At 60.8% G+C, this 56,270-nt stretch carries 55 protein-coding genes and 1 other RNA gene (1 of these 56 running past the window's edge); 21 read left to right on the top strand and 35 right to left on the bottom strand.

What is annotated here, in order from left to right:
- Positions 1–250, bottom strand: partial view of a hypothetical protein gene (locus K290_RS0126560; protein WP_028754671.1) — the 5' portion only. Its footprint begins 227 nt before the window's first position; only the first 250 of its 477 coding nucleotides appear in the window; its start codon is at positions 248–250; the stop codon falls past the left edge of the window.
- A gap of 145 nt (positions 251–395) precedes the next feature.
- Here K290_RS0126560 and K290_RS0126555 point away from each other — a divergent pair, with 145 nt between their 5' ends.
- Positions 396–1,031, top strand: coding sequence for a trimeric intracellular cation channel family protein (locus K290_RS0126555; RefSeq protein WP_028754670.1), 636 nt, complete (start codon positions 396–398; stop codon positions 1,029–1,031).
- A gap of 92 nt (positions 1,032–1,123) precedes the next feature.
- Here the strand turns inward: K290_RS0126555 and irrA are convergent, their stop codons facing one another.
- Entirely contained in the window at positions 1,124–1,543 is a 420-nt protein-coding gene (gene irrA, locus K290_RS0126550; protein WP_028754669.1) for an iron response transcriptional regulator IrrA, read from the bottom strand.
- A 298-nt stretch (positions 1,544–1,841) separates the two neighbouring features.
- Between irrA and fabA the strand changes: the two genes are divergently transcribed.
- From fabA to K290_RS0126530, 4 genes are all read left to right on the top strand, one after another.
- The gene (gene fabA / locus K290_RS0126545) at positions 1,842–2,357 is read left to right on the top strand and encodes a 3-hydroxyacyl-[acyl-carrier-protein] dehydratase FabA (protein ID WP_028754668.1); all 516 of its coding nucleotides are present in this window, start codon (positions 1,842–1,844) and stop codon (positions 2,355–2,357) included.
- Positions 2,358–2,409: 52 nt separating this feature from the next.
- Positions 2,410–3,633, top strand: coding sequence for a beta-ketoacyl-ACP synthase I (fabB, locus tag K290_RS0126540; protein ID WP_028754667.1), 1,224 nt, complete (start codon positions 2,410–2,412; stop codon positions 3,631–3,633).
- A gap of 4 nt (positions 3,634–3,637) precedes the next feature.
- Complete coding sequence (gene fabI, locus K290_RS0126535) at positions 3,638–4,444, top strand: enoyl-ACP reductase FabI (protein ID WP_028754666.1); 807 nt, start codon at positions 3,638–3,640, stop codon at positions 4,442–4,444.
- A gap of 74 nt (positions 4,445–4,518) precedes the next feature.
- Complete coding sequence (locus tag K290_RS0126530) at positions 4,519–5,097, top strand: GNAT family N-acetyltransferase (RefSeq protein ID WP_028754665.1); 579 nt, start codon at positions 4,519–4,521, stop codon at positions 5,095–5,097.
- A gap of 42 nt (positions 5,098–5,139) precedes the next feature.
- Here K290_RS0126530 and K290_RS0126525 read toward each other — a convergent pair whose 3' ends face one another.
- The 9 genes from K290_RS0126525 to rimP all read right to left on the bottom strand — a co-directional run bounded on the left by K290_RS0126525 (position 5,140) and on the right by rimP (position 16,747).
- Complete coding sequence (locus K290_RS0126525) at positions 5,140–6,156, bottom strand: class I SAM-dependent methyltransferase (RefSeq protein ID WP_028754664.1); 1,017 nt, start codon at positions 6,154–6,156, stop codon at positions 5,140–5,142.
- A 331-nt stretch (positions 6,157–6,487) separates the two neighbouring features.
- Entirely contained in the window at positions 6,488–8,626 is a 2,139-nt protein-coding gene (pnp, locus tag K290_RS0126520; RefSeq protein WP_028754663.1) for a polyribonucleotide nucleotidyltransferase, read from the bottom strand.
- Positions 8,627–8,949: 323 nt separating this feature from the next.
- A complete protein-coding gene (gene rpsO, locus K290_RS0126515) occupies positions 8,950–9,219 on the bottom strand; it encodes a 30S ribosomal protein S15 (protein WP_028754662.1) in 270 nt (89 codons plus the stop codon).
- Positions 9,220–9,499: 280 nt separating this feature from the next.
- Positions 9,500–10,432: a tRNA pseudouridine(55) synthase TruB gene (gene truB, locus K290_RS0126510; protein ID WP_028754661.1), complete on the bottom strand. Its 933-nt coding sequence runs from the start codon at positions 10,430–10,432 to the stop codon at positions 9,500–9,502.
- 16 nt (positions 10,433–10,448) lie between these two features.
- The gene (gene rbfA, locus K290_RS0126505; RefSeq protein ID WP_028754660.1) at positions 10,449–10,865 is read right to left on the bottom strand and encodes a 30S ribosome-binding factor RbfA; all 417 of its coding nucleotides are present in this window, start codon (positions 10,863–10,865) and stop codon (positions 10,449–10,451) included.
- 76 nt (positions 10,866–10,941) lie between these two features.
- Complete coding sequence (infB, locus tag K290_RS0126500) at positions 10,942–13,683, bottom strand: translation initiation factor IF-2 (RefSeq protein WP_028754659.1); 2,742 nt, start codon at positions 13,681–13,683, stop codon at positions 10,942–10,944.
- Between the two features lie 101 nt (positions 13,684–13,784).
- A complete protein-coding gene (locus K290_RS0126495; RefSeq protein WP_028754658.1) occupies positions 13,785–14,477 on the bottom strand; it encodes an RNA-binding protein in 693 nt (230 codons plus the stop codon).
- The gene (gene nusA, locus K290_RS0126490; RefSeq protein ID WP_028754657.1) at positions 14,474–16,078 is read right to left on the bottom strand and encodes a transcription termination factor NusA; all 1,605 of its coding nucleotides are present in this window, start codon (positions 16,076–16,078) and stop codon (positions 14,474–14,476) included. Before nusA ends, K290_RS0126495 begins: the two co-directional genes overlap by 4 nt.
- 63 nt (positions 16,079–16,141) lie before the next feature.
- Positions 16,142–16,747: a ribosome maturation factor RimP gene (gene rimP / locus K290_RS0126485; protein WP_028754656.1), complete on the bottom strand. Its 606-nt coding sequence runs from the start codon at positions 16,745–16,747 to the stop codon at positions 16,142–16,144.
- 394 nt (positions 16,748–17,141) lie between these two features.
- Here rimP and K290_RS0126480 point away from each other — a divergent pair, with 394 nt between their 5' ends.
- Positions 17,142–18,101, top strand: a complete 960-nt coding sequence (locus K290_RS0126480; RefSeq protein ID WP_154668672.1) for an alpha/beta hydrolase family protein — start codon at positions 17,142–17,144, stop codon at positions 18,099–18,101.
- Between the two features lie 70 nt (positions 18,102–18,171).
- On the opposite strand, the gene K290_RS0126475 is transcribed toward K290_RS0126480, so the two are convergent.
- Positions 18,172–19,446 (bottom strand): lytic murein transglycosylase, encoded by a 1,275-nt coding sequence (locus K290_RS0126475; RefSeq protein WP_051264225.1) that lies wholly within the window; start codon positions 19,444–19,446, stop codon positions 18,172–18,174.
- A 191-nt stretch (positions 19,447–19,637) separates the two neighbouring features.
- Entirely contained in the window at positions 19,638–20,243 is a 606-nt protein-coding gene (gene recR, locus K290_RS0126470; protein ID WP_028754653.1) for a recombination mediator RecR, read from the bottom strand.
- 57 nt (positions 20,244–20,300) lie between these two features.
- Here recR and K290_RS0126465 point away from each other — a divergent pair, with 57 nt between their 5' ends.
- A complete protein-coding gene (locus K290_RS0126465) occupies positions 20,301–20,918 on the top strand; it encodes an MOSC domain-containing protein (protein WP_028754652.1) in 618 nt (205 codons plus the stop codon).
- Here the strand turns inward: K290_RS0126465 and K290_RS0126460 are convergent.
- Positions 20,915–21,451: an RBBP9/YdeN family alpha/beta hydrolase gene (locus tag K290_RS0126460; protein WP_028754651.1), complete on the bottom strand. Its 537-nt coding sequence runs from the start codon at positions 21,449–21,451 to the stop codon at positions 20,915–20,917. The genes K290_RS0126465 and K290_RS0126460 overlap by 4 nt on opposite strands.
- A gap of 111 nt (positions 21,452–21,562) precedes the next feature.
- Here K290_RS0126460 and K290_RS0126455 point away from each other — a divergent pair, with 111 nt between their 5' ends.
- On the top strand, positions 21,563–22,039 hold the full coding sequence (locus K290_RS0126455; RefSeq protein WP_028754650.1) for an Lrp/AsnC family transcriptional regulator: 477 nt from the start codon (positions 21,563–21,565) through the stop codon (positions 22,037–22,039).
- Between the two features lie 12 nt (positions 22,040–22,051).
- On the opposite strand, the gene K290_RS0126450 is transcribed toward K290_RS0126455, so the two are convergent.
- The 3 genes from K290_RS0126450 to ffs form a co-directional block, all read right to left on the bottom strand.
- Positions 22,052–22,375 (bottom strand): YbaB/EbfC family nucleoid-associated protein, encoded by a 324-nt coding sequence (locus tag K290_RS0126450; protein ID WP_028754649.1) that lies wholly within the window; start codon positions 22,373–22,375, stop codon positions 22,052–22,054.
- A 108-nt stretch (positions 22,376–22,483) separates the two neighbouring features.
- Complete coding sequence (locus tag K290_RS0126445; RefSeq protein WP_028754648.1) at positions 22,484–24,364, bottom strand: DNA polymerase III subunit gamma/tau; 1,881 nt, start codon at positions 24,362–24,364, stop codon at positions 22,484–22,486.
- A gap of 47 nt (positions 24,365–24,411) precedes the next feature.
- An RNA gene (ffs, locus tag K290_RS36520) (signal recognition particle sRNA small type) lies at positions 24,412–24,508 on the bottom strand.
- Between the two features lie 91 nt (positions 24,509–24,599).
- On the opposite strand from ffs, the gene K290_RS0126440 reads away from it, so the two are divergent.
- The 5 genes from K290_RS0126440 (at position 24,600) to K290_RS0126420 (ending at position 27,465) form a co-directional block, all read left to right on the top strand.
- Positions 24,600–25,010, top strand: a complete 411-nt coding sequence (locus K290_RS0126440; protein WP_028754647.1) for an HIT family protein — start codon at positions 24,600–24,602, stop codon at positions 25,008–25,010.
- Positions 25,007–25,966, top strand: coding sequence for an NAD(+) diphosphatase (nudC, locus tag K290_RS0126435; RefSeq protein WP_028754646.1), 960 nt, complete (start codon positions 25,007–25,009; stop codon positions 25,964–25,966). Before K290_RS0126440 ends, nudC begins: the two co-directional genes overlap by 4 nt.
- A gap of 9 nt (positions 25,967–25,975) precedes the next feature.
- Positions 25,976–26,662 carry a helix-turn-helix transcriptional regulator gene (locus K290_RS0126430; RefSeq protein ID WP_028754645.1) on the top strand — a complete coding sequence of 229 codons (687 nt, stop codon included), beginning with the start codon at positions 25,976–25,978 and terminating at the stop codon, positions 26,660–26,662.
- Between the two features lie 84 nt (positions 26,663–26,746).
- Positions 26,747–26,983, top strand: coding sequence for a hypothetical protein (locus tag K290_RS38070; protein WP_037136328.1), 237 nt, complete (start codon positions 26,747–26,749; stop codon positions 26,981–26,983).
- 113 nt (positions 26,984–27,096) lie between these two features.
- Positions 27,097–27,465 carry a VOC family protein gene (locus tag K290_RS0126420; protein WP_028754643.1) on the top strand — a complete coding sequence of 123 codons (369 nt, stop codon included), beginning with the start codon at positions 27,097–27,099 and terminating at the stop codon, positions 27,463–27,465.
- Between the two features lie 177 nt (positions 27,466–27,642).
- On the opposite strand, the gene K290_RS0126415 is transcribed toward K290_RS0126420, so the two are convergent.
- Together K290_RS0126415 and K290_RS0126410 are read right to left on the bottom strand one after the other, a co-directional pair.
- A complete protein-coding gene (locus K290_RS0126415) occupies positions 27,643–28,497 on the bottom strand; it encodes a prephenate dehydratase (RefSeq protein WP_028754642.1) in 855 nt (284 codons plus the stop codon).
- A gap of 23 nt (positions 28,498–28,520) precedes the next feature.
- On the bottom strand, positions 28,521–29,276 hold the full coding sequence (locus tag K290_RS0126410) for a 3-deoxy-manno-octulosonate cytidylyltransferase (protein ID WP_028754641.1): 756 nt from the start codon (positions 29,274–29,276) through the stop codon (positions 28,521–28,523).
- A gap of 151 nt (positions 29,277–29,427) precedes the next feature.
- On the opposite strand from K290_RS0126410, the gene K290_RS0126405 reads away from it, so the two are divergent.
- Positions 29,428–30,015, top strand: coding sequence for a c-type cytochrome (locus tag K290_RS0126405; RefSeq protein WP_028754640.1), 588 nt, complete (start codon positions 29,428–29,430; stop codon positions 30,013–30,015).
- A gap of 222 nt (positions 30,016–30,237) precedes the next feature.
- On the opposite strand, the gene K290_RS0126400 is transcribed toward K290_RS0126405, so the two are convergent.
- Positions 30,238–31,182 (bottom strand): AEC family transporter, encoded by a 945-nt coding sequence (locus K290_RS0126400; protein ID WP_028754639.1) that lies wholly within the window; start codon positions 31,180–31,182, stop codon positions 30,238–30,240.
- Between the two features lie 410 nt (positions 31,183–31,592).
- On the opposite strand from K290_RS0126400, the gene K290_RS0126395 reads away from it, so the two are divergent.
- Entirely contained in the window at positions 31,593–32,585 is a 993-nt protein-coding gene (locus K290_RS0126395; RefSeq protein WP_028754638.1) for an adenosine kinase, read from the top strand.
- A 96-nt stretch (positions 32,586–32,681) separates the two neighbouring features.
- On the opposite strand, the gene K290_RS0126390 is transcribed toward K290_RS0126395, so the two are convergent.
- Both K290_RS0126390 and K290_RS0126385 read right to left on the bottom strand, forming a co-directional pair.
- Entirely contained in the window at positions 32,682–33,284 is a 603-nt protein-coding gene (locus tag K290_RS0126390; protein ID WP_245276680.1) for a cadmium resistance transporter, read from the bottom strand.
- A 90-nt stretch (positions 33,285–33,374) separates the two neighbouring features.
- Complete coding sequence (locus K290_RS0126385; protein ID WP_028754636.1) at positions 33,375–33,914, bottom strand: SH3 domain-containing protein; 540 nt, start codon at positions 33,912–33,914, stop codon at positions 33,375–33,377.
- Between the two features lie 190 nt (positions 33,915–34,104).
- On the opposite strand from K290_RS0126385, the gene K290_RS0126375 reads away from it, so the two are divergent.
- Positions 34,105–35,106, top strand: coding sequence for a 2-hydroxyacid dehydrogenase (locus K290_RS0126375; RefSeq protein ID WP_028754635.1), 1,002 nt, complete (start codon positions 34,105–34,107; stop codon positions 35,104–35,106).
- Between the two features lies 1 nt (position 35,107).
- Here K290_RS0126375 and K290_RS0126370 read toward each other — a convergent pair whose 3' ends face one another.
- The 6 genes from K290_RS0126370 to K290_RS0126345 form a co-directional block, all read right to left on the bottom strand.
- Positions 35,108–35,587, bottom strand: coding sequence for a GNAT family N-acetyltransferase (locus K290_RS0126370; protein ID WP_037136326.1), 480 nt, complete (start codon positions 35,585–35,587; stop codon positions 35,108–35,110).
- Positions 35,584–36,354 carry a molybdopterin-synthase adenylyltransferase MoeB gene (locus K290_RS0126365; RefSeq protein ID WP_028754633.1) on the bottom strand — a complete coding sequence of 257 codons (771 nt, stop codon included), beginning with the start codon at positions 36,352–36,354 and terminating at the stop codon, positions 35,584–35,586. Before K290_RS0126365 ends, K290_RS0126370 begins: the two co-directional genes overlap by 4 nt.
- A 36-nt stretch (positions 36,355–36,390) precedes the next feature.
- Positions 36,391–37,518 carry a DNA replication/repair protein RecF gene (gene recF, locus K290_RS0126360; RefSeq protein ID WP_028754632.1) on the bottom strand — a complete coding sequence of 376 codons (1,128 nt, stop codon included), beginning with the start codon at positions 37,516–37,518 and terminating at the stop codon, positions 36,391–36,393.
- 387 nt (positions 37,519–37,905) lie between these two features.
- Positions 37,906–39,054: a molecular chaperone DnaJ gene (dnaJ, locus tag K290_RS0126355; RefSeq protein ID WP_028754631.1), complete on the bottom strand. Its 1,149-nt coding sequence runs from the start codon at positions 39,052–39,054 to the stop codon at positions 37,906–37,908.
- A gap of 83 nt (positions 39,055–39,137) precedes the next feature.
- The gene (gene dnaK, locus K290_RS0126350) at positions 39,138–41,054 is read right to left on the bottom strand and encodes a molecular chaperone DnaK (protein ID WP_028754630.1); all 1,917 of its coding nucleotides are present in this window, start codon (positions 41,052–41,054) and stop codon (positions 39,138–39,140) included.
- A 292-nt stretch (positions 41,055–41,346) separates the two neighbouring features.
- Positions 41,347–43,707, bottom strand: coding sequence for a transglycosylase domain-containing protein (locus tag K290_RS0126345; RefSeq protein WP_028754629.1), 2,361 nt, complete (start codon positions 43,705–43,707; stop codon positions 41,347–41,349).
- Between the two features lie 257 nt (positions 43,708–43,964).
- Here K290_RS0126345 and K290_RS0126340 point away from each other — a divergent pair, with 257 nt between their 5' ends.
- The 3 genes from K290_RS0126340 to K290_RS0126330 all read left to right on the top strand — a co-directional run bounded on the left by K290_RS0126340 (position 43,965) and on the right by K290_RS0126330 (position 44,950).
- Positions 43,965–44,153, top strand: a complete 189-nt coding sequence (locus K290_RS0126340) for a hypothetical protein (RefSeq protein ID WP_028754628.1) — start codon at positions 43,965–43,967, stop codon at positions 44,151–44,153.
- A gap of 75 nt (positions 44,154–44,228) precedes the next feature.
- Positions 44,229–44,351 (top strand): hypothetical protein, encoded by a 123-nt coding sequence (locus K290_RS38775; protein ID WP_280750491.1) that lies wholly within the window; start codon positions 44,229–44,231, stop codon positions 44,349–44,351.
- A gap of 356 nt (positions 44,352–44,707) precedes the next feature.
- Positions 44,708–44,950, top strand: a complete 243-nt coding sequence (locus tag K290_RS0126330; RefSeq protein WP_028754627.1) for a DUF982 domain-containing protein — start codon at positions 44,708–44,710, stop codon at positions 44,948–44,950.
- 223 nt (positions 44,951–45,173) lie between these two features.
- Here K290_RS0126330 and K290_RS0126320 read toward each other — a convergent pair whose 3' ends face one another.
- The 6 genes from K290_RS0126320 to K290_RS0126295 form a co-directional block, all read right to left on the bottom strand.
- Complete coding sequence (locus tag K290_RS0126320) at positions 45,174–46,022, bottom strand: SH3 domain-containing protein (protein ID WP_028754626.1); 849 nt, start codon at positions 46,020–46,022, stop codon at positions 45,174–45,176.
- 741 nt (positions 46,023–46,763) lie between these two features.
- The gene (locus K290_RS0126315; RefSeq protein ID WP_028754625.1) at positions 46,764–48,218 is read right to left on the bottom strand and encodes an efflux transporter outer membrane subunit; all 1,455 of its coding nucleotides are present in this window, start codon (positions 48,216–48,218) and stop codon (positions 46,764–46,766) included.
- Positions 48,219–48,571: 353 nt separating this feature from the next.
- Entirely contained in the window at positions 48,572–49,516 is a 945-nt protein-coding gene (locus K290_RS0126310; RefSeq protein ID WP_028754624.1) for a phosphoribosylaminoimidazolesuccinocarboxamide synthase, read from the bottom strand.
- A gap of 129 nt (positions 49,517–49,645) precedes the next feature.
- A complete protein-coding gene (locus tag K290_RS0126305; RefSeq protein ID WP_028754623.1) occupies positions 49,646–51,391 on the bottom strand; it encodes an SLC13 family permease in 1,746 nt (581 codons plus the stop codon).
- 78 nt (positions 51,392–51,469) lie between these two features.
- Positions 51,470–52,153, bottom strand: coding sequence for a phosphoribosyltransferase (locus tag K290_RS0126300; RefSeq protein WP_028754622.1), 684 nt, complete (start codon positions 52,151–52,153; stop codon positions 51,470–51,472).
- On the bottom strand, positions 52,140–52,976 hold the full coding sequence (locus tag K290_RS0126295; protein WP_028754621.1) for a pseudouridine synthase: 837 nt from the start codon (positions 52,974–52,976) through the stop codon (positions 52,140–52,142). The genes K290_RS0126300 and K290_RS0126295 overlap by 14 nt, the downstream gene beginning before the upstream one ends.
- 361 nt (positions 52,977–53,337) lie before the next feature.
- Between K290_RS0126295 and K290_RS0126285 the strand changes: the two genes are divergently transcribed.
- Together K290_RS0126285 and K290_RS0126280 are read left to right on the top strand one after the other, a co-directional pair.
- On the top strand, positions 53,338–54,057 hold the full coding sequence (locus K290_RS0126285; protein ID WP_028754620.1) for a response regulator: 720 nt from the start codon (positions 53,338–53,340) through the stop codon (positions 54,055–54,057).
- A gap of 3 nt (positions 54,058–54,060) precedes the next feature.
- Positions 54,061–55,410 (top strand): ATP-binding protein, encoded by a 1,350-nt coding sequence (locus K290_RS0126280; RefSeq protein WP_028754619.1) that lies wholly within the window; start codon positions 54,061–54,063, stop codon positions 55,408–55,410.
- Between the two features lie 63 nt (positions 55,411–55,473).
- On the opposite strand, the gene K290_RS0126275 is transcribed toward K290_RS0126280, so the two are convergent.
- Positions 55,474–55,680, bottom strand: a complete 207-nt coding sequence (locus K290_RS0126275; RefSeq protein ID WP_028754618.1) for a hypothetical protein — start codon at positions 55,678–55,680, stop codon at positions 55,474–55,476.
- Positions 55,681–56,270: the final 590 nt, after the last annotated feature.

Raw genomic sequence — 56,270 nt, 5'->3', positions numbered from 1 at the left:
AGTCGGGCCCCTTTTCCCCTTTGCAGGTAATCTCGCCTTCGTTGACGACGATGTCGGTCAGCGAGTCGTTGTTGATGTCCCGCTCCGTGGCAAAACCATCGCCGAAGCTCGCCTGGCCCTCGCAGCGCTTGCTAAAGTGTTCCTTTTCGAAGGCCACGGGATCTTGCACGAGCGATTGCTGAGCTTGTGCCATGACGGGCATGACCACGAGCGCGATGAGATTCAGGATCACGATCAGCAGGGATTTCACCGGCCATTTCCTCTTGAAAGCGCGGGGTCGGCTGCAGGGGTTGCGGCGACCGCTGCGCCCATCTTTACATCTGCCTGCTTGCGCGGCCCTTGCCGCCGTGATTCACTTCGCCGAAAATCGCGCCGGTACTCTCCTGGAGCCTTGAATGTCGCTTCTTTCGTTTCTCGACTATGCCGGCGTCGCGCTTTTTGCCGCGACCGGTGCGCTGTCGGCCTCGCGCAAGCAGCTCGATCTGATCGGTTTCCTGTTTCTCGCCGCGGTCACCGGGATCGGCGGCGGTACGCTGAGGGACATCGTCCTCGGCCGTGTGCCGGTCTTCTGGGTATCGAACCCGACCTATATCATCATCTGCGCCATAGCCGGCGTGCTCGTCTTCTTCACCGCGCATCTGTTCGAATCGCGCTACCGCTTGCTGATCTGGCTGGATGCGGTCGGCCTGTCGGCCTATTGCGTCATGGGCGCGGCCAAGGGCATGGCGGCGACGGGTTCGCCGACGGTTGCCATCGTCACCGGCGCGCTGACGGCGACTTTCGGCGGCATCCTGCGCGATCTTCTGGCAAACGAACCTTCGGTGCTGCTGCGGCCGGAAATCTACGTGACCGCAGCGCTCGTCGGCGCCGGCGCTTTCACCGCCGCCAATGCCACCACGATGCCGCTCTATGCCTCGGCGGCCCTTGGCGTCGCCGCAGCTTTCGCCGTGCGAGGCGGCGCACTCTGGTTCGGCTGGACCTTCCCGACTTACCATCATAAGCCCGGCCGCCATCCCGACGATGTGATGTGAATGGAAGGCAGCAGGAATTAGGCACAGTAGCCAATAGTAAACGGCTGGACGACAATCCTATTGCCTATTGCCTATTGCCTATTGCCTATTGCCTATTGCTGCTTGCGGCGCAGGCGGATGACGACGTCGACATGGGCAATTTCCATGCCTCTCGGCGGTTCCGGCAGATTGCCGATGGTCAGATTGCTGATCGGAATATCCAGCACTTCGTTCTGGCCTTCGATGAAGAAGTGGTGATGGTCTGATACGTTGGTGTCGAAATAGGTCTTCGTGCTTTCGACAGCAAGCACGCGGATCAGGCCGGCCTCGGTAAACTGATGCAATGTATTGTAGACGGTGGCGAGCGAAACCGGCACGCCGGCGGCGACCGCCTCTTCATGCAGTTCCTCGACGGTCAGGTGGCGGTCGCCCTTGGCGAAAAGAAGGTCGCCGAGTGCGACGCGTTGCCGGGTCGGTCTCAGGCCCGCGCTGCGCAGCCTGCTTTCGATCGCGATTTCGGCCTCTTCCGCCATTCAGGGAACTCCGGATTCCTGATCTCTATAAATCTTTACTAAGCCATATAACTTTTGCCTGGATTGCTTTCAATAGTTTCGATGGGGTGGGAAGGCGGCCAAAAGCCGTAAAAAGAAGGTTCTTGGCGCATTTGCCTCTGGCAGCAACCCTAGCCTTCCTGTATGCGACCACCACATAACAGTGAAGTGGGTTCGATCGAGCGGTGGGATGCGGGCGTCATGCTTGCGCTTCATTTTCTGTCGATCTTACACTAAAGCTTCACATCAATCGGCATTTGCGCGGGGGAAACGGAACTTTATGACGACGAGACAATCCAGCTTCAACTATGAGGAAATCCTGGCCTGCGGCCGCGGCGAACTGTTCGGCCCGGGCAATGCGCAGCTTCCCCTGCCGCCGATGCTGATGGTCCATCGCATTACAGATATTTCCGAAACCGGTGGCGCCTTCGACAAGGGCTACATTCGCGCCGAATACGACGTGCGTCCCGACGACTGGTACTTCCCCTGCCATTTTGCCGGCAATCCGATCATGCCGGGCTGCCTCGGCCTGGACGGCATGTGGCAGTTGACCGGCTTCTTCCTCGGCTGGCTCGGCGAACCGGGCCGCGGCATGGCGCTTTCGACCGGCGAGGTGAAGTTCAAGGGCATGGTTCGTCCAGACACGAAGCTTCTCGAATACGGCATCGACTTCAAGCGCGTCATGCGCGGCCGCCTCGTGCTCGGCACCGCCGACGGCTGGCTGAAGGCCGATGGCGAGGTCATTTATCAGGCGACAGACCTGCGCGTAGGCCTGTCAAAAGACAAGACTGCCTGAGCTGCGGCATGGCCGCCCCACAAAGACAGAGCTTTTAGAAAAGGTCATCGACATGAGACGGGTAGTAGTTACGGGTCTTGGTATTGTCTCTTCGATTGGAAACGATGCGCAGGAAGTCACCGCCTCGCTGCGCGAAGCCAAGTCGGGCATTTCTTTCTCCACCGATTTCGCCGAACACGGTTTCAAGTGCCAGGTCTGGGGTTCGCCGAAGATCGATACGACCGATCTGGTCGACCGCCGCGCCATGCGCTTCCTGTCGCAGGGCGGCGCCTGGAACCACGTCGCCATGAAGCAGGCGATCGCCGACAGCGGTCTCGAAGAGAGCGACATCACCAATGATCGCACCGGTATCATCATGGGTTCCGGTGGCCCGTCGACCCGCACGTTGATCGAAGCCGCCGATATCACCCGCAAGAACAACAGCCCGAAGCGCATCGGTCCCTTTGCCGTGCCGAAATCGATGTCGTCGACGGCATCGGCGACGCTCGCCACCTGGTTCAAGATCCACGGCGTCAACTACTCCATCTCGTCGGCCTGCTCGACCTCCGCGCATTGCATCGGCAACGCCGCCGAGATGATCCAATGGGGCAAGCAGGATGTCATGTTCGCTGGCGGCCATGAAGACCTCGACTGGACGATGTCGAACCTCTTCGATGCTATGGGCGCCATGTCCTCGAACTTCAACGACAATCATCCGGAAGCCGCCTCGCGCGCCTATGATGCCAATCGCGACGGCTTCGTCATCGCCGGCGGTGCCGGCGTATTGGTGCTCGAGGAACTGGAACACGCCAAGGCGCGCGGTGCCAAGATCTATGCCGAGATCGTCGGCTATGGCGCCACTTCGGACGGTTATGACATGGTCGCGCCGTCGGGCGAGGGGGCTGTGCGCTGCATGCGTCAGGCGCTCGCGACCGTGAAGGGCGATATCGACTACATCAACACCCACGGCACCTCGACGCCGGTCGGCGACAGCAAGGAAATCGGCGCCATTCGCGAGGTGTTCGGAGCCAAGATCCCGCCGATCCAGTCGACCAAGTCGCTGACGGGCCATTCGCTCGGCGCAGCCGGCGTGCAGGAATCGATCTATTCGATCCTGATGATGCAAGAGCGCTTCATCGGCGAAAGCGCTCATATCACCGAACTCGACCCGGAATTCGAAGGTGTGCCGATCGTGCGCAAGCGCATCGATAATGCCAAGATCGACACGGCTCTCTCCAATTCCTTCGGCTTCGGCGGCACCAACGCCACGCTCGTCTTCCAGCGCTATAACGGATAAAGCAATGACGGGAATCATGCAGGGTAAGCGCGGCCTCATCATGGGCGTCGCAAACAATCACTCGATTGCCTGGGGTATTTCAAAGGCGCTTGCAGCCGAAGGCGCGGAACTCGCCTTCACGTTTCAGGGCGAGGCGCTCGGCAAGCGCGTCAAGCCACTCGCTGCCGAAGTCGGCTCCGATTTTCTGCTGCCCTGTGATGTCGAGGATTTGGCTTCGGTCGATTCCGTTTTCGACGAGATTAGGGCACGCTGGGGCAAGCTGGACTTCATCGTCCACGCCATCGGCTTTTCCGACAAGAACGAGCTGAAGGGCCTCTACGCCAACACCACGCGCGATAATTTCACCCGCACCATGGTGATCTCCTGCTTCTCCTTCACCGAGATCGCCAAGCGCGCCGCCGACCTGATGGTCGAAGGCGGCAGCATGCTGACGCTGACCTATAACGGCTCGACGCGCGTCATTCCGAACTACAACGTCATGGGCGTAGCCAAGGCGGCTCTGGAAGCCTCCGTACGCTATCTTGCCGCCGATTACGGCCCCCGGGGCATCCGCGTCAATGCCATCTCCGCCGGCCCGATCCGCACGCTCGCCGGCGCCGGCATTTCCGACGCCCGCGCCATCCTCTCCTGGAACCAGCGCAACGCCCCGCTGCGCAAGTCGGTCACCATCGACAATGTCGGCTCGTCGTCGCTCTATCTCCTGTCCGACCTGTCGGCAGGCGTCACCGGCGAAATTCATTTTGTCGATGCCGGTTACAACATCACCTCGATGCCGACGCTGGAAACGCTGTCGAGCGCGGACGCGGAATAGGCGGCTGATCTGATCGTCCTCTCGGTCTTCGGCCGGGAGGACCACATGCCGGATATCCTTCCAGAGGATTCCCGATGACGGCCAATGACGCCGAAGTCTTTACAGCCACCGAACGCCTCATCCTGCGGGAATTCGCTTGTGAGGATTTCGAGGCCTATCGCGCCTATCGCTCGCTGCCGGCCGTCTATCGCTACCTCTACTGCGACCCTCCATCTCCAGAGGAAATACGTGAGCGTTTTGATGCCAGCTTGAATACGCGGCTGTCTGAAGACGGCGATATCCTTCGCTGTGCCGTCGTTAGGCGCGAGGATGATGCCCTGTTGGGCCAGGTGAGCCTGAAGCTTACCAGTAGAGCCGGATTGCAGGCCGAGGTTGGCTATATCTTCAATCCAGCCTATGTCGGCAAGGGATACGCCACCGAGGCGGCTGAAGCCATGATCACCCTCGGTTTCGACAGGTTCGGCTTTCACCGGATTTTCGCACGGCTAGATACGAAGAACATCGGGTCCATCGGTGTCGTCGAACGGCTTGGTCTGCGGCGCGAGGCGCATCTGATCGAAAACGATCGCTTCGATGGCGTTTGGGGCGACGAATATGTCTATGCCGTGCTGAGTCGCGAATGGGCCTCAAGGGCGCCGAATCGGGCGCGTTAATCTTCATTCGATAAGATTTTACGAGAGGCGGCACTCCATCGCCTATTTCTTCGCCCACAGTACCTTGAAGCGTGCGTTACGGCAGGTCTCGCCATGCTCGCGGAAATTCTCGGCCAGTACCGGCTCGTAGGGCAGGCCGCGATTGGCGACCAGCATCAGGCGGCCGCCGCTGCGCAGTGCGGAGGATGCCGCCTTGATCATTGCCTGACCGAGCGAAGGCTCGGCGGCATGACCTTCGTGAAAGGGCGGGTTCATGATCACTAGATCATATTTGTCCTTGACCGGCTCGCTTGCCAGATCGTGCCAGAAGAAGCGCTGGGCGACCTTCGGGCAGTTTTCCAAGAGATTGGCGCGGGCGGCCTCCAATGCGGCGTAATGGGCCTCGTAGAGGTCCAGGCGGGCGATCCGCGGCGATCTGGTCGCCAGTTCCACGGATAGATAGCCCCAGCCGGCGCCGAAATCGGCGGCGTCGCCGGAAAAATCGGTCGGCAGGCGCGATGCCAGCAGTTCGGAGCCGGCGTCGATGCGATCATGCGAGAACATGCCGGCAGCGGTGGTGAACCGGCCCTCGACGCGCGTGGCGGGCTTTGCCAATTGCGCTGTAAGAGCGCTTGCGTCGGCCGGACGCGTAAACCAGAAAGCCACGCCGTGATATTTCGGCATATGCTCCACATTGAGGCCAAAACCTTCGATGCGCTTGCGCAGCGGCTGAATGCCGTCTTCCTTGCCGCCGGCGACGACGATCAGCCCACCCGCCTTCACTCGCGCCACCGCCTCGGCGATATGGGCTTCGTTTTCGCCCTTGTGCTTGGTGCAGAGCACCAGCGCGCCGTCATAGTCGCTGCCCTCGATCTCCGGCGTCACATTGACGCGCTGCGCCTGCAGTTGGCGATAGAAGGGGCGGAAACCCTGGACGGCGGAAAGCTCGGCGGCAAAATCGCCCGGCAGTGCAAAGCCTGCTTCCGCGCCGAGAAAAAGGATCCGCTGACCCTCTCCAGGCGCGTCGACTGTGCCGGAAGCAAAGGGATGGAACAGGGTCTTCAAGGCATCGCGGCTCATGGGCGTGGTCTCGTTAGTGAAAATAGAGATTACCTGTCAAGCGAGTCCGGTTTTGAGATGAAGACCCCTCCCCAACCCTCCCCACAAGGGGGAGGGGGCTAACTTGCGGACGCCCCTCTATGAAACAAGATCACTCTGCAATGTCGAAGCATAGTGCTTCTATTTTAGAGGTCGAGCCAATGCCGCAAAAGGTGCGGGCTAGAGCCCCTCCCCCTTGTGGGGAGGGGTTGGGGAGGGGTTTTCGCAGGGGTACGCCAAACACGCCTGACAGAAACGATATAAAAAGGGCGCGGAAAGATCCCGCGCCCCGGAAAGTCAGCGAAGGCGCAGCTTATTCGGCCGCGTCGTCCTTCTTCTTTTCGGCAGCGATTTCCTGGCCGGTTGCCTGGTCGACGACCTTCATGGACAGGCGAACCTTGCCGCGCTCGTCGAAGCCGAGGAGCTTGACCCAAACCTTATCGCCTTCCTTGACGATGTCGGTCGTCTTGGCAACGCGCTCGGAAGCGAGCTGCGAGATGTGGACGAGGCCATCGCGGGCGCCGAAGAAGTTGACGAAAGCGCCGAAATCGGCGGTCTTGACGACCGTGCCTTCGTAGATCTGACCAACTTCCGGTTCGGCGACGATCGAGTGGATCCACTTGCGGGCCGCTTCGATCTCCTTGCCGGAGGACGAGGCGATCTTGACGGTGCCGTCGTCTTCGATGTTGATCTTGGCGCCGGTCTTTTCGACGATTTCGCGGATGACCTTGCCGCCGGAGCCGATGACTTCGCGGATCTTGTCGACCGGGATGTTCATCACTTCGATGCGCGGTGCGAATTCGCCGAGCTGACCGCGGCTTTCGGAGATGGCCTTGGCCATTTCGCCGAGGATGTGGGCACGACCGCCCTGTGCCTGGCCGAGCGCAACCTTCATGATCTCTTCGGTGATGCCGGCGATCTTGATGTCCATCTGCAGCGAGGTGATGCCATCGGCAGTGCCGGCGACCTTGAAGTCCATGTCGCCGAGGTGGTCTTCGTCACCGAGAATGTCGGAAAGAACGGCGAAGCGATCGCCTTCCAGGATCAGACCCATGGCGATGCCGGCAACCGGCTTGGCCAGCGGAACGCCGGCGTCCATCAGCGCCAGAGAGGTGCCGCAAACCGTTGCCATCGAGGAGGAGCCATTCGACTCGGTGATCTCGGAAACGACGCGCAACGTGTAGGGGAACTGTTCCGCCGTCGGCAGCATCGGGCGGATAGCGCGCCATGCGAGCTTGCCATGGCCGATTTCGCGGCGACCCGGGGAACCCATGCGGCCGGTTTCGCCAACCGAGTAGGGGGGGAAGTTGTAATGGAGCAGGAAGCGCTCCTTGTACATGCCCGTCAGGCTGTCGACATACTGTTCGTCTTCACCGGTGCCGAGCGTGGCGACGACGATTGCCTGCGTTTCACCGCGGGTAAACAGCGCCGAACCATGCGTGCGCGGCAGAAGCCCGACTTCCGAAACGATCGGGCGAACGGTCGACAGGTCGCGACCGTCGATACGGCTGGACGTGTCGAGAATGTTCCAGCGAACGATCTTCGCCTGCAAATGCTTGAAGATGGCGCCGACTTCTTCGGCCGTGTACTTGGCTTCGCCTTCGGCCGGCAGGAAGTGTGCCTTCACCTTGGTCTTGACGGCGTCGACGGCGGCGTAGCGATCAGCCTTCTGGGTGATCTTGTAGGCGTCGCGCAGTTCTGCTTCGGCAAGGCCGAGCATTTCGGTTTCGAGCGCGGAGAAGTCATCCGGCGTGAAATCGCGCGGTTCCTTGGCGGCAACTTCGGCGAGCTTGATGATCGCATCGATCACCGGCTGGAAGCCGCGATGGCCGAACATTACGGCGCCGAGCATGACGTCTTCCGGCAGTTCCTTGGCTTCGGACTCGACCATCAGAACGGCTTCCTGCGTGCCCGCAACGACGAGGTCGAGGGTCGACTCGTCCATCTCGTCGAGATGCGGGTTGAGCACGTATTCGCCGTTGATGTAGCCGACGCGGGCGCCACCGATCGGGCCCATGAACGGAATGCCGGAGAGCGTCAGCGCAGCCGACGTGGCGACCATGGACAGCACGTCCGGATCGTTTTCCAGGTCATGCTGGATGACGGTGACGACGACCTGCGTGTCGTTCTTGTAGCCTTCCGGGAAAAGCGGGCGGATCGGACGGTCGATCAGGCGGGAAACGAGGGTTTCGTTTTCGCTCGGGCGTCCTTCGCGCTTGAAATAGCCGCCGGGAATCTTGCCGGCTGCGTAGGTCTTTTCCTGGTAGTTGACCGTGAGCGGGAAGAAATCCTGGCCCGGCTTCGGCGACTTGGCAGAAACGACGGTGGCGAGAACAACGGTTTCGCCGTAGGTCGCGATGACGGCGCCATCGGCCTGGCGGGCGATCTTGCCGGTCTCGAGCTTCAGCGGGCGGCCGGCCCACTCGATTTCGACGGTATGGATATCGAACATATCTTGTCCTTGCGTAGTGCGGGAAAAGGCGCCGTCACCCATGGATCGGCAGGCGCATCTTCAACCGCACGAAGTGTGACGCATCACGGGCAAGACAACGAGAGGCTTTCAAGGGTCGGCCGAAGCACGAAGCTTCGGCTGAAAGCATCCGGCAATCCTGCCCCATGACAGGTCAACGGTTGGTGTTGGCAGAACCGGCCCATCCGGCCTGCCGGTCGTCTCACATCGCGCAAGCGGAAGGCGCGACGGAACACGTTTGGCGGGCTTCAAACCCTTCATAAGCATCCGGCGGACGTTCACGCGAACGCCCGCCGGAAAATTGATTAGCGACGGATACCGAGGCTGGAGATCAGCTTGGTATAACGGCCTTCGTCCTTCTTCTTGAGGTAGTCAAGAAGCGAGCGCCGGCTGGAAACCATCGTCAGGAGGCCACGGCGGGAGTGATTGTCCTTCTTGTGGTCCTTGAAGTGGTCCGTGAGGTTGTTGATGCGCTCGGTCAGGATCGCAACCTGGACTTCCGGCGAACCGGTGTCGCCTTCGGCGGTAGCGTATTCCTTGATCAGCGCAGCCTTGCGCTCAGCAGTAATCGACATCGGATGGTCCTTTCTATGAGAGGAGATTAAAGTCGCCAAACGCCGGGATGTCGTCCAGCATTGGCCGCGAATGCAATCGGGCGGGCCCGATGCTGGCGCTGCCTATAGACTATTTGGGCTGCAAAGGGAAGAGACTCAGTTTTACCTTCGCCCCAGCGGGGAGAAGGTCGGGCGAAGCCCGGGTTGAGGGGGCAATGCACCGTAAGGGTCGGTCGGTTTCCGGCAGCTCCCCCTCATCCGCCCTTCGGGCACCTTCGCCCCAGCGGGGAGAAGGGAAAACTCACCCAAAAACCCGCTTCGGCCGGAATTCGCCCTGGCCGATCTCGCCGATGGCGATCAGCTTGCCGCGCGCCGTGGCATAGGCCTCGCTCTCGGCAACCGGCGCATCGCGCCCGCGCACGAGAATGGGGTTGCCCATCTTCAGCCGATGCGCCTGGTCGTCATTGATGACGAGATGCGGCAGTGCCGACAGCGCTTCCGCCGTATCGATCAGCAGAGCGTCGAGGGCGGCGAGTCGGTCGTCCATATCCTCGATTGCCTCAAGTGCGACGAGATCGGCAAGCGGCACCATCGTCTCCTCGGCGAAGGGAGCGACGAAGCTGCGGCGCAGACCGGAAATATGACCGCAGCAGCCGAGATCGCGGCCGAAATCGCGAGCGAGCGCCCGGACATAGGTGCCCTTGCCGCATTCCACTTCGAAATGCGCCGTATTGGCGTCGGGGCAGGCGAGCAGCGTCAGGCGGAAAATTTCCACCTCGCGCGACGGAATTTCAACCGTTTCGCCATCGCGGGCAAGATCATAGGCGCGCTCGCCGGCGATCTTGATCGCGGAAAACTGCGGCGGGATCTGCTGGATGACGCCGGTATATTTCGGCAGCAGCGCGCGAATATCTTCTTCGCGCGGACGCTTGTCGGAAGTCTCGGTCACCTCGCCTTCGAGGTCGTCCGTAGCGCGTTCCTCGCCCCAGGTGACGGTGAATTCATAGATCTTCCGGCCGTCCATGACGTAAGGAACGGTTTTAGTGGCGTCGCCAAGCGCGATCGGCAGCATGCCGGAGGCAAGCGGATCGAGCGTGCCGGCGTGGCCCGCCTTCTGCGCCTTGAACAGCCACTTGATCTTGGAAACGGCCTCTGTCGAGCCGAAATCGATCGGCTTGTCGAGGATGAGCCAGCCCGAGATCGGACGGCCCTTGGGCTTGCGTGGTTTGGACATTCTCTGTCTCTGTTTATCAATCTTTGTCAGTATCGGTATCGCCGTCATCGAGATCGCGCTGGACCTCCGGCGAGCGCAGCAGAGCGTCGATCTTCTTGTAATTGTCGAAGCTCGTATCGTCACGGAAGCGAACTTCCGGCATGTACTTCATCTGCCGAAGCTGCGGGCCGAGGCGGCCGCGGATGTATTTCGCGTGGCGATTGAGCGTTTCGATGACGGTCTGATGATCGGCGACGCCGAGCGGCGTCACATAGGCGGTGGCGATCTTCAGATCCGGCGACATGCGCACCTCGGAAATGGAGATCACGGTGCGCTCGATCAGGTCGTCGCGCACTTCGCCGCGCTGCAGAACTTGCGTGATCGCAGCGCGCACCTGCTCGCCGACGCGAAGCATGCGCTGCGAAGGCGCGGAAGAAGTTGGTCTTGTTGCCATTTGTCTTGGTCCCAAAAGGTTCGGGCGCCGGACTGGATGTTCCGGCGCCCGTCCCAATGTTTCAATCTATCCTGCCTTACAGCGTGCGGGTGATGTGCTCGACACGGAAGCACTCGATCGTGTCGCCGGCGCGAATGTCTTCGTAGTTCTCGAAGGCCATACCGCATTCCTGGCCGACATTGACTTCGGAGACTTCGTCCTTGAAGCGCTTGAGCGTCTTGAGCTTGCCTTCGTGGATGACGACGTTGTCGCGCACCAGACGAACACCGACGCCGCGCTCGACCTTGCCTTCGGTGACGCGGCAACCCGCGACCTTGCCGACCTTCGTGATGTTGAACACCTCGAGGATTTCGGCGTTGCCGAGGAAGGTCTCGCGACGCTCCGGAGACAGCAGGCCCGACATCGCCGCCTTCACGTCATCCACCAGGTCGTAGATGATGTTGTAGTAGCGGATTTCGATGCCTTCGCGCTCGGCGAACTGACGTGCCTGAGCGTTGGCGCGGACGTTGAAGCCGATGATGGCTGCATTCGAGGCTTCCGCCAGCGAAACATCCGACTCGGTAATGCCGCCTGCGCCCGAATGGACGATGCGAGCACGGACTTCGTCGGTACCGAGCTTGTCGAGCGCGCCGGCAATGGCTTCAATCGAGCCCTGCACGTCGCCCTTGATCACCAGCGGGAATTCCTTCACGCCGACGCTCTGTAGCTGGGTCATCATCTGTTCAAGCGAACCGCGCTGGCCGGATTGGCGGGCAGCGGCCTTGTCGCGGGCCAGACGCTGACGATATTCGGAAATCTCGCGGGCGCGGCTTTCGCTTTCGACGACAGCGAACTTGTCGCCCGCCGCCGGCGTGCCCGACAGACCGAGAACCTCGACCGGCGTCGCCGGCGTCGCTTCCTTCACATGCTCGCCCTTGTCGTTGATCAGCGCGCGCACACGGCCCCACTGGTCGCCGGCAACGACAATCTGACCCGGACGCAACGTGCCCTTCTGAACGAGGACGGTGGCGACGGAGCCACGACCACGATCGAGCTGGGCTTCGATAACAGTGCCTTCTGCCGTGCGGTTCGGATTAGCCTTGAGGTCAAGGATTTCCGACTGCAACAGGATGGCTTCGAGCAGCTTGTCGAGGTTGGTGCGGTTCTTCGCGGAAACTTCCACGTCGAGCACTTCACCGCCCATGGATTCGACGAACACCTCGTACTGCAGCAGTTCCGTGCGGACCTTCTGCGGATTGGCTTCATGCTTATCGATCTTGTTGATCGCCACGATGATCGGAACACCGGCCGCCTTGGCGTGGTTGATCGATTCGATCGTCTGCGGCATCACGCTGTCGTCAGCCGCAACCACCAGGATGGCGATGTCGGTCGCTTGAGCGCCGCGAGCACGCATCGCCGTGAAGGCAGCGTGGCCGGGGGTGTCGATGAAGGTGATCTTCTGGCCGTTCTGCTCGACCTGATAGGCGCCGATATGCTGCGTGATGCCACCGGCTTCGCCGGCCACTACATTGGCGTGGCGGATAGCATCGAGCAACGAGGTCTTGCCGTGGTCGACGTGACCCATGATGGTGACGACGGGCGGACGCGAAACCAGTTCGCCTTCCTCGTCGACAACGTTGAAGATGCCCTGTTCAATATCGGATTCCGAAACGCGCTTGACGGTATGGCCGAATTCGCCGGCAATGAGTTCGGCCAGATCGGCGTCGATGACGTCGCCCGGCTTCATCATCTGGCCTTCCTTCATCAGGAACTTAATGACGTCGACGGCGCGTTCGGACATGCGCTGCGACAGTTCCTGGATGGTGATGGTTTCGGGCAGCACGACTTCGCGCGAAATCTTCTCGCGCGTTTCCTGCATCTGGCTGCGGCGGAATTTCTCCTGGCGGCGGCGCATGGCCGAAAGCGAACGGCCGCGGGCGCTGCCGTCTTCCTCGACGTCGGCCGTCGTCACCGTCAGCTTGCCGCGGCGGCGTTCTTCGTCCGTCTTCGGGCGTGTGGTGACAGGCTTTGCCGGCTCGGGGCGTACGAGTTTACCGCGTGCCGGGCCGCCACGCGGCGGGCCGCGATCGTCGTCTTCCTGGTTGACACGGCGGCGGTTGGCTGGCGCTTCCGTGGCGGGAGCGCCGGGGCGTGCAGCCTGGGGAGCCGCGTCCGGGCGACGGGCAACGACCGGCGCTGCGGCCGGCTGAACCGTCGGCTTCGGTGCTTCCACCTTGGCTTCGACCGGGGTGGGCGCCTCAACCTTGGCTTCGGCGGCGCGGGCAGCCTCTTCCTCAGCGCGACGTGCAGCTTCGGCCTGCTCGACGATGCGGCGGGCTTCTTCTTCCTGCTGGCGGCGGACCTCTTCCTCGGCGCGGCGGACCGCATCGGCGGCGTCGCGTGCCTGGGCTTCGGCGAGCGCACGGCGGCGCGCATCCATTTCGCCAGCCGACAGATGGTTGAGAACCACCGGCCGCGACGAACGGTCCTGCTGCGGGCGCTGCTGGTTATTCTGGTTGGATTGCTGCGGCCGCTGCTGCTGACCACCCGGCTGATGAATGCGCGGAGCCGGCTGCGGCGGGCGCGGCGGCTGCGGTGTTGGTTCCGCGACGCGCGTCACGGATGCCGTCGCGGCTGCCGTCGTCGCCGTCGGAGTGATCATCGGCTTTTCGTCTTCAGGGCGTAGCGGGCGACGCTTGCGAGTTTCGACCACGACCGCCTTGGTGCGACCGCGGCCCATGTCTTGGCGCACGGTCCCCTGGTTCACGCCTGAGGGCTTCAGGGTGAGGGTCTTCTTACCCGAAACACTCAGCGTCTTGTCGTCTTTACTATCGGTCATTCCGTTCCCGTTCCTTCGGACAGGGTACGGAATCGTCCGTCAGACCCTGTCGTTCAATGCATGTACCTTAATGAGGCGTCCGGTATCGACCGGTGACCGCGTCATTGTTTTCGCCGGCCAGCGCCGCCCGTTGCCCGGGACTGACCGCCGTTGCGGTACCGTTCGAGCAGGTTTGCGCGCTTCACTACACCCTCTCCTGCCTGCCCTGCAAGCGCTGCGGCATGGATAAAAGCGTTCTGGCCCATCAGTTCTTCCATTTCCGCCTCCGTGAAGACACGGAATGACGGTATTTCCTCTTTCGTCTCCATGCCAAGATGCCAGGCCTTGCGTGCCTGGTCGATCTTGCGAACGCCGTCGGCGGCGGCATCCATCGCATGGAACACGGCAAGTGCCGAGCCGTTGCGAACGGCGCCATCGACCTTCGACGAGCCGCTGACGAACTGGCCCGCCTTGCGTGCCATGTGCATCATCCCGGCAAGTTGCGCCGCAAGAAGCCGGTCGACGGTGGCGCCGAGATCGCTCGGTGCCGTCACCTCCGCCTTCAGGGCGCGGGAGAACATTTTCTTCGCCACTGCCTTGTCCACCAGCGCACGGTCGAGCTTGACCCAGCAGCCGCGTCCCGGCAGTTGCCGCTTCAGATCGGGAACCACGGTCCCGTCCGGAGCGGCGACGAAGCGGATCAGCTCGTCCGGCGATCCGCTTTCGTGTGTTACAATGCACATACGGCCGTTCAGGTCGCCACCGCTGAGATCGTCGTCTTCAGGCGATGCGTCCGGTCCCCCGGTGCTCATCATGCTTCCTGCTCGGCCTCATCCTCCGTTGCCTCTTCCGCCTCGGCGGCGAGGTCGGCTTCGGTGATCCAGCCGGCCAGCAGGCGGGCCTGCACGACCATCTGCTCGGCCTCGACGCGCGACACTTCGAGCTTGGAGAACAGGCCTTCGAACTTCTTCGTTTCGCCGTTCTTGCGCTCGGTCCAGCCGACGAGATCGTCAGCGGCGCAGCCGGCGAAGTCCTCGATCGTCTTGATGCCGTCCTCGCCGAGGGCGACCATCATCTGCGCGGTCATGCCGTTGATCTGGCGCAGCTCGTCGGCAACGCCGAGCGCCTTGCGCTTCTCGTCCATTTCGGCTTCCAGGCGCTCCAGATACTCGCGGGCGCGATCCTGGATTTCCTGGGCGGTCTCTTCGTCGAAACCGTCGATGGACGAAATTTCGTCGAGATCGACATAGGCCAGTTCCTCGACGGCGGCAAAGCCTTCCGAGGCCAGAACCTGACCGACCATTTCGTCGACGTCGAGCGCATCCATGAACAGATTGGTGCGCTCGTTGAATTCCTTCTGACGGCGCTCCGATTCCTCGGCTTCCGTCATGATGTCGATATCCCAACCGGTGAGCTGCGAGGCAAGGCGGACGTTCTGGCCGCGGCGACCGATTGCCAGCGAAAGCTGTTCATCCGGAACCACAACTTCGATACGCTCGGCATCCTCATCAAGAACGACCTTGGCGACCTCAGCCGGCTGCAGCGCGTTGACGACGAAATTCGCCGGTTCGTTGGACCAGGGAATGATGTCGATCTTCTCGCCCTGCAGTTCGCCGACGACGGCCTGGACGCGCGAACCGCGCATACCGACGCAGGCGCCGACTGGATCGATCGACGAGTCGTTCGAAATGACGGCGATCTTGGCGCGCGAGCCTGGATCGCGGGCAACCGACTTCACCTGGATGATGCCGTCGTAGATCTCAGGCACTTCCATGGTGAAGAGCTTGACCATGAACTGCGGATGGGTGCGCGACAGGAAGATCTGCGGGCCGCGCTGTTCGCGGCGCACGTCGTAGACGTAAGCGCGAACACGGTCGCCATAGCGGAAGTTTTCGCGCGGGATCATCTCGTCGCGGCGGATGATGCCTTCGCCACGTCCGAGGTCGACGATGACGTTGCCGTACTCGACGCGCTTAACCGTGCCGTTGACGATTTCGCCGACGCGATCCTTGAACTCGTCGAACTGGCGGTCACGCTCGGCTTCGCGCACCTTCTGCACGATGACCTGCTTGGCGGACTGGGCGGCGATGCGGCCGAAATCCATCGGCGGCAGCGGATCGGCGATGAAATCGCCAAGCGCGGCGTCGGGGTTGCGGTCGCGGGCCAGCTCCAGCGGGATCTGCGTGGAATAGTCCTCGGCCTTTTCGACAACTTCGAGCAGGCGCTGCAGACGGATTTCGCCGGTCTTCGGGTTGATGTCGGCGCGGATGTTCGACTCCGTGCCGTAGCGCGAGCGCGCGGCCTTCTGGATCGCGTCTGCCATTGCGGCAAGCACGATCTCGCGGTCGATGACCTTTTCGCGCGCCACTGCATCTGCGATCTGCAGAAGTTCTAGCCGGTTCGCACTGACTGCCATTGTCTTTAGTCTCCGTCTTCCTGCCGTGGGGGTTCCCGTCCCGTACGGCGGTTCGTTGATCGGTTATTCTTCGTCGTCCGCTTCGTTCTGGTTCGCAGCCTCGGCTTTCGCCAGCTTGTCGGCGCGCAGTGCATCGCGGATGAGATCGTCCGTCAGGATCAGCTTGGCGTCGGCCAGCGTGCTGAACGGAATGGTCACCTTCGGCTCCTCGCCGTAGGCAACCTGGTCGCGCTCGATCGTAAAACCATCGGCGCTGACATCGGCGATCTTGCCGCGGAACCGCTTGCGATTATCCACCAGGATCGAGGTCTCGCACTTGATGAGATGACCGATCCAGCGGCTGAAATCCGACTTGCGCACCATCGGGCGATCGATGCCGGGCGAAGACACTTCCAGATGATACGCTTTATCGATCGGATCTTCCACATCCAGCACCGGCGAAATCGCCGTCGAGACCTCTTCGCAATCCTCGACGGTCATGGTGCCGTCGTTGCGCTCGGTCATGATCTGCAATGTCAGGCCGTTCTGATTGAGAAGGCGCGCGCGCACCAGACGGAAGCCCATGCCCACAAGCACAGGCTCGATGATGGCGGCAATCCGCTGGTCAAGACCGGTTTCGACGATCAGCCGCGGTTCATTGGCATTGTCTGCGTTTGTCTCTTCCGACAAGCGTTCACTCCTGCATTGTCCATGCATTTGGAGATCGAGCTAATAAAAAAGAGCGGGTCCTTGCGGCCCACTCTTCATCACACGATCAAGAATTTGATGCTGATATAAGCCCGTTCCCGTCAAATTGCAAGGTCTTCGCGCGCAAAGCCGGCTCTGCGGATTATTTGCGGAATTCTATAGCAAGTGTCACCAAGTTTTCAGAAGCATCATTGACGGCAATTTTGGGTCAATGGCGGTCGTCTCTCTTGGCCGGTCTGCTTCGCGAATTTCGATAAACAAGAGTTGTTTGGGACCGCTCTTCCTCGGCGTGAAATCAATCGGCATTGTGCGAGCTGGATGCTTGGAGGACGACATACCTGTATTCTTAAGAATTGTAGCAGCCGTGGTTGCAGTCATGTTCGCATCTCAAGCGTTCGCCGTCGGCTTTCAATATCTGTCAATTCCTGATGATGCGGGCCGACCAATCGAGATCGGCATTTGGTATCCGAGCAGATCGACAACGGCGTCCACGACCATTGGCATGGTTGCCCAGAGTGTCGCCCTCAACGGAGACATAGATGGAAGCGGCTTGCCTACGGTGATTTTCTCGCACGGCGGCGCCGGATGGTTCGGGGACCGATTCGACATGGCGCTCGCCTTTGCTCAGCAAGGGTTTGTTGCTGTCTCGCTGACTCATCCCGGCGACAACTACAGGGACAGCAATGATCGAATCCTTCGACAAATGACGAGCCGCCCCGTGATTACCAGCCAGGTTCTTGACTACGTGCTGGAGACTTGGAGCGACCGCGAGCACCTTGATAAGTCTGAAGTAGGCTTCTACGGCTTTTCAGCGGGTGGTTTTACTGGCCTGATTGAACTCGGCGGCGTGCCAAATTGGACGCTATTTTCTCAACATTGCGCCGCCGATCCGACTGAGCCTATTTGTAAGGAAGGTGCTGCGACGTTCTTCTCCAGTCCGAAGGCCGCAGCCATGCCGACTTCAATTTGGCACCATGATCCACGCATCAAAGCGGCAGTGCTGGCATCTCCAGGGTTCAGCTTCACATTCGATCCGACGTCGCTGGAGGCAATTAAAACACCTGTTGAGCTATGGGGCGGCAGCAACGACGAATTCGTTCCCTACGCGAGCAATGTGAGCTATCTCAAGGACCACATGCCGAATGTCCTGCAGACGCATGAAGTAGAGAACGCCAAGCACTATGCGTTCCTGCGTCCTTGCAGCACAGCCTCGAAGGCCAAAACGCCCGACTATTGCACTGACTTGCCGGAATTTGACCGTGTTGCATTCCAGCAAAGTTTCAATCGCGAAATGCTTCAGTTCTTTCAGTCCGAGTTGGGGCGAAAAGCCCCCTAGTGAGCAGGAGCCGAAAACTCTCAGTAAACGGCGAAAGCTGCCCCTGGTGGCGTCTGCCGCCGAATTCCGCTTATTTCAGCACGCCGAGCATCGAGCTGTCGGGATAGCAGGTGGGCTTGCGGCCGCTCTTTTCCTGCCATTGGCCGATCGACCGCCGGGTCTTGTAGCCCGGCAATCCGTCGGTGCCTCCGACATCGTATCCCTTGTGCTCCAAGGTCATCTGCATGCCGGCGACGTCGGAGCGCAGCATCTTGCCGACATCGCCCCATTGGCCCTGGAAGGCGCCGGAGCCATAAGCGATGCGATCGGCGAGATTGCCGATATAGAGGCCATAGAGATCGGAGTTGTTGTATTCCTTGATGACGTAGAAATTCGGCGTGACGATGAATTCCGGCCCGTCGCGGCCGGCCGGCACCAGCATCATGCCGCTGGCGCGCAACTCGTCGGATGGAAAAGCCTTGCCGGAAATCCTGGCGATGCCGAGCGAGGTCCAATGTGAAATCGGATTGGCGAGATCCGGCCCTTCCTGCGCGCAGGAAACGCTCTCCGGGATCGTCACTTCATAGCCCCAGCCGCGGCCGCGCTGCCAGCCCTTCTGGACTAGATAGTTGGCTATGGAAGCAAGCGTATCCGGCACCGACGTCCAGATGTTGCGATGGCCGTCGCCGTCGAAATCAACAGCGTATTTCAGATAGCTGGTCGGCATGAACTGCGGCTGACCGAGCGCGCCGGCCCAGGAGCCCATGAACTGATCCGGCGTGACGTCGCCATGTTCGAGAATGCCGAGTGCAGCGATGAGTTCGGTGCGGAACATCTCCTTGCGCGTCGACATGAAGGCCTTGGTCGCCAGCACCTGGACGGCCGAGTTCGGCAGCTTCGCCGCTCCGAAGCCGGTCTCCCGGCCCCAGATCGCCAGCACGATCGGCCCGGGCACGCCATAGACCCTTTCGATCCTTTTCAGCGTCGGACCATATTGCGAAGCGAAGCTGCGCCCGGTCGCCGCCAGTCTCTGCAGCCGCGCCTCGTTGAAATAGGGAGCGGGCGAGGAGAATTCCGCCTGCGTCTGCGGCTGCTCCTTGGGCTTTGGAAAACCCGGTGGTACGAGATCCGGCAGATCCCAATTCAGCGTCACGCCGGAAAAAGCCGCCTTGAAGGTCTTTTCGGATACGCCGTCCTTCTTCGCTTCCGGCCAGAGGTTCTGTTGGATCCAGCTCTGGAACTGCGCTTCGACATCGGCCTTTGAGGCGGCGAGGGCGGGGAGGGGGAGGAGGAAGACGAAGAGCAAGGCGAGCAGGTTTCGAATATGCCGCGCCTGCGATACCTCCCTCGGTCCCTTTCGGGACATCTCCCCCACAAGGGGGGAGATTGTGGGGAGTTTGCCGCACCCTTCGTTTGCCTGATGTCCTTCGGTTTCTGCGGGCACAACATTGGTTTGAGGCAGGTCGATGCCGCAGGTTACCGATCTCCCCCCTCGTGGGGGAGATGTCACGAAGTGACAGAGGGGGGTATGCACTCTCCTCATACTCCGTCCTTCCTTCAAATCGCCGTCCGCGCCCGCAGCGCCGCCGTCAGCGTGCCTTCGTCGAGATAGTCGAGTTCGCCGCCGACCGGGACGCCGTGGGCGAGGCGGGTGATTTTCACCTCAAGGCCGGAGAGCTGGTCGGTTATATAGTGTGCTGTAGTTTGCCCTTCGACCGTCGCATTGACGGCGATGATGATCTCGCGCACACCGCCCTCGCTGACGCGTTCGATCAGCCCGCGAATATTAAGATCGTCCGGCCCGATGCCGTCGAGCGGCGATAGCACGCCGCCAAGCACATGATAGGCAGCATTCATCGCGCCGGCACGCTCCAGCGCCCAGAGGTCGGCGACATCCTCGACGACGATGATGACGGACTGATCGCGCCGGTCGTCGGTGCAGACGGTGCAGGGATCGACGGTATCGACATTGCCGCAGCGCGAGCAGATCTTCACCTTGTCATAGGCGTCGCCCATGGCATGGGAAAGGGGGCCGAGCAACTGGTCCTTCTTCTTGATCAGGTGCAATGCGGCGCGCCGCGCCGAGCGTGGGCCGAGGCCCGGCACTTTTGCCAGGAGCTGGATGAGTTTTTCGATTTCGGGGCCGGTGACTCGCTTTGCCATGGGAGGCTTTTAGCTCATATGCTGACGGAACGGAATCGCGGAAGGGATGATCGCCCTATGAAAATTCTGGCCGTCTGCATCGGCGCTGCCGAAAAACTTCCCGGCAAGAGCTACAGGACCGGCATCAACAAGCATGCGGTCGGGGGTACGGTCATGATCGACGCCGAGGGTATCATCGGCGACGCCGTCTGCAATGGCGAACATCACGGCGGACGCGATCAGGCCGTCTATGTCGAGGGTTCGCTTACGCTGGATTGGTGGTCGAACGAGCTGGGGCGCAGGCTGGAATACGGTACATTCGGCGAAAATCTCGTCATCGAAGGGCTCGATAACCGCGAGGTCGCGGTGGGTGATAGATTCATAGCTGGCGATTTAGTTCTGGAGGTGACCTCGGCCCGCATTCCCTGCGCGACCTTCGCCGCGAAAATGGGCGATCCGAAATTCGTCAAGCGCTATACGCAAGCCGGTCGTCCCGGCATCTATTGCCGCGTCATCAAAAACGGCACCGCCACCGCCGGAACGCCGGTGGCCTATGTTCCCTATGCCGGCGCCAAGGTCACCATGCCGGAATTGATGGCAACCTTCGGCAGACGTTTGTCCCCGGAGGACCGGGCGCGTTATCTCTCCGCGCCCATTCATTATAAGCTCAGAGCGCTTCTCGACGATAATCCCTAAGCAAGTTCGGTGCGGAAACGGTCGAACAGCGCCCGCCCTTTCGGCCAATCGCCGATTTCGGAATGTGCATTGATGTGGCCGAGCGCACCGGCATTGATCAATTCGCTGCCCCAGACTGCAGCGCTTTCCGTCGCATAGGCGAACGAGCCGAAGGGATCGTTGGTGCTCGCGATGAGAAGCGAGGGAAACGGCAGTCTTTGGCGCGGCGGATTGGCGAAGCTTGGAGCATCCGTCAGATAGACGTCGCCCGTGGGATCGGGCGCTGAAACAAGGAAAGCACCGAGGATTCTTGCCGGCGCGGATGCCGCCCAGTGCGCCACCAACTGGCAGGCGAGGCTGTGGACGACGAGGACCGGCGGCGTTTTAGAGTCGCTGATCTCCCGGTCGAGCGCGGCGAGCCAATCGGCCAATTCCGGTCTGTCCCAGCTTGCCGGCAGAAAGCGACGCATCTCAGGGGTCTGTCGCTCCCACAGGGTTTGCCAGTGACCTTCCCCCGAGCCGCCAAGGCCGGGCAGGACGATGATATCGCTCATGTCTTTCCTCTCCTACTGTGTTGACGGAGGGAAGTTGACACGCTGCATCGCCGGTTGACATTGCAATCCATCGCATAAAACTTGCGCTAACCGATAAATTCAAGGTGCGAGATGGAAAGCTACGAGAAGGACCTGGATCCGACCGATCTGTCGATGATCGAAATTTTGCAAGGTGATGGGCGGATTTCCGTATCGGAACTTGGCCGCCGGGTAGGGCTTTCACAGCCCGCCGCGTCCGAACGTCTCAAGCGGCTTGAGGAGCGCGGCATCATTGCCGGTTACCGCGCCATCGTCGATCCCGCCGCCGTCGGACTTGGCATGATGGCCGTCGTCCGGCTGCGGACGACCCATGAGCATATACGCCCCTGCCTGAAACAATTTTCGGAAATGCCGCAGATTATCGAAGTCCTGCGGCTGACCGGCGAGGATTGTTTCCTGCTCAAGGTTCTGGTGCCGACACCCTCTGACCTTGAAACCATCGTCGATTCCATCGCCCGCCATGGCGCGGTGACCACGTCGCTGGTGTTGCGGAACGAGCCGGCGAAACCAATCGGCCGCGAGCTCATCCGCAAGACGATGGTGCGGTGAAAGAAGCGCTTTTTAGAAAGGAAGCTTGAAACCGGGCGGGATCGGCAGGCCGGCGGTCAGTTCGCGGGTCTTTTCGGCAGCGAGCGCCTCGGCCTTTTCCTGGGCGTCCTTATTGGCAGCGACGATCAGGTCCTCGAGGATTTCGACATCGTCTTCCTTGAAGAGCGACGGATCGATTTTGAGGGACAGCATCTGGCTCTTGCCGTTCACGGTGACGGTGACGAGGCCGCCGCCGGCTTTGCCTTCGGCCCGGATGTCGGCGATTTCCGCCTGCATCTTTTCCATCTTGGCCTGCATTTCCTTCACTTTGCCCATCATGCCCATGATGTCGCGCATCGTTGCTGGTCCTTCTTTTTCGTCTTTGTCTTGTTATCTCGGGTTACAATCCAGGTCGAAAACCGCTTTCCGTTGTATAGTACGGCTCTTCGATTTGATATCATACCCTTAGAATTCGATATCATCGCCCGGCAGGATATCGCCGTCGACGGATTCGGCAGTCGCCGGAGCGGCAACTTGTTCCTCTTCCTCCACATCGGGCGCGCGTACGCGAACGTCGATGATCTTTGCGCCCGGAAATTGCGATAGGATCGCCGCCACATCGGGGTCCTGGCGGGCGTCGGCGACCCGCTGTTGCTGCGCGTTGGCCTCAGCCTCCACAAGCGTCGGCTCGCCTTCCTCACGGCTGAGGCTGACGATCCAATGGATGCCGGTCCATTCCTTCAGCTTGACGGCAAGCTCGTTCAGCAGCGTCGTCGGCGCGCCTGGCGCCAGGCTGACGTCGAGCCGGCCCGGCTCCAATCGCACCGGGCGAACGAAACTGCGTACCAGCGCCTTCACTTTCGGATCGCGCTTCTGGCCGGCAAGTTCCGCGATATCGGCCATCGAATTGACGGGAACCAGCGGCTTCGGCGCTTCGGCAGGTTTCGGCTCGATTCGGCCGACAACCGGGCTCGCCTGCGTATTCGGAACCGCGCGCAGCATGGCGACCGGTGCAGCCGGCGACGGCGCGGGCCGCGAGGGTGCGGTTTCGACCGCGCGCGCCATGACGTTGCCCTGATAGGAGACCGGCGTTCCCATGCCGTTGCCGGCAGGCGGAGCGGGCGATGGACGCGTTCCGCCGCCATTGCCCTCGGAAAATTCAGCAAGCCGTCGCGCTGCGTCTTCCGGCGCCGGCAGGTGGGCGGCATGCGCAAGACGGATCAGCACCATTTCCGCGGCGCCGGCGGTCCGGGCAGCAGTTTCAGTCTCCGGTATGCCCTTCAGCAGCATCTGCCAGAAGCGCGACAGCGTGGTCACCGCCACGCCCTGCGCAAATTCGACTGCCTTGGTGCGCTCGACTTCGCTCAGCGACGGATCGTCGGCAGCATCGGGCACATATTTGAGGCGGGTGACGAGATGGGTGAAATCGGCAAGGTCGGTCAGCACGACGACAGGATTGGCGCCGGCTTCGTACTGGCTGTTGAATTCCGCCAACGCGGCGGCAACATCACCCTTGATGATATGATGGAAGAGATCGACGATGCGCGCGCGGTCGGCAAGCCCGAGCATCGAGCGGACGGCATCCGCCGCCACTACGCCGCTGCCATGGGCGATGGCCTGATCGAGCAGCGACAACCCGTCGCGGGCCGAGCCTTCCGCGGCGCGGGCGATCATGGCAAGCGCTTCCGGCTCGGCCTCGATGCCTTCCTTGGCTGCAATGGTGGTGAACAGGCCAACGAGATCGGAAGCACTGATGCGCCGCAGGTCGAAGCGCTGGCAGCGCGACAGCACCGTGATCGGCACCTTGCGGATTTCGGTGGTGGCAAAGATGAACTTCACATGCTCCGGCGGCTCTTCCAGCGTCTTCAACAGCCCGTTGAAGGCGGCCGTGGACAGCATGTGCACTTCGTCGATGATATAGACCTTGTAGCGCGCCGAAACGGGGCGATAGCGCACCTGCTCGATGATCTCGCGGATGTCGTCGATGCCGGTATGCGAGGCGGCGTCCATCTCGATGACATCGACATGCCGGCCTTCCATGATCGCCTGGCAATGCTGGCCGGGCTCGCGCAGGTCGATGGTCGGGCGGTCGATTTCGGCGGTCTTGTAATTGAGGGCGCGCGCAAGGATTCGGGCCGTCGTCGTTTTGCCGACGCCGCGCACGCCGGTCAGCATATAGGCCTGGGCAATACGGCCGGTTTCGAACGCATTGGTCAGCGTGCGAACCATCGGCTCCTGCCCGACCATCAGGTCGGTAAAATCCTTGGGCCGGTATTTGCGGGCCAACACCCGGTAACCGGTGCCGGTCGAAGCGGCATCTTTTGCTTGTCGCTCGGTGTCGCTCATTGCCCTGCTTATTGCCCGCAGAAAGCCGGGCCTTGCTTTCGGAAAGGGTGGGAGGCTGGCACGATGACCCGTGCCGGGCTCGTTAGGGCTGCTTCCTTCCGGACCTGACCCGGTTGGCGAGTGGCTCGTCCACCACCAACCTCCCGGATGCACATATCGGCAATATCGGCATCAAAAGCAAGCCAAGGTCAAAAAAAACTGCTAAACATTTGATAAAATATCGGAGGAAGACCCATTGCAGGATTTTGCGCTCGACGATCGTCTGGCGAATGACAGCGTTTCCGTCGCTGTTACCGGCCTTTGCGACGTGCGGCTGATGAAGGATCGCCGCTGGCCATGGCTGTTGCTGGTGCCCCGCCGGCCCGGCATATCGGAAATATTCGCGCTGACGCCGCTCGACCAGGTTCTGCTGACCTTCGAGACCAACAAGGTCGCAGCCGCCTTGAAGACGGTGACGGGAGCGACAAAAATCAACATCGGGGCTCTTGGAAATATCGTCCGTCAGCTTCATGTTCATGTCATTGCGCGGTTCGAAGGGGATGCGAACTGGCCCGGCCCGATCTGGGGCTACGGCAAGGCGGAACCCTATGCGGACGAAGATATGAACAGCTTCATAGCCAAGTTGCGGGAAACGCTTTCACAATGAATCATTCCATCTTCTCTACGGATGCCCCCCACCCGGAAGCGAGCAGCCTTACCGCCTTTGCGGAAAACCAGCTTAACCGAGACGCCGAGCACCGCGACGAGGAATCAATCGAGCATGCGCTTGCCAAGGAAGGCACGCATATCCTGGCATTCGCCCAGGATCGGCTTGTTTTAAAGCATGACGGGCAGGTGCTCGACCCGCTGTTTGCCCGCTACGAACTGCAGGAACTCGATCCGGATTGGGAAGCGGCCGTGCTGCTCGGCTACCGCAGGACCGGCGAGCCGCGGCTAGCCGTTCCGGTGCGCATCAATGCCGACGATCTCGCCAGCCACTACAAGCCCGCCGACATGCGCTCGCTCTGGCGCGATCTCCTGCTCGAAGGCGAAATCCTCGGCGAAGCGGCGCAGGGCATGAGCCTTATCCGCTGGAACACCGACAATCGTTTCTGCGGCCGGTGCGGCTCGGTGATGGAAAGCCGCATCGGCGGTTACAAGCGCGTCTGCACGGCTTGCGAACACATGATCTTTCCGCGCACGGATCCCGTCGTCATCATGCTGACGATCGATGAGGAGAAAAATCTCTGCCTGCTCGGCCGCAGCCATCATTTCGCGCCGGGCATGTATTCCTGTCTCGCCGGTTTCGTCGAGCCGGGCGAAACCATCGAAAATGCCGTGCGCCGCGAGACGCGTGAGGAATCCGGTATCCACATCGGCCGCGTGCGCTATCATGCCTCGCAGCCCTGGCCGATGCCACATTCCCTGATGATCGGCTGCTACGCCGAGGCGAAATCGAGGGAGATCCATATGGATGTTGCCGAGTTGGATGACTGCCGCTGGTTCACGCCGGAAGAGACGCTCGCCATGCTCGATCGCGTCTCGCCCTCCGGCAACACCTCGCCGCCCAAGGGCGCCATCGCCCATCGCCTGATGCGCGATTGGGTGGAATGGAAGCGATAGGCGCTCGTCATGGCGCGCTCGGAACGGCTGCTGACCCTGCTGCAGACGCTGAGGCGCTATCGCCGTCCCGTCAGCGGCGCGACCCTTGCCGAGGAGACCGGCGTCAGCCTGCGCACGCTCTATCGTGATATCGCCAGCCTGCAGACACAGGGTGCCATGATCGAGGGCGAACCGGGCATCGGCTATGTCCTGAAGCCAGGCTTCATGCTGCCGCCGATGATGTTTTCGCAGGATGAGATCGAGGCGCTGGTGCTGGGATCGAGATGGGTCGCGCGTGCCACCGATTCGCGACTGGCAGCAGCCGGTGCCGACGCTCTTGCCAAGATCGCTGCCGTGCTGCCCGCCGAGATGCGCGAGGCGGTCGATCAAGCGGCCGTCGTCGTGGCGACGCGGCGCATCACCGAGGACAAGGCCGATCTTTCGCTCATGCGCAAGGCGATCCGTACGGAGCGCATGGTGCAATTGACCTATGGCGACGTAAACGGCGCCATTTCGACCCGGCGTATCTGGCCCTTTGCGCTCGGTTATTTCGACAATGCCCGCATCATCATGGCCTGGTGCGAGCTGCGCCAGGATTTTCGCCATTTCCGCGCCGACCGTATCGTTGATTTCGCGGTGCTGGAAGCGCGCTATCCACGCCGCCGCGTTACCCTCGCCAGGGAATGGAATGCCCGCGAGGGCATGCTCCACGATTGATTTCCGACGATAACGCTACTGCCAGAAACTGTCAGTAGGCGCGACTATGATGGTCACCATCCCAAGCAGGAAGGAGGACCGATCATGGCAAGCCACGCTTTCATCGTCACGAAGCAAACCCATCGCGGCGTCATCGAGGCGCGCAACGGCAAAGATCTTTCTGCGTCGGCATGGCCGGTCCGCCTTCTGCGTTTTGCGCTTGACTATTTTGCCCGCCACCGGGATCGCCTCGATCTCGAGGGCACGGCAGATTCCGTGAAGCGCGATTTGGGTTTCATGGACGGCCGTGCTCCGTATCGTGAGGAAGACTGCATGCGCTAAAGGCGCATCCTCAATCGAACACCCTGATAATTCATCACCGGCAGGTTTCGCCTTGTCTGCCGGGCAGCACCCATCATGCCTTCATATCCCTAAAACCCAGGAGGAATATCCAGATGACCAGCCCCAACCTCATCATTTTCTATGTCAAGGATCCCGGCGAAAGCACGCCGTTCTACCGTGACCTGCTCGGCCGCGAGCCAGCCTTCGCCTCGCCGAATTTCGTTGCCTTTGCGCTCGACAATGGTTTCAATCTTGGCCTTTGGCGCCGCAGCAATGTCGAGCCGCAGCCCTCCGCGATCGGCAATCGCGGCGAACTAGGCTTTATGGTCGAGGGCGATGGCGCAGTCGAAAAACACTATCAGGATTGGAAAGCCCGCGGCCTACCGATTGCACAGGAATTGACGATGATGGATTTCGGCCCAACCTTCGTCGTGCTCGATCCCGACGGCCATCGGCTGCGAGTTTGTGAGCCGGATAAGTGAATTGTTCTTACCTTCTCCCCGACGGGGAGAAGGTGCCCCGAAGGGGCGGATGAGGGGCGCTACTGGCAAAAGCGCACTGTCTTCAACGGAATTTGGCACGTGGGCCGTCTTAAGCTGCAACGCCCCCTCAACCCGCGCGTACCGCGTGACCTTCTCCCCGCTGGGGCGAAGTTTCCCTCAGAGATCCCCCCGCATCGGATGGCCTTTGTAGACGCCGAGGATACGGACCTTTTCGGAGAAGAATCGCAATTCCTCCAGCGCCCGGCGCACATGCGCGTCGGAGGGATGGCCCTCGATATCGGCGTAAAACTGCGTCGCTACAAAACGGCCGCCGAGCTGATAGCTTTCGAGCTTCGTCATGTTGATGCCGTTGGTCGCAAAGCCGCCCAAAGCTTTGTAGAGCGCCGCCGGAATGTTGCGCACGTTGAAGACGAAGGTGGTGACGATCTTTTCCTCGGCTGAGCTGCGCTGCGCCCAATTCTCGTCCCGCGACAGGATGACGAACCGCGTCACGTTGCTTTCGGTATCCTCGACATTTTCCGCAACGATCTCGAGCCCATAGAGGTCGGCCGCCAATCTCGGGGCAAGGGCGGCCATGGTGCGGTCGCCGGTTTCCTGCACGAGCTTTGCCGCCCCCGCCGTGTCGCCGGCGATGATCGGTTTCCAGCCATTGGCGCGCACGACCTTGCGGCATTGGCCAAGCGCATGGATATGGCTGTGCACGGTGCGTATCTCTTCCTTCTTCACGCCCGGCAGAACCATGAGCTGGAAGTGGATCGGCATGAAATATTCGCCGACGATATGCAGCCGCGACTCCGGCAGCAGATGATGGATATCGGCGACGCGGCCGGCGATCGTGTTCTCGATCGGGATCATGCCGAGATCGGCCTCGCCATTGTCGACGGCGGTGAAGGCGTCCTCGAAGGTCTGACAAGGCAGTGGCTCCATCGTCGGGAACATATCGCGGCAGGCCATGTCGGAATTGGCGCCGTAGTCGCCCTGGAAAGAGATCTTGTTGGTCTTGCTGATCATGGGACTGCCTTTGGGAAATTCCGTCAGAGAGAGGCGCCGGAAAGAATGCGGCGGGCCTTTTCGAGGTCGGCGGGAGTATCGACACCGAGCGGTATCGTGTCAACGATCTCGACGTCGATGCGCATGCCGGCCTCAAGCGCCCGCAACTGCTCCAGTGATTCGCGTTTTTCCAGCGTCGAAGGGCCGAGGCTGACGAATTTCTCCAGCGCGGCGCGGCGATAGGTATAAAGGCCGATGTGATGATAAAGCGGCCCGTTGCCATAAGGAGCCGTGGCGCGGGTGAAGTAGAGTGCGCGCAGGCGATGGTCCGAAATGGCCGAGCCGACAACCTTGACGACGCTCGGCAGTGTCTTTTCTTCTTCGTCCTTGATCTCGACGGTCAGCGTGGCGATGTCGACGGCCGGATCTTCCAGCGGGCGCAGCGAAGCGCGGATGGTCTCGGGGTCGATGGTCGGCAGATCGCCCTGAACGTTGACGACGATCTCGGCATGGCCTTTGGGATCCACGGCCTGCAGGGCTTCATAGATACGGTCCGAGCCGGATTGATGATCGGTACGCGTCATCACGACTTCGAAGCCCGCATTCGCAACGGCGGCAAAGGTGTCTTCGTGGTCCACGGCGACGACGATGCGACCGATCGCCGCCTCGCGTGCGCGTTTGGCAACCTGTACGATCATGGGCAGACCGCAGATATCGGCGAGCGGTTTGCCCGGCAGGCGCGTGGAGGCCATCCGGGCCGGAATGAGTACCAGCGTCTTGTCCAAGTTGGGATCTGTCATTGTTGGGCCTTCTATTCCCGCCGGAAAAGTGTCAAAAAGTCTCACGGTGGAGACCGTTTACAGAGTTGCAAGAAACAGTCAAAAGACATAGGTTTCGCGCGAATTCAAGATGGGCCGGCAGCCGCTGCCGGGGGCGAGGGGAGCATAGCAGATGAATTCATCCTACGTGAACATGGGTGTCGGGGCACTTCTGGCCACACTTTTTGTGCTGAAGTCCGTGTCGCTCGCGTCGGGATTTATTTTCCATTCAGAGACACCGGAAAAGCCGGGCTTCGCGATTATCGCCGCTGAAGAGACGTCTGGCGGAGCAGGCGGCAAGGCAGCCGCCGCCAAGCAGGAAACGCCGATCGCGCAATTGCTGCAGAAGGCCGACGTCAAGGCCGGCGAATCGATCTTCAAGAAGTGTCAGGCCTGTCATGACGGCACCAAGGGCGGGCCGAACAAGGTCGGTCCTAACCTCTGGGGTGTCGTCGATCGTCCGATCGCCTCGCATGAAGGTTTTGCCTATTCCGCCGCCATGAAGGATTTTTCCAAGGGCAGCAGCGAAAAGTGGACCTACGATCATCTCTATCATTTCCTCGAAGCGCCGAAGAAATTCATCTCCGGCACGGCAATGGGCTTTGCCGGCTTGCCGAAAGAAGAAGATCGCGCCAACGTCATCGCCTATCTGCGCACGTTGGCGGACACGCCCGAGCCGCTGCCCGACGCGAACGCTCCGGCGCCGGCAGCAACGAACTAAGCTGCTTCAAGCGAACACATGCAAAAGCCCGGTCTTCTCGGCCGGGCTTTTGCATGTCGGTCAGCCACTCAAATCGCCCTTGAAGCGCCGTGCCTATGTATGCGCGCAGGCCTGTCGTCGCTAGTGGCATGTCGCGCAAAAGTGTGCGGCGGTTTTGCGAAAACCACATGCACAAACAAGGAGCTAAAGCGTGGGAGCGAATCTGAAAGATCGCGACGAGCTTTAGCCGAGCATATAGGCCCAAAGTGACACCGAAAGTACACCGAATGCCGTTGTCAGCGTAATCGTTGAGGCAGCGAGGCTGTGACCGACGCCGAAGCGGTTGGCAATCAGCCAGGCGTTCACGCCGGTAGGAACAGCCGCAGTGAGTACGATCGCCTCACGCCATTGCGAGCTGAGGCCGAGAAGATAGCCGGCCGAAAGCACGCAGGCCGGCAACAGCAGAAGCTTGAGCGCCGAAGTAACGCTGGCAATGCCGAGATTGCCCGAAAGCCCATATTGCCGGAGCGCCATGCCCAGCGAAATCAGTGCCGCCGGGCCCGCCGTATTGGCGATGCTGTCGACGACGGTGCCGAGCGTTGCCGGCAGCGGAATGCCGATGAGGTGCACGACAAGTCCGGCAACAAGGCCGATGACCAGCGGATTGCGGACGAGATTTCTGCCGACCCGACGCAGGAGTTCGCCCGTGCTTCGCCCGGTGCCGCCATTCGCCTTGCGCTCGGCCTGTTCCATCAGCATCGTGCCGGCAATCATCATGACAGGCAGATGCACCGCAATCAGGATCGAGAGCGCCACGATGCCCTCGGGTCCGACGACGCGGCTTACCAGCGGCAGGCCGATGAAAGCATTGTTGGCGAAGGCGGACGACACGCCGGCGAGCACCCCGATCCGCGCATCCCGCCCGAACAGCCGCGTCGCCGCGAGATGGCCGGCCGTCCAGGCGACCGCGACGCCGGAAAAATAGGCGATCCACAACCGGAACGGCGAAGCCCCGTGAAAATGTGCCCCCGCAATGGTCTGGAAAAGTAGCAGCGGCACGGCGATCTTGAAGACGAACTCGCTCATCGCCTCGCCGACGCTGGCCGTCAATACGCCGGCACGCACGATCAGCCAGCCGACGAGGATCAGCAGGAAAATCGGCAGGACATCGGAAAAGATTTCGGACATGCCGGGCGAGGGAGCTGTGGCGGGATATTGCGGATTGATCCCAGAGTTGTAGCAGCTTGCCGCATCGTGAGAAGCCGAAAAGCGGTCGGCAACAAAAAAAGCGGGCCCCGCCCGCTTTTCCGAACCCGGCTACCGCCGGAGTCCTCCCGGTGCACAAGCCGCCAGTTCATCCGTGGTCGGCGCGCGTACCGGTGAGGCGGAAGGTATCATACCTTCCCGGAGCTGGCCGTGAATGCCTTGTTCCGCATCCCATGCCAGTTCACTTGATAAGCGTTTACAGATGGAAAGTGACAGGCAAATGACTGGTTGAGATTTAGTTACCTCGCCGGACATCGATTTCCCTTCCAAACTTCGGAAAAACCGCTAATACCGGATACCGGCTATCACCAATACCGGGGACCCCCTGCTTGATGACTCGTTTCGATGTACTGACCGTTGGCAATGCTATCGTCGACATTATCTCCCGCTGCGACGATCAGTTCCTGATCGACAACAAGATCACCAAAGCCGCGATGAATCTCATCGATGCTGATCGTGCCGAACTGCTCTATTCGCGCATGGGTCCGGCGCTTGAAGCCTCCGGCGGCAGCGCCGGCAATACGGCGGCAGGCGTTGCGAATTTCGGCGGCAGGGCAGCCTATTTCGGCAAGGTCGCGGAAGATCAGTTGGGCGAAATCTTTGCGCACGACATCCGCGCTCAGGGCGTGCATTACGAGACCAAGCCGAAAGGCACGTTCCCGCCGACTGCCCGTTCCATGATCTTCGTCACCGAGGACGGCGAGCGTTCGATGAACACCTATCTCGGCGCCTGCGTCGAGCTTGGCCCGGAAGATGTCGAGGAAAATGTCGTCGCAGATGCCAAGGTCACCTATTTCGAGGGTTATCTCTGGGACCCGCCACGCGCCAAGGAAGCGATTCGCGAATGCGCCCGCATCGCCCATGCCAATGGCCGCGAGATGTCGATGACGCTGTCCGACAGCTTCTGCGTCGGCCGTTATCGCGACGAATTTCTCGATCTCATGCGCTCAGGGACCGTCGATATCGTCTTCGCCAACCGCGACGAGGCCTTGTCGCTCTACGAGACCGATGATTTCGAGAAGGCACTGACGCTGATTGCCGCCGACTGCAAGATCGCAGCCGTGACCACAGGCAAGGACGGCGCCGTGATCGTGCGCGGCAACGAACGTTATGTCGTCGATGCCCATCCGATCGAAGAGCGCGTCGATACGACCGGCGCGGGCGATCTCTTCGCCGCCGGCTTCCTCTTCGGCTATACGCAGGGCCGTACGCTTGAGGATTGCGCCAAGCTCGGCAATCTCGCGGCAGCGATCGTCATCGAACAGATCGGCCCGCGGCCGATGCGCTCGCTATCGGACGCCGCGAAGGAATTCGGGCTTCTTTAAATAGCCACCCACTGGCTGATGCTGAAATCGAAAGCCGCTCGCAGCAGACCGTTGCGGGCGGCTTTTTGGTCGGAACATCAAAGCCCGCAAACGAAATCACCATAGCAACCGGACGGTTCCGGCCTCATGGAGAATGAGTATTCCAAGCGCCACAAGAACGAACGGCACTACCCGATGTCCATAGCGTCGGATCGGCGCGCCGATCGCAGGGTGATTGACCAGGAAATGTGCGGCGCCGAGCCACAACGCCGTCATGACGACAAACACAATGGCGATGGCGGCAATCTCACCGCTCGTGCGTGTGGCGAAGAGGGGAGTGTAGATGCTGATATTGTCGCCGCCGTTCGCAATCGTCACCGCCGCGACGGCCACGATATTGCCATGGCCGATTGACGCCTTGTCGTGATCTTCCGGATCGCCATCTGGGCCTTGCCGCAATGCCCATAGCTTCTTGAGACCAAGGAAGATCGGCACCAAACCGAGAAGGCCGATATAGGCGGCGGGAATAACGAGAGAGATCAGGGAGGCAAGGACGCTCGCACCGCTAAGAGCGGCAATGCCCAAATATTGGCCGATGACGATCTGACGGGCGCGGAACTTGCGGTCTGCAAAAAATCCGAGCAGGACAAAAATATCGTCCACGTTCGTCGATGCAAACAGGACGATGGCAATGCTGAGATTCCCGAACAGATAATCCACGACCACCGTTTCCCCGCTGTGGATGCCCGATGCATCACCGCATCGAATCGCGCGGTCGCGGCTGCCATGGAGCTTTGAGGGGCTTTCTTTTTACTTAAAGGCTTCGCCGGGGTAGGCGCCCCAGATTTCGGATTGCGCCACCCAGCCTTCGGTGCCGTCGGCGGTCGCCAGACACCAGTCGCCGGTGCATTCGCGGATGTTCATTATCACGCCCGGCTGGAGCTTGGCGATGACGGTGCTCGACGGTTGCGCGTCGCGTCGCATGTTGACGAAGACCGCCTTGCCTTTGCCCTTCATCCACGGCGCGGCGATGGCCGAGCGCTGGCCGGAGAGCAACGACTGATTGACCCAGCCTTCAGTGCCGTCGGCATCACGCACGCGACGCCAATTGTCGTATTCCTGAATGATCTCGACCGGCAATCCTTGCTTGAGGTACATCCATGACACCGCATAGTCCCCGCTGGGGCCGACGCGCAGGTTGACGCGCTTCGACTTCAGGGTAACGAACCTCGGCAGCGGTAATCCGCTCGGCCCCTTGGCGGCCTGGGCCGCGGCAAGATCGGCGGTAGCGCCGGCCATTATCAGGCCGATCGCGAAAATAGCGCAGGACTTCAGGATTTTGCCACGCATTGGATTTCCGTTCGCTCATCATGACCAAGACGCCGCCAGGCGACTTTTTCGTTCCGGTCATCGGCAAATCCTTGCGCCTCGTACGCGAGTTTTGTTTGTCTTCGCCTGCGGGTCTGGTAGAAATGCCCGGAACGGGAAAATTATCCTGCTTCTTGGTTAAGAACATCTGAACAAGGCATCGCCGGTCGCCATGACGACGAAGAAAAAACCGAAGGTCTATATCACGCGCAAACTGCCGGATGCGGTGGAGACGCGGATGCGCGAACTCTTCGATGCCGAGCTCAACATTGACGATACGCCGCGCACGCAGGCCGAGCTTGTCGAGGCGGTCCGGTCCGCCGATGTGCTGGTGCCGACCGTCACCGACCGCATCGACGCCGCGCTGATCGAGGAAGCCGGGCCGCAGATGAAGCTGATCGCCAGCTTTTCCAACGGCACCGACCACATCGACATCGAAGCTGCCGCCCGCCGCGGCATTACGGTCACCAATACGCCGAATGTCTTGACCGAGGATACGGCCGACATGACCATGGCGTTGATCCTTGCCGTGCCGCGGCGCCTTGCCGAAGGTGCGCGCGTGCTGACGGACAAGCCCGGCGAATGGGCCGGCTGGTCGCCTACCTGGATGCTCGGCCGCCGGATTCACGGCAAGCGCATCGGCATCGTCGGCATGGGCCGCATCGGTACCGCCGTCGCCCGCCGTGCCAAGGCCTTCGGCCTTTCCATCCACTATCACAACCGCAAGCGCGTCAGCTTGGCGACCGAAGACGAGCTGGAGGCGACCTATTGGGACAGCCTCGACCAGATGCTTGCCCGCGTCGACATCGTGTCGGTCAACTGCCCGTCAACGCCCGCGACCTTCCATCTGATTTCGGCACGCCGTCTGGCGCTGCTGCAGCCGACCAGCTACATCGTCAACACGGCGCGCGGCGATGTCATCGACGAGACAGCCCTGATCAAGATTTTACGCGAAGGCAAGATCGCCGGCGCCGGCCTCGACGTCTTCGAGAACGAACCGGCCGTCAATCCGAAGCTTGTGAAGCTCGCCAACGAGGGCAAGGTGGTGTTGCTGCCGCACATGAGCTCTGCCACCCTCGAAAGCCGCATCGACATGGGCGACAAGGTCATCATCAACATCCGTGCCTTCATCGATGGCCATCGCCCGCCGAACCGCGTCCTGCCGTTTCGGTGAGCTAAACCAAGACTTTGCGCATCTCGATCGACGTCGTGCGGTCGAAGCCCGCGTGGCGGTTCTCGGCGGTTTTCCGGAATCCCCAGTTGGCAAAGGTAATGTGATTGCCGGTCAGCTCGATCCGCGTTTCCAGCCGCAATTCTGCAAGGCCATGTTCCCACGCAGTCGTTTCCGCAAGGCTCAGCAAGCGCCTGCCGATCCCCTGGCCCTGGGCGGCCGGCAGGACAGCGAGCTTGCCGATATAGAGGCTATCCAGTTCCGGACGGCAGAATATGCAGCCGGCTAATTGATCGTTGTAGAAGGCCACGTAGGCGATTTCGTTCTTCGCCTTTTCCTTGAGCAATTGCGGGGTTAGCGTCAGCGCCGACGAGGGCGGATCGATCCGTCCGTCCATATAGGCGAAGGAGGCGAGAATGAGCGCAAGCAGCTCCTGCCAGCGCTCGAAGCTGCCGTCGAGACGCTGAAGAATGATATCGGTCATTCAGCGGCAGCCTTAGCGCGCTTGCGGCGATAGCGGACGGTCTCGAAGCGGGCGGCGAGCCCGTCATAGAGCAGCAGCCGGCCGATCAGCGGTTCGCCGATGCCGGTGATGAGCTTGATCGCCTCCATCGCCATCAGCGTGCCAATGACGCCGGTGAGTGCGCCGATGATGCCGGCCTCCGCACAGCTTGGAATTAGGCCTTGCGGCGGCGGTGCGGGAAACAGATCGCGATAACGTGGATTGGGTAGGCCGTCGGCGCCATCCTCATAAGGCTTCAGGGTGGTCACGGACCCATCGAAGCGTCCGACTGCGCCGGTCACCAGCGGCAAACGCGCTGCCTCGGCCGCATCGGCAGCGGCATAGCGCGTATCGAAATTATCGGAGCCATCGACGACGAGATCGAAACCGGCAAAATGTCGCGTCGCGGTATCAGGGTTGAACCGCTCCTCGAAACGAATGACGCGGACATGCGGGTTCAATCGCGCGATGGCATCCGCCGCGCTCTGCGTCTTCAACTCGCCGATCGTCCCCGTATCGTGAATCACCTGCCGCTGCAGGTTGGAAAGCGAAACACGATCGTCATCGGCAATACCGAGCGTGCCGACACCGGCGGCGGCGAGATATTGCAGCACCGGCGCACCAAGGCCGCCGGCGCCGATAACAAGCACGCGCGCCGCCTTCAATCTTTGCTGACCGGCGCCGCCGACCTCCGGCAGGAGGATATGGCGCTGATAGCGGGCGATTTCGTCTGAGCTCAAAGGATCCATGCGAGCGAGCCTATCACAATCGGGGCAAAGGAGGCCCTATGATTTCGTAATGCCGCCATGCGCGACGGTAAAGAATTGCGCGCGCTCGCCAAGCGCGGAAAACATCGCCTTGTCGGTGCCGGTCATGAAGGCCTGGCCGCCGAGCCCGTCGATCAGGTCGAAGAGGGCAGCGCGCCGGCCTTCATCCAGATGCGCGGCAATTTCGTCGAGCAGCAAAATTGGCGCGTGGCCGGTCAGGTTGCCGACGAGGCGAGCATGGGCGAGGATAAGGCCGACCAGCAATGCCTTCTGCTCGCCGGTCGAACAACGCTCCGCCTCCATGTGCTTCTCGAGGTGGCGCACCAGCAGATCGGCCCGATGCGGACCATCAAGCGTACGCCCGGCGGCCGCGTCGCGATAACGGCCTTCGCGCAGCATCTCGGCATAGCTGTCCTCGAGATCGACGGCGGGACGATCGAATTGCCCATCGAGGAAACCGGAGAGTTCGAGCGTCGCAGACGGAAATGGCGTCGCCTCGCCGCTTTCGCCGATCAGTCGGGTAAGAAGGCCAAGCATTTCTTGCCGGGCGAGCGCCATGGCGATGCCGAGGCTCGCCATCTGTTCCTCGATGCCGGCAAGCCAGGACGGATCGAATCGACCCTCGGCAAGCAGTTTGTTGCGGCTGCGCATGGCGCGCTCGAAATCGCTGGCGCGGCGGCCATGCGCCGGATCGAGCGACAGCACCAGCCGGTCAAGGAAACGCCGCCGCTCAGAGGAGCCGCCGGTGAACAACCCATCCATGGCCGGCGTCAGCCAGAGCACGCGGAGATGGTCGGTCAGCTCGTCCGCGGTCTTGGCTGGCGTACCGTTGATTCTAAGCTTGCGTGTCGTCGTCTCGTCGCTCGCGTCGATACCGGTGCCGATCTCGACTTCGCCGTCCATGCCATCAAGCGCGGCGAAGATCGAAAAGCCGCCCGCTGCGTCGACGCGGGTGACATCCGCATAGGCGGCGCGCCGCAGCCCGCGCCCTGGCGAAAGAAAGGAGACCGCCTCCATCAGATTGGTCTTGCCGGCGCCGTTGTCGCCGGTCAGCACCACATGCCGCTCGTCAAGCGCAAGCGAGGCTACCGCATAATTGCGGAAGTCGGTCAGCTTCAGGCGCGAGATGAAAACCTTGTGCGGCATCGGGCATCCGGATTCGTGTCGATGGCCGAGGGGTATGCCGAACCCCGCACAAGTGCAAGGATTTTGCCGATGGCTATGGAAGAGAAGGGAGTGGCTGCGGGGCCACCCTCGTCCTTCGACAGGCTCAGGATGAGGTGGAGCGGATCTGGCGCCCAGCCGCAAAAGAGCAATCCAGTGGTAGATGTCCGAAGGAGCCCTCAAACTGGAAGGAGGAGTATCGCGACTGGGTGCAAAAGATCAGCCTCATGGTGAGGTGGGAGCGAAGCGACCCTCGAACCACGAGGCGGGTGATGCCCTCGAAGCACAAGGGTGGGTGATTCGCTCGCCAAATAAAAAAACCGGCCGAATCACCGGCCGGTTTCACGTGAAGCAATAGTGATTCGCCCTTCAGTCGCTGAACGTGTCGAAGAAATCCTTCATGCGGGAAAAGAAGCCGGTTGATTCGGGATTGTTGTCCTTCGAGGAAATCTGCTCGAATTCCTGCAGCAACTCGCGTTGGCGCTTGGTCAGCTTTTGCGGCGTTTCGATCTGGATCTGGATGTAGAGATCGCCGACCTGGCTGGAGCGTAACACCGGCATGCCCTTCGCCTTCAGGCGGAATTGCTTGCCGACCTGCGTGCCCTCGGGAACGGTGACGCGCGATTTCGTGCCGTCGAGCGTTGCAACGTCGAAGGTGCCTCCAAGAGCCGCCGTGGTCATCGAGATCGGCACAGCGCAATAGAGATCGGCGCCGTCGCGCTGGAAGAACTCATGCGGTTTGACGGAGAGGAAGATGTAGAGATCGCCCGATGGCCCGCCGCGCAAGCCGGCTTCGCCTTCGCCCTGTAGCCGGATGCGTGTGCCATCCTCGATGCCGGCCGGGATATTGACCGAAAGCGAACGCTCTTCGGTCACGCGGCCCTGGCCGTGGCATTTGGTGCAGGGATCGGGAATGATCTGGCCGCGGCCATGGCAGGTCGGACAGGTGCGCTCGACCGAGAAGAAACCCTGTGCGGCGCGGACGCGGCCGGCACCTTGGCATGTGCCGCAGGTCTTCGGCTGCGTGCCCGGCTTGGCGCCGGAGCCGGAGCAGACGTCGCAGGTGATCGAGGTCGGCACACGAATCTGCGCCGTCTTGCCGGTAAAGGCTTCTTCGAGCGAGATTTCCATGTTGTAGCGAAGATCGGCGCCGCGTTCGCGGCCGCCGGAGGAACGCCCGCGCGAGCGTCCGCCACCCATCATCTCGCCGAAAATATCTTCGAAAATATCGGAGAAGCCGCCGCCGCCGAAACCACCGCCGCCAAAGCCGCCACCACCGCCCATGCCGCCATGCTCGAAGGCAGCATGGCCGTAACGATCATAGGCCGCGCGCTTCTGCGGATCCTTGAGCGTCTCATAGGCTTCGTTGATTTCTTTGAACTTTCGCTCGGCGTCTTTGTCCTCCGGATTCTTGTCCGGATGAAATTTCATCGCCAGCTTACGAAAAGCGCTTTTAAGCTCTTTTTCGTCTGCCGTCCTGGCGACACCCAACGTGTCGTAAAAGTCCGCTTTTGCCATTAAGGAATAGACCCCGGAAATGGATTTCCGGCTGCCCTAGGGCAGCCGGATCTGAGTTCCGCAAAACCAGTTAAGGCTTGCGATTATGCCGACCGCTTGCGGTCGTCCTCGTCCTTGATTTCCTCGTAGTCGGCATCGACGACATCGTCCTTGCCGCCCGCAGAGGCATCAGCGGCAGAACCTTCCGCCTGCTGGGACTCATAGATCGCCTGGCCGAGCTTCATGGACACTTCCATGAGGGTCTGGGTCTTGGCCTTGATGTCCTCGGCGTCCGGCTCGGAAGCTTCGGTTGCCGCCTTCAGCGCTGCGATCGCCTCGGAGATTGCGTTGCGGTCGGCTTCGGTGACCTTGTCGCCGTAATCCTTCAGCGACTTCTCGCTGGAGTGGATCAGGCTTTCGGCCTGGTTCTTGGCTTCCACGCCTTCGCGGCGCTTCTTGTCCTCGGCAGCATGCGCTTCGGCATCCTTGACCATCTTTTCGATGTCGGCATCAGAGAGACCGCCAGAGGCTTGGATGCGGATCTGCTGCTCCTTGCCCGTGCCCTTGTCCTTAGCCGAAACCTGGACGATGCCGTTGGCGTCGATATCGAAGGTGACTTCGATCTGCGGCACGCCGCGCGGAGCCGGCGGCAGGCCGACGAGGTCGAACTGGCCGAGCAGCTTGTTGTCGGCAGCCATTTCGCGTTCGCCCTGCGAAACGCGGATGGTCACGGCCGACTGGTTGTCGTCGGCGGTCGAGAAGGTCTGCGACTTCTTGGTCGGGATCGTGGTGTTACGCTCGATCAGACGGGTGAAGACGCCGCCCAGCGTTTCGATGCCGAGGGACAGCGGGGTCACGTCGAGCAGCAGGACGTCCTTGACGTCGCCCTGCAGAACGCCGGCCTGGATGGCAGCGCCGAGTGCGACGACTTCATCCGGGTTGACGCCCTTGTGCGGCTCCTTGCCGAACAGTTGCTTGACGACTTCCTGCACCTTCGGCATGCGGCTCATGCCGCCGACGAGAACGACTTCATCGATCTCGGCTGCCGTAACGCCGGCATCCTTAAGCGCTGCCTTGCAAGGAGCGATCGTGCGCTGAACGAGATCGTCGACCAGGCTTTCCAGCTTGGCGCGGGTCAGCTTCAGCGTCAGGTGCTTCGGACCGGTGGCATCTGCCGTGATGAAGGGCAGGTTGATTTCGGTCTGCTGCGAAGAGGACAGCTCGATCTTGGCCTTTTCAGCAGCTTCCTTGAGGCGCTGCAGAGCAAGCTTGTCGCCCTTGAGGTCGATGCCGTTGTCCTTCTTGAATTCGGCAACGAGGTATTCGACGAGACGCATGTCGAAGTCTTCACCGCCAAGGAAGGTATCGCCGTTGGTCGACTTCACTTCGAAGACGCCGTCGCCGATTTCCAGGATCGAGATATCGAAGGTGCCGCCGCCAAGGTCGTAGACAGCGATCGTTTTGCCGTCCTTCTTGTCGAGGCCGTAAGCGAGCGCTGCAGCGGTCGGCTCGTTGATGATACGCAGAACTTCAAGACCGGCAATCTTGCCAGCATCCTTGGTTGCCTGGCGCTGCGCGTCGTTGAAGTAAGCGGGAACGGTAATAACGGCCTTTTCGACCTTTTCGCCGAGATAGGATTCGGCGGTTTCCTTCATCTTCTGAAGGATCATTGCGGAAACTTGTGCGGGCGAATAGCCCTTACCCTGCGCTTCCACCCAGGCATCGCCATTGTCGCCGCGAACGATGTTGAAAGGAACGAGGTGCTTGTCCTTCTCGACGGTCGGATCTTCGTAGCGGCGGCCGATCAGGCGCTTGACAGCGAAGAGGGTATTGGTGGGGTTGGTGACCGCCTGGCGCTTGGCCGGCTGGCCGACGAGGCGTTCGCTGTCGTCCGTGAAGGCAACCATCGAGGGGGTGGTGCGGGCGCCTTCGGCATTCTCGATCACTTTCGCGTCCTTGCCGTCCATGACGGCGACGCAGGAATTCGTGGTTCCAAGGTCGATACCAATTACTTTTGCCATGTCATTCTCTCCTTGAAGCAAGCTATCGGAACCCCTGTCAGGCATTCCATTGACAGCCCCTTACGGGATGGTCTTGAGGATTGCGCAGCCATGACTGCGGTGATGCCGCGTATATAAGTAGCGGTTTTACTGACTGCAAGGCAGGAAATCACCCGGAATCCAGCAAAACGAATGGTTTGTCGTCCAAATTCCACAGTGTCCCATCGAGGCGGTGAGCCTGCGGAATTTGCGCGACCATCTATCAGATCAGCCTTGACCCGCCCATGCAAGCGGCAATGCCAAGAATCGCTTGCTATTGCCCCAGTATGATGTCGAGAAGCGATGAGCGATGGTGCCGCCGTACCGTCGCCGGCGTCGGGCCGGGATCGCCGATATCGCCAGGCGGGATATCGTCGTCGTAGTAGCGATCCGAGCTGTAGGGATTATCGTCGGCAAGGCCCACGGGCGGCAGATCCTCGGGATCGTCGTTCGCCAACGCCTGATCGACAGACTGTTGCTGCCGCTGGATGGATTGCTGCGCCGGACGTTGCCGGATCATAGGCTGGCCCTGCTGCTGCGCATCCTGCCCGTCATCGCTGCCTGAGATGATGGCGCCGATCGTCGTCTGCTGGTCGATATTCGGCCCGGCTTCTGCCATCGGCACGCCGTTGTCGACGATCTGTCCGCCGCCGAAGATCGGGGTCGGCGTCAGGCCCTTGTGGGCGGCGATCATGAATTCCTTCCAGGCCTTGGCCGGCAGCCCGCCGCCCGTCACCTTCTTCATCGATTTGCCGTCGTCATTGCCGAACCAGACGCCCGTCGTCAAATGGCTGGTGAAACCGACGAACAGCGCATCGCGGAAGGATTGCGTCGTGCCGGTCTTGCCGGCCGCCTGCCAGCCCGGAATGCGGGCGGCCTTGCCTGTGCCGAAATTGATGACGCCTGTCATCATCGCATTCATGTTGGTGACGACGTCAGGGTTCAAAACCCGCGGCGGATTGTCGAAATTTGCCTGGTAGAGCACCTTGCCGGAGGCTGTCGTCACCCTGGTGATGACATGCGGCGTCGCCTTGTAGCCGCCGTTCATGAAGGAGGCATAGGCCGAGGTCAGCTCCAAGAGCGAGACTTCCGATGTGCCGAGGGCGATCGAGGCATTGGCCTGCAGGTCTGATTCGATGCCAAGCCGATGCGCGACCTTGACCACCTGTTCCGGTCCGACTTCCGTCGCAAGCTGGGCGGCCACCGTGTTCAGCGAATGGGCGACTGCCGTGGCGAGCGTCACCGGCCCGCTATATTTCTGCTCATAATTCTCCGGCGCCCAATTGCCGATCTTCACCGGCACGTCGTTGCGGATCGAGTTCGGCGTCAAGCCCATCTCCAGTGCCGCGGTATAGACGAAAGGCTTGAAGGCCGAGCCCGGCTGACGCTTGGCGGTGACGGCGCGGTTGAACTGACTCTGCGCATAGTCCCGGCCGCCCACTAGCGCGCGGATGGCGCCCGTTGCGTCCACGGAAACGAGGGAGGCCTGCGATGCGTTGAGTTTCTTGCCGTCCTTCGAAAGCACATCGCTCAGCGCCTGCTCCGCCTTCTGTTCCAGCGAGGTGTCGATCGTGGTGTCGACCGTGAGGTCTTCTTTTACGTCGCCGCCGATGAGGCCGGGAAGCTGGTCCATGACCATATCAGCCACATAATTCTGCGCGCCGCTCCAATAGCTTTTCGCCCGCGTCGGCGGCTGCGACATCGCCGTCTTGATATCGGCTTCGCTGATAAAACCCTGGTCGCGCATTGCTTGCAGCACGAGCTGGGCGCGGGCTTCGGCTGCCGCGGGATCGCGCGCTGGCGACAGCTTCGACGGCGCCTTGACGAGGCCGGCGAGCATGGCCGCTTCGCCGAGATTGACGTCGCGGGCCGATTTGTTGAAGTAGCGCTGTGCCGCCGCCTCGACGCCATAGGCGTTCGCGCCGAAGTAGACGCGGTTGAGGTACATGGTAAGGATCTGATCCTTCGTGTACTTGTGCTCCAGCCAGACGGCGAGCAGCACTTCCTGCACCTTGCGCTCCAGCGTGCGCTCCGGCGATAAAAAGAGGTTCTTGGCGAGCTGCTGCGTCAGCGTCGAGCCGCCCTGCACGGCATGCCCGGTTAGCACGTTCGTCACCACTGCGCGGCCGAGACCGATCGGATCGAAGCCGAAATGCGAATAGAAGCGGTGGTCCTCGATGGCGATGATCGCCTCGGGAATATAGGGCGACATATCTTTCAGCGTCAGAGCTTCGCCGCCGGTCGCGCCACGATTGGCGATGACTGTGCCGTCGACATCGGCGATCTTGACGTTCGGAGGCCGGTCGGGAATGGCCCAGGTGCTGGCGTTCGGCATGCGCGATCCGTAATAGACCACGAGACCGGCGGCGCCGATGCCGGCCCAGATGCAGAGCACGAGGCCCCAATAGATCACCGAGCGGACGAAGCCGAAGAAGCCCCCGCCGCGCTCGCGCCGCGGCTGCTTGCGCCGGCTTTTGGAGCGGCGCGGTTTGTCGGGGAGCGGATCTTCGCCGCGACCGGAAGAGCGTCCGCCGCCGGCAATCCGCTCGCCTGCGCTGAAACCATCATCGCTGCGTTGGCTACCGCCTGAAAACGAGGGCTCTATCCTCTGGCCTGATCTGCTTTTGCCTGCCATTGCGGACCGGTCGTACCCCCGATAGTTCCATATTCCGATGTCTGATGCCGGGCCGCCACGCGCCCGCTCGTCCCTCGCGCTCGCATCGCCCTGGGCGGCATAGCCCCGGGTGAACTCTAAATGCGGCGATTTAAGGAGGGATTAAAAACATCCTTAACCGATCGCAGCGGCAGCATTCGTCTATCCACAACGGGTTTGTTCAAGGAACTTTTGTTCTTCTGGTGCATTGTCTCATCACAAAATAAGAGGGCGATCAAATGAGTTCACATATCAACCTCGATAAAGTCGGTGAAAATAAGCTGCGCGAAGTCTGGAGTGTCGAGGATTTCGTGCGGCGCCATCGGATTTGCAAAGAGGAGGAAGTCCGGCTGAAGAAGCTGTTTGGCGACTTCGCCACCAAGCAGGAATTGCTGTCGAACGCGCAGAGGCCGCCGCTGTTTCGCTAGAGCGGACGGAGAGGCCGGAGGCGACGTTCACCTTTAACCGCCACGACCACTTGGCCGTCGCGGGGAGGCCTCATCATGTGGAAACGGTTTGAATTATGGCTGATCGACCAGCTTGACCGGATTTTCGGCCTTGAGCGGCTCGCCCGCCGCGCCGGCTTCTCCGCCGACGACGCGAGACGTATTGCACGCGAAAAGTGAGCGTTTGCCGTTCGCGTAGAAATACCATCGATTGGCCATTGGCCTCTCTGCTACCGGCCGAGGATTTACTCCCTTAATTTGAGGTTGCTACATCTTCCCGTTTGGACGAAAACGCCTTTGCTCCAGTCACGCAGGAACTTTACGGCCATTAAAATCTTTATCATTTCGTGCAAATGTCTAATTCGCCGACTGCTTCATTCAGCTGGCGAATTTACCCTCTTCGGATCGGTTTGATTCTATGGAAGTGTTTGCAATGTTCCATATTTTCGAATGCTCTGATTGAGGTTATAGTGGAGTTGTGTGACCGTCTTGGAGGACGATCCAAAGCACTTCGTAGCGCGTGAGGAGGAGTATTCATGCGACACATCAAATGGAGCAACCCGATCGAGTTCGGTTTCGCTCACGGCAGCTTTCAGATGGTGACCGGCCCTTCCGAGGCCCTCAATTGCATGGCTAACCTCTGGCCAGATCGGCGCGGCCCGCAATATGTGGCTGCGAGAAGCGTTTGCCGAGCTGCGATCGACGGACGGAAATCGGCCGAAGAAGCCCGTGAAATGTTCATTTCGGCAATGCGCGAAGCGCATTTGACGACCCATTGAGGCAGTGCGGCGCTTTGACGCCGCCTGATCACTCAATTCTCCTGAACCGGCGAATGCCGGCGCCGCCGCGCAGCTCCGAAGGCGCGTTCCCCCATACATCGTCACTCTCGGTTTTCCGTCGCATCCCGCTGAACGGCGAGATTTTCCAAATCCCGATGAGCACATGCAAAAGGCCAGCGATGTCAGTCGCTGGCCTCATCATTTCGCTGCCATGAAGGCGGTGTTACCGGTTGAAGCCTCTTGGCGTCATACGGCAATCAGGTTGTGCTGCCGGGCAGGGATCGACATGGTCAGGGCTGTAGGGACCTGGCGAACCGGCATTCGGTCGAGGATTGTTCTGCCCCTGCTGAGGCTGCACCTGCTGTGGCTGCGCCTGTTGTTGCTGCGGCTGGGGACGGCGCTGCTGGTCGTCCTGACGGTTGTTGTCGCGCCGGCGGTCCTGACGGTTGCCCCAACCCTGATTGTCGTCCGGCTGCTGTCGACCCCAGTCCTGGTTATTGTCCTGCCCGCCCCAGTCGCGATTGCGGTTCCGTTGCCGGCGCCAGTCATCATTGTTCTGTTGATCCCAGTCACGGTTTCTGTCGGGGCGGCGATTCCAGTTGCTATCGGATCCATCATTCCAATCCGACCCGCGGTCCCAACCGCGGTCGGGACGCCGGTCGACCCAACCCGGTCCTCGCCGCCAACGATCACGATCCCGGTAAAAATCGCGGCCGCGATAATAGCGATCCCAGTAATCGTTTAAATTGAAGGTGATGGTCGGGATGCCGAGCGGCCGGTAATATCGCGGTCCGACATAGATGCGGCGCGATTGATAGGTTGCCTGGATGTATTGCCCGGCGACCCAGCCGCGGCCTCCGAAGAAGGAGACGTCGCACCATGGCGTTTCGTTGAGGCACCCGTTGATTTCGAGTGGCGTGCCGACGGGGATCATGGTCACCGCCGGATATTGCGTGCTCGGGCCGGACCTCATATTGACGTTGGCGGTGGCAAAACCCTCTGCGGCTTCCGCGATCGCCGGTATCGCAATGAATGCGGTCAGCGCAATTGCGGCAAGAAGCTTATGTCTCATCAATGCTCTCCTTTGCGCGTCGCCGGCAGGATTTACCGGCGGCAGCGCCGATTGCTCTTACCCGTTTGCCTGAAATATCCGGCAAGGGGCATACGATGTGGTTACGGACTCGGCGTGCCGATTCCAGTTTCGATAAGATGAAAGTTAGCGCGGTCGCAGGATTTGGTTAGGTCCGGCGCTATTCTCTCAATCTTTTCAGCGGTTGTAGAAGAAATTGCATGAATGCAGGTTGAATGAACGCGCGCAAACCCGCAGAATTTGTATTAATTTTTAGCCAGGTCTACTTACTATCTTGAGGGTTACCATGGCTTTAGTGAGCGAATTGCCGCTTCTTCCAGTAATAAGTGCGGAAGAATAATCTCACCGGCCTTGAAATCGCCACCTTGCCACCCGATATGAGCTGCGGTCATGCAGCGGGGAACGCTCGGCGCGCTTCAAAGCGAGCCGTATTCATTTCCTAGAGATTCCGGAAGCGGTGTTAATCTCGTGTTAACCTTTCCCGATCAATCTGGCTGCAGTTCCACCTTCCCTTTGACCACGGATGTACTGGCATTGATGTGAGGGTGGATGACGAAAGGCCGGCTTGCTCCGGCCTTTTTGTTTTTGACGTTTGGTGGCGTGCTTTGCGAAAGCGGAGCGCGCCATTTTTAATTTGGCACCTTTATTTCGGCCAAAGAAAAACCGCCGCAGTTGCCTGCGGCGGCTTGTATGAAAAGCGCCCGACGAAGCCGGGCGATCTCTTTAATTGACGGTCTTCTTGTCGGCGACCTTGATAACCTTGGCCGGCTTTACGGCAACGATTGCCTTTTCGGCGGGAACATAGCCAGCGCCGATCGCGACGTTCAAGGAGATGTAGTCGATGGCGCTTTGCTGGACGGCCTGCGCGAGGCTTTCCTGCGCATTCGAAACAGAGCGCTGTGCGTCGAGAACGTCGAGCAGCGAGGAGGCGCCGTCCTTATAGCTTGCCGTCGAGAGTTCGAGAGCTTCCTGATAGGACTTCACCTGCGCCCGCAGTGCGGCAACCGTCTGAGCATCACGGCTGACGGCTGATAGGGCATTTTCGACCTGCTCGACAGCCGACAGCACGGTCTGCTTCCAGACGATATACTGTTCGCGGCTTGTCGACTCGGCGTTCTTCACGTTGGCGCGCAACGCGCCGCCATCGAAGATCGGCAGCGACAGGCTTGGGCCGAACGACCAGGTTGTCAGGCTGCCGCTGATGGACTTCGTATGGATATAGGACGGCGAAATCGAACCGCCGAGCGTGATCGTCGGAAAGAGTTGAGCCTCCGCCACGCCGATCTGAGCGGTCGCAGCGGCAAGGTTACGTTCAGCTTGGCGGATGTCCGGCCGGTTGCGGATGAGATCCGCCGGGACGCCCGTATTGACGCGTCCGCGGAATACCGGTTGTCCACCGCCGCCCTGCAACTGGGCGATAATGGTTGCCGACGGTACGTTCAGCAGGGTTGCGATATGATGCACGGCCTGACGGTAGCTGATTTCGAGACCCGGAATTTCGGAAAGCGTCGAATTGACGAGACCTTCAGCCTGGACGACGTCGAGGCGGGAAGCGGCGCCGGCATCGAGCTGGAACTTGGTGAGTTCAAGCGTTTCGCGGCGAGACTTCAGGTTGTCCCGGGCGATCGCGACGCGAGCCTGATAGTAGCGGACATTGACATAGCTGTTTGCCAGATCCTGCAGATAGGTCAGGCGAGCGACGTCGACAGCGGAATAGGCCGCATCCAGCGATGCATTGGCGCTTTCCTTGGCGCGGCGGTATTGACCCCACAGATCGAGCAGCCACGAAGCCGTGGCATCGCCGGCGGTGGTATTCCGCGTTTCGGTTTCCGTGCGCAGGCTACCCTTCTGGCCGCTGGTCGTGTTGCTGCCTGAAACGAGAAGGCTCGGCATTCCGCCGGCCGCAGCGCTGACGACCTGCGCCTGCGCCTGATTGATGCGTTCCAGCGACTGCTGGATATTGAGGTTTTCAGCAAGACCTTGTTCAGCCAAGGCGTTTAGCTTTCTGTCGCCGAAGGCGGTCCACCATTGCGAACCTGCGACGTCGCCGTTGACCTTCGTACCGCCCTCCGAGAACTTGGCCGCGAGGGGCATTTCCGGTGGCTTATGATCGGGGCCGCTGACGCAACCTGCCAGAAGAAGCAGCAGGGCGGGGGCGGCAGTACGAATGGATACCATCACATTATCCCACAATTCATTTTACATGGTCACTATCTTACGGAGTCAACGTGACCCCATGTGTGTAGGCGCTTCTGTCTACGCAATACCAACAAACGACCCGAAGCATTCGGCGTCAATCTATCAACAAGTTTGCAATAGCACAGTGCCTTTTGCGATTTTTCGCGGCGGAACAGCTGTGGGACCATGACAAATAGGGGGGTTCAGGTAAAAAAATTATGAAGTGTTGCAAAAAACATACCCTTCGCCTTGCCACCTAAAGCAGCAGGTGGATAAGGATTCGAGATCCGGCGCAACTCTGAGGCGGTCATTCGGCGCGCTGCACGGGCTGAATGACCAATTCGGACGTTTCCTTATGGGAAATAGGGGGAGAGGCTTGCGCGAACCCGGTCGCGCGGTGTTGCACCGCGGTCGTCGGGAACGAAAGGCGTAGCCGTGATCGCTTCGTAAGCGCGGATGTACACCTTTGAAGTCTGTTCGATCAGCTCGAGCGGAATTTCGGGTATCTCGTCCTTATAGGGATCGCACCGCTCGCTCACCCAGGCACGGACGAAATCCTTGTCGAAACTTGCAGGGCGCTTACCCTTTTCGAAGCTCTCTTGGTAACCGTCGGCCAACCAGTAGCGGCTGCTGTCCGGCGTGTGAATTTCGTCGGCGAGAAGGATGTTGCCGTTTTCGTCGGTGCCGAACTCATATTTGGTGTCGACGAGGATCAGTCCGCGTTTGCGGGCCATCTCCTGACCGCGCGCGAACAGAGCCAGCGCGTAATCCGACAACGTCCGCCATTGCTCCTTCGTCAGTAATCCGCGCTCGACGATCTGCGTGGGCGTCAACGGTTCGTCGTGGCCGCCGTCGAATTCCTTGCTGGTGGGCGTAATGATCGGCTCCGGCAGGATCTGATTGTCGCGCATGCCGTCCGGCAACCTAATGCCGTACATCTCGCGCTGACCCTTTTTATAGAGCGTCAGGATCGATGTGCCGGTCGTGCCGGCAAGATAGCCGCGCACGACAACCTCCACCGGCAGGATGTTCAGCCGCTTGCCGACGACGACATTCGGATCGGGATAGGCGATGACATGGTTTGGGCAGATGTCTTTTGTTGCCTCGAACCAGTAGCGCGCCGTCTGCGTCAGCACCTGTCCTTTATATGGAATGCAGGTGAGGATGCGGTCGAAGGCGCTTAACCGGTCGGTGCTGATGATGATGCGGCTGCCATCGGGCAGGTCGTAATTTTCGCGCACCTTGCCGCGATAATAATTGGGCAGTTCCGGAAAATGGGCTTCGGAAAGAATTCGCAACATCGTCACCAGCAGGCTCGTGCATCCGCCCGGCGGATGCTTCATGGTTGGACCCTTAGCGCATAATACTAGAAATCGGAATCGCTTTTCGGGAGGGGATCATCGTCATCCAGTAAGTATGGTTGCCCCTCAAATCCAGAACCAGCCGATCAATGCGAGCACCAGCCCGTAGCTGACAATGGTCAACGGCCAGCCGGCGCGCTGGAAGTCGGTGAAACGATAGCTGCCTATGCTCATGGTCAGCGTATTGTTGTGATGCCCGAACGGCGTGATGAAATCGAGCGAAGCGCCGGCCGCGACCGCAATCAGATAGGCATTGGCCGAATGCCCCGCCTTCGCAGCCAGCTCGAAGGCGATCGGCGTCAACACGATGGCGACGGTGGCGTTGTTGACAAAAGGGGTGATCACCATCGCCAGAAACAGGATGAGTGCGACGCCGAAAACCGGCCGCTCGATCGGCAAGACGGTGCCGAGCCCGCCCGCAAGCGTCTCCGCTGTCCCCGATGTCGCGACAGCCGTGCCGAGCGGGATCATCGCCGCCAGCATGATGATGATCGGCCAGTTGAGATCGGCGATCGCGGCGCGCAGGTTGATGAAATTCAACAATGCCATCGCCAGAATAACGCCTGCAAAGGCAATCTCCGGACGCAGCAGGCCGGTGGCGGCGGCAAGCACGCCGCAGGCAAAAATCAGCAGCGGCCAGAAGGACCGCAGCGGCGGCGTATGGTCGTAGCTCGCCGCCAGCGGCAGGCATTCGCACTCCTCCAGCGCCTCGGCAATGGCATGCTTTGGCCCTTCCAGCTTGAGGATATCGCCGATCGAAAGCGTAAGATCGTCGAAACGTCCGTCGATGCGCGGCGAGCGCATGGAAAGCCCGGTGATCGCAACCCCCCGCGAGCGGAAAACCTCCAGCGATTGGATGCGTGAACCGATCAAAGTGCTTTGCGGCATGACCACCGCTTCGCTGCGAACGAAGTCGGATCCATAGGGATCGGGATGGGATTCGAGCATCAGCACGCCCTTTGCCGAGAGCCTGTCGAACAGCAAGTCCGGTCCTTCGGCAAGCAGAATGTCGCCCGCCTCGATCACGGCGCCTTCGACAGGGGAGGCGAAGCGGCTGCCGCGAATCAGCGCGTGCGGCTGGATACCGAAAGCCCGGCCGCAGTCCGCCAGCCGCTGCCCGACCAAGGGAGAACCATGCGGTATCCGGCGTTCCGCGATCATCTGCCGGTCTATGGTCTGGCCGGGGGCTGCATCCTCCTCACCCGATTTAGGAAACAGGCGCGGGACTGTTGCCGCGATCAGAATCACGCCGACCACGGCAACCGGCAAGCCGACATAGGCGAAATCGAAGAAGTGGAAGCCGCGTCCGGTCGCCCTGAGCAGGGCGTCGCTGACCAGAAGGTTGGCCGGCGTGCCGATCAGCGACACCAATCCGCCGAGCAATGCCGAAAACGAAATCGGGATCAGCAATTGTCGCCGCGGAATGGCAGTGACGTCGGCGATGCGCAGTGCCACCGGCAGCGCGATCGCATAGGCGCCGATATTGTTCATGAAGATCGAGATAAAGGCCGTCAGCCCGGAAAGCACTCCGATGATCACAAAGGAGGGCGGATCTGCGGCAAGCAGTCGGTCGGCCAGCGCGCCGAAAAGCTGCGCCCGCGAAAGAACCTGAACGATCAGCAGAATTTCGATCACGGTGATCACGACCGGACTCGCCAGGCCGGAAAACACCCCCTCCGCCGGATAGAGGCCGAGCACGTATCCGGCAAGCACTCCGGCGATCGAGATGACCTCGATCCGGAAACGGTCAAGACAAAACAGCGCCAACATCAGGCCAAGAAGGATCAGCAGGGATGCTTGTTCGAACGTCATGGGCAGGCCCCGGAGATTCGCTTGGACCCAGAATGAACCAGCCTGCCGATTCTGTACAGCCCCGGCGCGGGACTGTCGTCAGGCGGGCCTCTGCCGCCAGCCGCTTCCGCTCCGTTCGAGGATCGGCGTCGAAAACACACCGATGATCCGCTCGCTCCATGCCTTACCGGTAGCATCGATCCGCTCGCGCCAGCGTTCGGATTGCAGCATGGCGGCCCCGATCACCACAGGCTCGATGCCGCATGCGGCCAAGAGCTCCAGGCCGGAGACGATCGACGCACCGCTCGAGATCACGTCGTCGATCAGCGCAACCCGCCTGCCTCGCAGGAGCGGAAGCATGCGCGGGTCGATATAAAGCCGCTTCTCCTGGTCCGGCGTGGTGATGGAGGAAAGAGCAACCGACAGATCCTCGCGATACCAGAATTTTCGCGAGGTGCCGAGCGGAGCGTAACGCTGATGGCCGAGCGCGCGGGCAACCGCGCTTGCCAGTGTCAGCCCGAGCGTCGGCAGTCCGGTGACGACATCGACATCATGGGCGGCGAGGCCTGCGGCCAGTGCTTCGGCCAGCGCCTCCTGCACGGAAAAACTCGCCTGATTGATAATCAGCGAGGCCAGCGCGTGATTGCCATCGGCCAACACACGGATCGGCAGGCGCAATTGCCGTCCGTCGGGAAGTTCCGCCACATAGAAATCGTGGAATTCGCCGCTTGCGTCAAAGCTATGCGGCGGATGGATCTCCTGCCAGAAATCATGAGGCTGCATTGCGTCCCGCCTTCAGGCCATTTCGTCCGTTCTTTTCCATGCTCGCGCGGCGGCGAAGCCCGAGAATTTCAGCCTCCGTCAGCGCCCGGACCGCGCCTTTCGCAAGATCGCCGAGCGCGATGTCGCCGAAGGAGACGCGGACCAGCCGCAGACATTCGATGCCGAGCGCCTCCAGCATTCGCCGGATCTGCCGGTTGCGCCCCTCCTTGAGCTCGACCTCGATCCAGGCATTGCGGTCGCCGCTGCGCAGCAGGCGGGCGGCGATGGCGGTCAGAAGCTCACCGTCGTCGATAATTCCGCGTTCCATGCGGCTCAGGAGCTCCTGGTCCATGATGCGGTTGACCTGGACGTGATAGATTTTGCTCACATGAGTGACGGGATCGAGCAGCGCCTGCGCCAGCACGGTATCATTGGTGAAGAGAAGCAATCCTTCGCTTGCCTTGTCCAACCGCCCGACGGGCGCGAGATGCCGGGCGTCGATATCTTTCAGACAGTCGTAGACCGTCGGCCGGCCCTCGGGATCGTCGCGTGTCGTCACCAGCCCGCGCGGCTTGTTCAGCATGAAATAAAGCTGCTTTTCCGCTGCGATCTCGACGCCATCGACGGCAATCCGCGCCCGGTCGAGATCGATCCAGGCGGCCGGATCGGTGATTTTGCGGCCGTCGACTGTAACGCGGCCCGCAGCGATCAGCGCTTCCGCCTGGGTGCGTGAGCAATAGCCGAGCTTCGACAGCGCCCGCGGCAGGGTCACACGCTTGCCCTCTGCCTCCTGCCGGCCTTTTGAAGCTTTGCCTGATCTCTGCGGTGCATGCCTTTGGATCACCCTTAGCCTCGTTCTTGGTGTTGCCGATGGTCAGGCATCAGCCCGACAAGGGCAATCCTTCGCACCAGGCCAACCATTCGCATGAGGAACGTCGCGACGCAAATCGCAACAAGGGAAACACACAGGACAGGCAGGGCTTGCGCCCTGTCGACGCAAGCCCTGCGGCGGCTCGGAGCGGCGATGGGTCGAGTGCGGCGATGCCGGGGTAGCTGTCGCCGTCCGCTCCGAAGGGGGGCCGTCGCGGTGAACCTGCATGGCGTCTGTTGCCGGAATTTTTCAGAACAGCGGAAATTTGTTACAGTTTGTAACGCCGGCCGTTTCTTTGTTGTCAAAGCCGCCCTTCGCCTCGCATGGATGCGCCATGGTTTCTGCATCGCTTCTTCTGGTCGAGGACGACCGCGAAATTAGGGCGCTTCTGGAGGAGTTCCTGAGCCGCGAGGGTTTTGCCGTCGAAGCGGTCGAAAGTGCTGCCGCCATGGATCGCGCACTTGTCAGGGGTTTTCCCGATCTCATCATTCTCGATCTGATGCTGCCTGGCGAGGATGGCTTGTCGGCCTGCCGCCGCATACGGGCGCGCAGCCAAGTGCCGATCCTGATGCTGACGGCGAAGTCCGATGATATCGACCGCATTCTCGGCCTTGAAATGGGTGCCGACGATTATCTCGGCAAACCTTTCAACCCGCGCGAGCTCTTGGCGCGTATCCGCGCCATCCTGCGCCGCTCCGGTCCCGAACGGCCGGAGGAAGGCTGCGGCCCGCGCCGGCGCAAGAGTTTTGCGGGCCTCATCGTCGATCTCGACGGCAGGGCGATCGAGATCGAAGGCGAGGGTCCGGTGCGTCTGACGACCGCTGAGTTCGATCTGCTTGTCTGCTTCCTGGAACGACCGCGCCGGGTTCTCTCGCGCGACCAATTGCTCGATTGGACGCGCGGCCGCGGTGCCGATCCCTTCGATCGCACCATCGACGTGACCGTCTCGCGCCTGCGCACTAAGCTTGCGCATTATTTGCCCGACGGCGCGCAGGTCATCACCACTGTCCGCAATGCCGGCTATCTCCTGACCGTCGATGTGAGGGATGTCTGAACCATGCTGAAACTCGGTCTCGTTTCCCGCATCATCATGATCGTCGCCGTGGCACTGTTCGTCATCCAGCTCGCCGCCTTCGTTGCCGCCAGTTTGAAACCGGATTCGCCGCTCAGCCACCAGCTATCGCCGGCGATGCAGGTCAAGTCGGCGGTGCGCCTGCTCGATGCCATTCCGCCCGAGGCGCAGGAGCAGGCCGCGCGGGCGCTGAACGCCACGGGTCTCGATCTGCGCCTGGTCGATGCCACGGCGCCCGCGCAAAATAATGCCGCCGATCCGACGCTTGGCCGCAAACTGGCTCGCGAGCTTGCCAACATGGCGCTTGGAGATCGCTATTTCAGCCTGCGCTCGCTCCCGGAACGGCCGCAAAGCTGGTTTTCGGTCGGTGCTCCCGACCGGACCATCGAAGTGTCGATCGGCGTTGCCGGCGGCAAGGTTGCCATCTTCAGCTTGGCCGATACCCCGACAGTGCGGTTGCGCGGCGTGCCGGTGGGCTTCATGGCCGGACTTTTGGGCGTGCTGGTCGCTGTGATCGCCGTCGTCGCGGTCGCGCGCGAGACGCGGCCGCTGACGCGTCTTTCACGCACCGTCAATTCCATTGGAAAGGGCTTGCAGCCCATCGAAATTCCGGAGCGGGGCGCCTGTGAGCTGCGCCTCCTGATCCGCGCCATCAACGGCATGCAATTGCGCATCGCCGCCTTGATCAACAATCGCACCCTGATATTGGGCGCGATCTCTCATGACCTCAGAACCTATCTCACCCGTTTCCGTCTGCGCATGGAGATGATGCCGGACACGCCGCATCGCGAGCGCGCGATTGCCGATGTCGAAGCCATGCAGCGCCTCGTCGAAGAGGCGCTAGGCCTTGCCAGCAGCACCGTCGTTTCCGGAGGAAGGGATATCGCCGACCTCAATGCGGCTGTTTGCGCTGTTGTCGCCGAGCGGCAGGACAGACCGGATATTGCCTCGCTGTTACCGCTCGGAAGAGAATTGGCGGTGACGATCCCACAGACGGCGCTGGCCCGGGTGCTGGACAATCTGATCGACAATGCGCTGCGTTATGGCGGCAGGGCCGATATTGACATCGAGTGCCGCGACGATCACGCCGCCATCATTATCGGTGATCGTGGCCCGAGCATTCCGATGGAGCGGCGCAAGGATGTGCTCGAACCCTTCGTTCGTCTGGAGGAATCGCGTAATCGCGATCTCGGTGGGAGTGGTTTGGGGCTGACGATCGTCCGGCAAATCCTCGATGCGCACAACGGCGCGCTTTGCCTGGAGGATCGCGATGGCGGCGGCCTCAATGCCATCGTGCTTTTGCCGCTGGCAACGAGCAGTCGGGTTGCCGCCTGATTTAGGGCATAGCCGAGGGTTCGCGCGCAAGTGCGCGATCTGTGCCATCTGTCGCGTTACCGCTCAATGACGGGTGAGGAAGCGCTTCAGTTCCTCCCGGCTAACGACGATGCCTGCGGCGGCCTTTTGCGGATCCGGATGGGTATAAGTGAAGCTCGGCAGGTCAGGCAGATCCAATGCCTGGCGCATATTCATGATGCCGAGCGCCCTCCGTCCGGTGGCGCTGTCGACGCTGACTTCGACGATGCTCTCTGGTCTTGTTGTTTCCATGGTGTCCTCCCACCTTCTTTTATAGCAGAAATCTCATGTAAAATATTGGTTTTTATGAGACCTCGCTTAGATAAAAAGGCTTAAAGGACCGTCCCTGGCCGCAAGGGTTCATTAACCATGAATTGGCCTCGCAGCGCAGAAACGCGATTATCCCTGCCGGTCCGCAATGGCTTACCTTCGCCAAAAGCCGGAAATTTTGACCAATGGGACAAAATTTTTTGCCGAGTTTGCGGGGGACCGAAGCGCTCTTCTCAGGCGCAGCGAAAATCCCCCAGTAAAATCAGCTAGTTACAAAAATGTCAGAATTTTTACAGTGAGGGTGTTGACTATGTTCGGGTGTGGGGTCTATAAGCCCGATCACTGACGAGGGCGGCGGCGCTGCTGGCGACGAAGTCTCTCGCTCTAGAGTTTCCTGGATTGGCTGCGATGCTGATTGGTGGTTCTGAGCTTAGGTGCTTGGGCTTGAGGGAGCGGTATTCGACCGGGATGACTGGTCTGTTATTTGACAATTGAAGAATGGAAGAAAGAGAAACGTGGGCGGCGGAGCTTGCGGGATCTGAAGAGATTTGGATCCTTTGAAAGAGACTTTG

Origin of the sequence: Rhizobium leucaenae USDA 9039 (genome assembly GCF_000426285.1) — a bacterium.
In the GTDB taxonomy this organism is placed as follows: Bacteria; Pseudomonadota; Alphaproteobacteria; order Rhizobiales; family Rhizobiaceae; genus Rhizobium; species Rhizobium leucaenae.
The sequence above is the reverse complement of the archived record's forward strand: the minus strand, read 5'-3'. Positions and strand labels throughout refer to the sequence as shown.

Excerpts from the sequence above, each read along its gene's own strand:
- rpsO (WP_028754662.1), bottom strand. The coding sequence starts at position 9,219 with ATGTCGATTACTGCTGAGCGCAAGGCTGCGCTGATCAAGGAATACGCT.
- K290_RS0126455 (WP_028754650.1), top strand. The coding sequence starts at position 21,563 with ATGGAAAGCTACGAGAAGGACCTGGATCCGACCGATCTGTCGATGATC.
- K290_RS0126320 (WP_028754626.1), bottom strand. The coding sequence starts at position 46,022 with ATGAGACATAAGCTTCTTGCCGCAATTGCGCTGACCGCATTCATTGCG.
- K290_RS0126400 (WP_028754639.1), bottom strand. The coding sequence starts at position 31,182 with ATGTCCGAAATCTTTTCCGATGTCCTGCCGATTTTCCTGCTGATCCTC.
- rbfA (WP_028754660.1), bottom strand. The coding sequence starts at position 10,865 with ATGGCAACAAGACCAACTTCTTCCGCGCCTTCGCAGCGCATGCTTCGC.
- K290_RS0126475 (WP_051264225.1), bottom strand. The coding sequence starts at position 19,446 with ATGTCCCGAAAGGGACCGAGGGAGGTATCGCAGGCGCGGCATATTCGA.
- K290_RS0126555 (WP_028754670.1), top strand. The coding sequence starts at position 396 with ATGTCGCTTCTTTCGTTTCTCGACTATGCCGGCGTCGCGCTTTTTGCC.
- pnp (WP_028754663.1), bottom strand. The coding sequence starts at position 8,626 with ATGTTCGATATCCATACCGTCGAAATCGAGTGGGCCGGCCGCCCGCTG.
- K290_RS0126460 (WP_028754651.1), bottom strand. The coding sequence starts at position 21,451 with ATGAGCGATATCATCGTCCTGCCCGGCCTTGGCGGCTCGGGGGAAGGT.
- K290_RS0126410 (WP_028754641.1), bottom strand. The coding sequence starts at position 29,276 with ATGACAGATCCCAACTTGGACAAGACGCTGGTACTCATTCCGGCCCGG.
- nudC (WP_028754646.1), top strand. The coding sequence starts at position 25,007 with ATGAATCATTCCATCTTCTCTACGGATGCCCCCCACCCGGAAGCGAGC.
- K290_RS0126445 (WP_028754648.1), bottom strand. The coding sequence starts at position 24,364 with ATGAGCGACACCGAGCGACAAGCAAAAGATGCCGCTTCGACCGGCACC.
- fabI (WP_028754666.1), top strand. The coding sequence starts at position 3,638 with ATGACGGGAATCATGCAGGGTAAGCGCGGCCTCATCATGGGCGTCGCA.
- dnaJ (WP_028754631.1), bottom strand. The coding sequence starts at position 39,054 with ATGGCAAAAGCGGACTTTTACGACACGTTGGGTGTCGCCAGGACGGCA.
- K290_RS0126300 (WP_028754622.1), bottom strand. The coding sequence starts at position 52,153 with ATGCAGCCTCATGATTTCTGGCAGGAGATCCATCCGCCGCATAGCTTT.
- nusA (WP_028754657.1), bottom strand. The coding sequence starts at position 16,078 with ATGGCAGTCAGTGCGAACCGGCTAGAACTTCTGCAGATCGCAGATGCA.
- K290_RS0126405 (WP_028754640.1), top strand. The coding sequence starts at position 29,428 with ATGAATTCATCCTACGTGAACATGGGTGTCGGGGCACTTCTGGCCACA.
- K290_RS0126285 (WP_028754620.1), top strand. The coding sequence starts at position 53,338 with ATGGTTTCTGCATCGCTTCTTCTGGTCGAGGACGACCGCGAAATTAGG.
- infB (WP_028754659.1), bottom strand. The coding sequence starts at position 13,683 with ATGACCGATAGTAAAGACGACAAGACGCTGAGTGTTTCGGGTAAGAAG.
- K290_RS0126430 (WP_028754645.1), top strand. The coding sequence starts at position 25,976 with ATGGCGCGCTCGGAACGGCTGCTGACCCTGCTGCAGACGCTGAGGCGC.
- K290_RS0126330 (WP_028754627.1), top strand. The coding sequence starts at position 44,708 with ATGCGACACATCAAATGGAGCAACCCGATCGAGTTCGGTTTCGCTCAC.
- fabB (WP_028754667.1), top strand. The coding sequence starts at position 2,410 with ATGAGACGGGTAGTAGTTACGGGTCTTGGTATTGTCTCTTCGATTGGA.
- K290_RS0126305 (WP_028754623.1), bottom strand. The coding sequence starts at position 51,391 with ATGACGTTCGAACAAGCATCCCTGCTGATCCTTCTTGGCCTGATGTTG.
- K290_RS0126315 (WP_028754625.1), bottom strand. The coding sequence starts at position 48,218 with ATGGTATCCATTCGTACTGCCGCCCCCGCCCTGCTGCTTCTTCTGGCA.
- K290_RS0126420 (WP_028754643.1), top strand. The coding sequence starts at position 27,097 with ATGACCAGCCCCAACCTCATCATTTTCTATGTCAAGGATCCCGGCGAA.
- K290_RS0126530 (WP_028754665.1), top strand. The coding sequence starts at position 4,519 with ATGACGGCCAATGACGCCGAAGTCTTTACAGCCACCGAACGCCTCATC.
- recF (WP_028754632.1), bottom strand. The coding sequence starts at position 37,518 with ATGCCGCACAAGGTTTTCATCTCGCGCCTGAAGCTGACCGACTTCCGC.
- truB (WP_028754661.1), bottom strand. The coding sequence starts at position 10,432 with ATGTCCAAACCACGCAAGCCCAAGGGCCGTCCGATCTCGGGCTGGCTC.
- recR (WP_028754653.1), bottom strand. The coding sequence starts at position 20,243 with ATGGCAAAGCGAGTCACCGGCCCCGAAATCGAAAAACTCATCCAGCTC.
- dnaK (WP_028754630.1), bottom strand. The coding sequence starts at position 41,054 with ATGGCAAAAGTAATTGGTATCGACCTTGGAACCACGAATTCCTGCGTC.
- irrA (WP_028754669.1), bottom strand. The coding sequence starts at position 1,543 with ATGGCGGAAGAGGCCGAAATCGCGATCGAAAGCAGGCTGCGCAGCGCG.
- K290_RS0126340 (WP_028754628.1), top strand. The coding sequence starts at position 43,965 with ATGAGTTCACATATCAACCTCGATAAAGTCGGTGAAAATAAGCTGCGC.
- K290_RS0126365 (WP_028754633.1), bottom strand. The coding sequence starts at position 36,354 with ATGGATCCTTTGAGCTCAGACGAAATCGCCCGCTATCAGCGCCATATC.
- K290_RS0126465 (WP_028754652.1), top strand. The coding sequence starts at position 20,301 with ATGAAAATTCTGGCCGTCTGCATCGGCGCTGCCGAAAAACTTCCCGGC.
- K290_RS0126370 (WP_037136326.1), bottom strand. The coding sequence starts at position 35,587 with ATGACCGATATCATTCTTCAGCGTCTCGACGGCAGCTTCGAGCGCTGG.
- K290_RS0126345 (WP_028754629.1), bottom strand. The coding sequence starts at position 43,707 with ATGGCAGGCAAAAGCAGATCAGGCCAGAGGATAGAGCCCTCGTTTTCA.
- K290_RS0126415 (WP_028754642.1), bottom strand. The coding sequence starts at position 28,497 with ATGATCAGCAAGACCAACAAGATCTCTTTCCAGGGCGACTACGGCGCC.
- K290_RS0126280 (WP_028754619.1), top strand. The coding sequence starts at position 54,061 with ATGCTGAAACTCGGTCTCGTTTCCCGCATCATCATGATCGTCGCCGTG.
- K290_RS0126385 (WP_028754636.1), bottom strand. The coding sequence starts at position 33,914 with ATGCGTGGCAAAATCCTGAAGTCCTGCGCTATTTTCGCGATCGGCCTG.
- K290_RS0126395 (WP_028754638.1), top strand. The coding sequence starts at position 31,593 with ATGACTCGTTTCGATGTACTGACCGTTGGCAATGCTATCGTCGACATT.
- K290_RS0126275 (WP_028754618.1), bottom strand. The coding sequence starts at position 55,680 with ATGGAAACAACAAGACCAGAGAGCATCGTCGAAGTCAGCGTCGACAGC.
- fabA (WP_028754668.1), top strand. The coding sequence starts at position 1,842 with ATGACGACGAGACAATCCAGCTTCAACTATGAGGAAATCCTGGCCTGC.
- K290_RS0126450 (WP_028754649.1), bottom strand. The coding sequence starts at position 22,375 with ATGCGCGACATCATGGGCATGATGGGCAAAGTGAAGGAAATGCAGGCC.
- K290_RS38070 (WP_037136328.1), top strand. The coding sequence starts at position 26,747 with ATGGCAAGCCACGCTTTCATCGTCACGAAGCAAACCCATCGCGGCGTC.
- K290_RS38775 (WP_280750491.1), top strand. The coding sequence starts at position 44,229 with ATGTGGAAACGGTTTGAATTATGGCTGATCGACCAGCTTGACCGGATT.
- K290_RS0126495 (WP_028754658.1), bottom strand. The coding sequence starts at position 14,477 with ATGATGAGCACCGGGGGACCGGACGCATCGCCTGAAGACGACGATCTC.
- K290_RS0126375 (WP_028754635.1), top strand. The coding sequence starts at position 34,105 with ATGACGACGAAGAAAAAACCGAAGGTCTATATCACGCGCAAACTGCCG.
- K290_RS0126525 (WP_028754664.1), bottom strand. The coding sequence starts at position 6,156 with ATGAGCCGCGATGCCTTGAAGACCCTGTTCCATCCCTTTGCTTCCGGC.
- K290_RS0126480 (WP_154668672.1), top strand. The coding sequence starts at position 17,142 with ATGTTCGCATCTCAAGCGTTCGCCGTCGGCTTTCAATATCTGTCAATT.